The organism is Microbulbifer discodermiae (assembly GCF_040742695.1).
GTDB lineage: Bacteria > Pseudomonadota > Gammaproteobacteria > Pseudomonadales > Cellvibrionaceae > Microbulbifer.
Genome location: NZ_JBFLAB010000013.1, coordinates 1 through 57,255, shown reverse-complemented (window position 1 = coordinate 57,255; position 57,255 = coordinate 1). Strand labels below are relative to the sequence as shown.

Genomic DNA, 57,255 nt, shown 5'->3' with positions numbered 1-57,255 from the left:
GTGGGATTATCCGAGTCCCAACCCGCCAGCGCCCCGATTTGCACGGTGCGCTTCAGGTCCCCGCCGCCGTAAAACAAGCTGACCAAGCTCGCGGCAAAGTTGATTCCGGCATCGAATGGGCGCTGGTAATGATAGCCATCGTCGCCCCCCAGCTGATAACGCCGGTAAATGGCATCGCGGGTTAGCTCCCAGTCGTTTTTGTCCGGATTGCGCAGATAGGACTGATAAATAAAGTCATACATGCGTCCAGCATAGGAATCGTTTGCAAGCTGGCTGCGTGCCTGCGCCGCTAGCCAGAGTATTTTTTCCCGCGGGGAAAGCGTTGGCTCGATCACTGGCACCAGCGCATGCATGACTACATAAAAACGTGCGATTTGCGCCGCGACACCGCTGGCTGTAGTACGGATTGGCAGTTCCGCAAACTGGAGTGCCACATCCGGGCGCGTCGGTGCCAGCAGACCAAACAGCTCAGTGGTGAGCTGTGCGTCTATCATGGTCGAGTCCGGATTGTGTTCGGGCTCACTCGTCTGCGGTGGCAGTATACCGTCGCGCATCAGATAGTAGGCCCGCTCGTTGGACACCCAGAGAAAATTCTCTCCGTCCGGCGCATCTTCGTTTGAGTAGATATGCTCTAGCCAACCGGCCCGAATCTGTGCCGGTGTCAAAGGTTCACCATCGTGCCGGTTTAGCAAGTGGAGGTACAAATATTCGATGTCGGTGTCGTCATCGGCACCCCAGGGTTCATCTGCCGGTACCGTATAGAAATCAATTTTTTTCGCATGAGGTACATAATTGCCCCATATATTTCTCTGATCGTCAGCGCCCCAGTCACGGTCGGTATAAAAGGGCGCTTCTACTCGGTCCATCTCGGTAATCAGTCCGGTCCAGTTGGCAATACTCGCACCCAGCCAGAACCCCGCCAGTTGCTCACGATAGCGCGAGCGGGATACGGTGATGGATTGACCCTGTTGATCAGCTGGCGGGGCAACGCGGCTTTTTCCACTGGCTTTGAGATCCGGCAGCGGGGTGCCTGTCGCTTTTACTTTTGGATCGACGCTGCTGGCACAGCCTCGCCCATCGGCATCGCCTCCCGCGCAGCGATAGACGCGCACATAGTCAATGGCCAAAGTTTGCGGGAAGACGGTATTGTCATCGGGTTCGCCAGGCCAGTTGCCGCCAACCGCGAGATTGAGTATCAGGTGGAAGGGTTGATCGAACGGTGCTCCCGCGGCAGCCAACCGGGTATCACCCGCTTCTGTCTGCAGGCGATAGGTATACCAACCGGGCTGGTCATCCGCCGCCGGCCGCTGGGTGCCATAGTGAATACCATCTAAATACCAGCGAATTTCATCACGTTCCCATTCAATCGCATACTGATGGAAGTCCTCCCAGACGTTACCGGGTGGATCGTAGTGCGCGGAGGTATATTTGTTATTGGGCCATGCCTCACCATAGTGGAGGGTGCCGTAGATACGGTTGCCTCCAGCGGCGTTACTGTTGATCGCCTCCATAATGTCGATCTCGCCACTGTGTGGCCAACCGCCATAACGCCACTCTGTCGGCAGCATCCAGATCGCCGGCCAAATACCCTGCCCCTGGGGCAGTCGCGCGGACACTTCGATACGGCCATACTGCCAATCCCCGTGATGCCTGCTGCGCAGGCGTGCCGAAGTGAAGTGCCGGAGTGCACTGGTATCGGCCACGTTATAGTCGGTTTCGTCGTCCTGAAAAGCGGGGCCGCGGAAGTCTTCCCTGTGTGCCACAATGTGTAAAACACCGGCGGAAATAAAACTGTTTTGCTCTCGGGGCGTGTAGCACTGTAATTCATTGTTGCCACCGCCGGCACAATTCACCTCGTAGCGCCACTTAGTCCGGTCCAGTGAGTGATCCGAAAATTCGTCACTCCAAACCAACTCCCAACCGCCCTTCGCAGCGGACACCGGCTGGTCAGCAGTGGCACCAATGGATGCACAAAGAGTCGCGACGACGAAGAGGGAGAACTGCCGTACCATCTTTTTTGTTTGCCACCCAGACCTGCAGTTTTGACAGCACAAAATGCAACGACCGCCTTAAAACAACAAGCCATTGTCGGTGAGAGGGACCGAATCACAGTTGAGAGGGTTGGCAGTCACACTGCCAACCGCTGTGGTGGGCGTCGGGTTTTCAAACGCCGTTGCGCAACATGGGCGAAAAAGTACCGTAGTAAACGATATAGCAGTAACACAGCAGAGGAATCAGAAACGATAGCTGGATACCGGCGAAATCCGCCATGACTCCCTGTGCCAGTGGCACTATGGCGCCGCCGACAATGGCCATGCACAAAACCCCGGAGCCCTGACTGGTGTTTCTGCCCAGCCCGGTCACGGCCAGACTGAAAATGGTGGGAAACATGATGGAGTTGAACAGGCCCACCGCGAGGATGGACCACACCGCCGGCATACCGGTGGACAACATGGCTGCGGCGATCAACAGGGTTGCGCAGCAGCCACAGACCGCCAGCAACAGGCCCGGGGAAACATATCGCAACAACAGGGCGCCGGCAAACCGGCCAATCATCGCGCCGCCCCAATAATAGGAGACATAGCGGGCGGCCTGAGCGGTACTCATACCGGCCACGGACGGCTCGCCAAAGAAATTAACCAGAAAACTGCCTATGGCCACTTCGGCGCCCACATAGACAAAAATAGCGATGGCGCCGAGCATAAGACGCGGATAGCGCAGCGGGCGGAAAGCGGAGTCCACATCGGGGGCTGTATCGGCGGGGGGCTGTTGGTGCGGTGCGGATGGCAGCCGGACCCAGGAAAAAAATGCCACCATCAGCAGCAGCACCAGGGCGAGGATGAAATAGGGTTTCTCCACCAGGGCGGCCTCGTGGGCGCGAAACAGCTGCAGGCCTTCCACTGTAGTGGTATCCGCGCCCGAGGCAACAGCAGAAAAAATAACCAGACCGCCGAACGCCGGTGCCAGGGTGGTGCCCAAACTGTTGAAAGCCTGGGTCAGATTCAGGCGACTGGGCGCGGTGCTGGCCTTGCCCAGCGCGATTACATAGGGGTTGGCGGACACCTGCAGAATGGTAATGCCCGCGGCCAGTACAAACAGACCCAGCAGAAAAATGCCGTAAATCTGCATGCGCGCCGCAGGGATAAAAACCAGGCAGCCGGCACAGGCAATCAGCAATCCCAGCACCAGTCCCAACTGGTATCCCACCCGCTTGATCAGAGCGCCGGCGGGCACCGACACCACAAAGTAGGCGATAAAAAAACAAAACTGGACGAAAATCGCCTCGGTATAGTTCAGGTCGAAAACATTCTTGAGGTGTGGGACCAGGATATCGTTGAGGCTGGTGATAAATCCCCAGATAAAAAACAACGAAGCCAGAATCGCCAGGCTGAACCTGTGCGAGGGTTCGGCAATGGAAGTCCTCTCGATTAGGGGGACGGCATTGGCGGCGTTTGCCACTGTGTCCTTAGCCACACCGCTGATTAACTCTTTCATCGGCAGTCCGATTTATTACTGTGTTCCCGCCTGACAAACCACCCTTCAGATTCACCTGCCCCCGGGGGTGGGTGGAGCGCTGAGGCTCGCAGCCTGTCGGGTGAAACTACCATATGCGGTTGCGCGGCAAACAACCTCCGCGATAAGCCGGACCAAATTCAGGCTGGCCGGACCCCGCGGACAGCACCGGGAAAAATATTTCTGCAAAAGAGGGTTTCACCAGGGAAAGAATTCTAAAGCAAACGGGCTGATAGACAAGCCGGACTGAATTTGCGTTGAAGCGGACTGTGCAAGCCATCTGCATTGGCTGTGCCGCTACTATCGCGGTAATATCGGTAGCACACGTAGGGATATAAACCCTGCGGTAGATAAGAATACGGACAACCATGGCCGAACCCTCTTCCCACAAGACCGGCACCGAAGTGATATCAGGTACGCAGCGCTGGTTCTGGAAGCTGCAACTGGTGAGCTGGCTGGGTATTTTAATTGTCACCTTCCTGTCGATGTCTTTCTGGCAGTCGTCGGTGGCTTGGCCGGAGATCGAGCCGGCCAATACACTGGTCCAGTGTGCAGTTGCGTTTCTGTTGTCGCTATTGTTGAAGCCGATTTTCGATATCGCCTGGGATACACCCGTCGGTGTGCGGACCTTTATCTATCTGGTTGCCGTGGCGGTGATCGCCGGAATCTGGACTCTGGTGCGCATGGAACTGTTTATTCGCCTTACGGGAAAACACTCGCTTTGGTCGGAATTCGGAGGTTGGTACTACGCATCATTGTTCGTGTTTTTGTTCTGGAGCGCATTGTACTGCGGGGTAAAGTACTATCTTTTACTGGAGCAGGAACACGACAAGATGCTGCGGGTGGCGGCGGTACATGAGCGGGAGCAGATACGCCGACTGCACGCTGAATCGGTTGCCAAGGAGGCGCAGTTGAAGATGTTGCGCTACCAGCTCAACCCGCATTTTCTGTTTAATACTTTGAATTCCATCAACGCCCTGATTCGCTTCGAACAGCGGAAGGAGGCGGGTGATATGGTGATGCGGCTGAGCCAGTTTTTGCGCCACTCCCTCAAAGAGGACCCGGATCACAAGGTGAGCCTGGAGCAGGAAATAGCGGTGGTCCTGCTCTACCTGGATATAGAGAAAACCCGCTTTGCGGATCGGTTACAGGTGCAGCTGGATATTGAAAAATCCGCGGTATCCGCCAAGGTGCCCAGTATGCTGCTGCAGCCTCTGGCAGAGAACTCGATAAAATATGCGATAGCGCCCAGCGAATCCGGCGGCACCATAGAAATTTCCGCGCGCCGGAAGAATGGACGTTTACTGCTCCGGCTCACGGATTCCGGCAGCCGCTGCGGCGGTTCAGGAATTTCCGGTGAGGTTCCGTCCTCGACGGGTGTCGGCCTGTCGAATATCCGCGACAGACTGAAGACGCTTTATGGCGATGGCTACGGGTTGCAGCAGGACTGGGCACCGGGCGGCGGTATGCGGGTAACCATCCGCATCCCTTTTGAAACTGACTCAGCAAATAACAAGACCGGCAAGATACCGGCATAGGAGTGATCCCGTGAAGCCATTGAGAGTCGTCGCCGTGGATGATGAGCCCCTGGCGCTGCGCCTGATAAAATCCATGCTGCAGGAACTCCCCTATATGGAGGTGCTGGCAACTTGTCGCAACGGGCGCGAAGCGGTGTCGGCGATCGCTGAATGCGCCCCGGATCTGGTATTTCTGGATATCCAAATGCCTGGCATGGGGGGATTCGACGTGGTGCGTGCCCTGCAGGCCGATACTATGCCGCTGGTAATTTTTACCACCGCCTACGACCAGTTCGCTCTGGAAGCGTTTGAAGTCAATGCGGTCGACTATGTGCTGAAACCACTGGAGGTCGATCGGTTGCAACTGGCGGTAGACCGGGCCCGTGAACGCCTTCTGGCGCAGGGTCCGGGCGCCGGGCATGGCACCCCTGACAGCCGCGCCGGCACCAAGGCAAGCCTGCTGAATTCCATTGTGCAGGTGGAAGGGGCAGAGGACAGTGAGGGGGGCGGAGGAGACCAGCAGGTTTTGCAGGATACTGCGGCGGCTCCGCGCAAGCTGGCGATCAAGGACCGCAGTCGTATCGTGATGGTGAATCAGGCGGATATCGAGTGGATTGATGCTGCGGGAGACTATATGTGCGTACACGCCGGCGGCGAGACCCATGTGATGCGCAGCACCATGAAGGAATTACAACAGCAGTTGTGCGCCGATACTTTCAAGCGGGTGCACAGGTCCACTTTGGTCAACCTGACTTTTATCGATCATATCAGGGTGCTGAGCAAGGGTGAATATCAGCTGACACTGAGCAGCGGTTCGCAAATAAAAGTCAGCCGCAATTACCGCCAGCCAATCAAGGAATATCTCGATGAGGCCCGGGGCGCGACCCTGGGGCCTGCTCACACTAATTAATCCGGCAACTTATTGAATAGTCCCACTGGAGCGGGCCGGTCTCTGTGTCAGAGGCCGCAATCGGTGCAGAAAAACTTTTCATCGCTGAGCCGCATGGCGGTGAGATATCCCCCCCAAACACAGCCGGTATCCAGCGCGTAGACGTTGGGGGTATCGGCGCGTCCCTCCAGGGCGGCCCAGTGGCCGAAGAGAATTTTGTCGTTGCGGGTTTTTCGCCGCTTATGGCTGAACCAGGGACGGTAGCCATCGTGCCCTGCGTCGGCACCGCGCTTGGTCACCAGGTCCAGGGTGCCATCCTCTTTGCAGAAGCGCATGCGGGTGAAGTAGTTGGTGATGGAGCGCAGGCGCTCCACACCCACCAAGTGATCGTTCCAGCAGTGGGGTTCGTTGCCATACATACCGTAGAAATAGGCCTTTGCCATGGCGTCGTCGCTCAGGGCCTGATGCACCTCGCGGGATAATTCCACCGCTTTGGTGACACTCCACATGGGGGGAATGCCCGCATGTACCATGGTGAAGCCTTTTTTGTGCACCACCAGCGGTTGCTTTTGCAGCCAGTGCAACAATTTGTCCGCGTCCTTGGCCCGCAGGACCTTTGCCAGGTCGCGCTCTTTGTCGGTCAGGGATTTGGCGCCGTGGGCCAGCGCCAGGAGGTGCAGATCGTGATTGCCCAGTACCGCTGTCACCTGGGCGCGGTGTTTGTACAGGAAGCGCAGGGTACTGAGGCTGTCGTGCCCGCGGTGTACCATGTCCCCGGCCAGCCACAACTTGTCCCGGTCAGGCCGGAAGCGCAGCTTCTCCAGAAGGCGCATAAAGGGGTCAAAACAACCCTGTATATCTCCAATGGCGTAAGTGGCCAAAATAATTCCCGTATCCTGTTTTGCTTCCCCAGCTGGCTGTTGCAAAAGCCTTTCCTGGCTTTCTTCAACCCGGCCTTGTGGTGTATGTCCGCAAACCCTCCACAACTAATCGTGTAGTTACACGCTTGATTTGCGGCCCGAACTTCCCTGTTCGAAGTGCAGGCTATTGGTCCAGCGTGGACAGATAGTTTGCCAGTTGTACGAATTCCTGCACGCTCAGTGTCTCGGGGCGGCGCCCGGCGTCCAGAGGCAGTTGTGCCGCGTCCAGGTCCGGGTAGAGCGGCTTGATCGCGTTGCGCAGTGTCTTGCGACGCTGTTGAAAGGCCACCTGGACCAGGCGCTGCAACAGGTTTTCGTCCACTGCCGCATAGGGTGGTGTCGGGTGGGGGACCAGTCGCACTATGGCCGAATCCACTTTCGGCGCAGGGCGAAAGGATTGCGGTGGCACCGGGAAAAGCCCCTGCACCTTGCAGTGGTACTGCACCATTACCCCGAGACGACCGTAAGCCCGGGTGCCGGGGGCGGCGATCAAGCGATCCACCACTTCCTTTTGCAGCATAAAGTGCATGTCCCTGACCGCGCCGCGAAACCCGAGCAAGTGAAACAGCAGTGGCGTGGAGATGTTGTAGGGCAGATTGCCCACCACCCGGATGGGCCCGTCGCCGGCTAGGCTGCCGAAATCAAACTTCAGTGCATCCTGTTCGACAATCCGGAAGTCGGGGTAATCGCGGAATTTGAACTTCAGTATTGGGATCAGGTCGCGGTCCAGTTCCACCGCCGTCAGCCCCGGGCAGTGATGCAGCAACAGGGCGGTGATGGCGCCCTGTCCCGGCCCTATCTCCACCAGGCGATCCGTTTCCCTGGGGGCTATAGCGCGCACAATGCGCTCGATAATGTTCTCGTCTACCAGAAAATTCTGGCCGAAACGTTTGCGCGCCTTGGGTTGGAAAAAGTTATCCATACAAAACAGCATATGACGGTTGCATTGATGCGCCACCATACACGCTTTGGCGCCCTTTCACACAGAAGAAGTTGTGGGACTTATCAATCCGGCAACTCTATAGGTATCTCAATATAGGTATCTCAATATTAACCCGGCAACTCAATAGACTGCCGGGTTAACAGTAGCAGCCCGCCTGGACCCGGCCCCGAAGCCCTGAGCATAACGGATCAATGGCCGGCCTCACCTTCAGCGCGCAGCTCAGTCAGTTGTATCGCCTGCGCCAGTGCCGTCCGCAGACTGCCGCAGTCGGCTGTGTTGCAGCCGGCGATATCGAGGGCGGTGCCGTGGTCTACGGAGGTGCGGATAAACGGCAGGCCAAGGGTGATATTGACCGCCTGGCCGAAGCCGTGAAATTTCAATACCGGCAGCCCCTGGTCGTGGTACATGGCCAGCACCGCATCGCAGCGGGCCAGCTGCGGTGGCGTGAACAGTGTATCGGCGGGCAGGGGGCCCAGCAGTTGCATACCCAGTGCCCGCAGCCGCGCCAGTAGCGGCTCGATAACCTCGATTTCCTCTCGCCCCAGGTGGCCGCTTTCACCGGCGTGCGGGTTGAGCCCACAGACGCCGATCCGCGGTTGCGGGATACCAAATGTCTGCTTCAGGCTGCGATGCAGTATGCCGATCACCCGATCCAGGCGCTCGCTGGTAATTGCTGCGCTGACGTCTTTCAGGGGCAGGTGGGTGGTTGCCAGGGCGACACGCAGGTCCCCGGCGGCCAGCATCATGACCACTCGATCGACGCCGGCGCACTGGGCAAAAAATTCCGTGTGTCCACTGAAGGGGACACCGGCGTCGTTGATGACACCTTTGTGTACCGGGCCGGTCACCAGCGCGTCGAAGGTACGTGTCAGGCAGCCTTCGGCAGCCAGGCGCAGGCTTTCCACCACATAGGTGGCGTTGCCGGGGTTGAGGGTGCCGGCGGTTGCCGGCGCGCGGAGGGACACAGGCTGCAGGTACAGGCAGTCTGCCGGAGTATCTGCCGCCGGGCGTTGGGGATCGAAGGGTATCAGTGTCAGGGGCAGTTGGAGCGCCCTGGCTGTCTGCTCCAGCAGCTGCGGGTCGGCAACGGCGATGAGTTGCGCCGGCTGGGGGTCGCGCAGATGCGCCAGTTTGACCGCGAGTTCGGGACCGATACCCCCGGGTTCGCCGGGGGTCAGGGCTATCCGTGGGATCATTGGGCCGGCTGTGCGCCTCCGTTCGTGGTGTTGTCTGCGTCGGTGTCGTCTCTCAGGTCGGGCAATTTGATATCCACGTACGCCTGGTCGCGGATTTCGCGGCGCCAGTTCTGCAGCTCTTCCTGATAGCGGCGGTTGCGCAGCAGGTTTGCGGCCTGGTTGCGAATATAGCGGTCGGTCATATCCTGCTGGCGACGGCCGTCCACACGCAGAATGTGCCAGCCAAACTGGCTGCGGAAGGGCAGGCTGATCTCACCTACCGGGGTATTGTCCATGGCCTGGGTGAATTCGGGTACGAACTGCCCGGGGGTGGACCAGCCGAGGTCGCCGCCGGCCAGCATGGTGCCGATGTCCTCCGAGTATTCACGCGCCAGCTGGTCAAAGTCGGCACCTTTTTCCAGTTGTTGCCGCAGATCGATAAGGAGGTTATAGGCATCGTCATCGGTGCGGATCTCGGAGGTCTTTATCAGGATATGGCGGACCTTGGTCTGTTCCACCATCTGTTCGCTGGCGCCCCGCTGGGCGTGGATCTTCAGCAGGTGAAAGCCGGCGTCACTGCGGAAGGGGCTGGTGACCTCGCCCACCTGGAGGCCTTCCAGGGCATCGGCGAACAGAGTGGGAAGCTCGACTGTTTTGCGCCAGCCCAGGTCGCCCCCGGAGAGGGCATTCTGGCCGGCGGAATTGGCAATGGCCAGGCGGCGGAAGTCGGCGCCGTCTCTGATTTCCTGTGCCAGCTGCTCGGCCTTGGCGCGGGCCCTGGAAACTTCGTCCGCGGGGGCGCTGGAGTTGACCGGAATCAGAATGTGGCCCAACTCGTACTGGGGGGACTTCCAGAATTCGCCCTCCTTGGAACGCAGGAAGTTGTCGACGTCCTGCTCGCTGATCTGGATGCGGCGATTGACGCTGCCCTGCTCCACTTGGCGGATCATCAGCTCCTGGCGGATCTGTTCGCGGAAGGATTTCATCGACATACCGTCGGCGGCAATACGCTGGCGAAACTGCTCCGGGCTGACGCCGGCATTCTGCTGCACCCGGGCGATGGCCTGGTCCAGCTCGTTGTCCGCGACGGTGACACCGGCGCGGGCCGCCATCTGCAGTTGCAGCCGTTCGATGATCAGCTGTTCCAGCACCTGCCGGCGGAGAATCTCTATGGGCGGCGCCTCCACCTGCTGGGCGCTGATCTGCGTCATGATGGTATTCAGGCGCTGTTGCAGCTCGCTGGCCATGACAACGTCGTCGTCGACCACCGCCACCACCGCGTCCAGTTGCTGTACTTGCGCCCAGGCCAGGTTCGCAGCGAGTGCACCGAACGCCAGCAGTGCCAGCAGACCGTTTTTGTAATTGAGTTTGGTCGTTAGTTTCATCACTGTTTCAGTAATTCTCTCTGTGCAAAGTTGGGGATGCCTTGGCTGAGCATACGGGTTACGGTGGTACCCAGTCCCGCCAAGCCCTTGAGCTGAATCTCCAGATAGATACCCTCGTCGAATGTCAGGTCCTCCGGCTGGACCACGTCCGCCAGATTGTTGTCCAGGGTGCGCCGCCAGGCCACACGGGCGCGGTAGCAGCAGCTGTCATATTCGATTCCCGCCAGATACTCCAGTTCCCGGTCGAAGGTGATATCGTAGTTGGCCCTGGCGAGAATGGAGAGGGAGGCGCTGACAGGCAGTACCATGGACGCGTCCACTTGCCGCACCGGGCCGCGGATCAGGTTGTCGTCGAGATCGAACTCCTCCTCCTGGCGCAGGTAGCGGTAGCCGAGGTTGAACAGCCTGAGATCGTCGTCGAGGTAGCGCAGGCTGAAGTTGCCGCGGTTCATCTCTCCCCGATCGTCGTCGTAGATGAGTTCGCTGGCAATCCGCATCGATTCGATGGGGTAGCTCTCCAGGCGGGCGGCAAACTCCGACCGGGGCGCGTCCTCGACGATGCCTCTGAGTGTGGTTTCCCGATCCTGCAGGTAGAAAATCTGCCCGCCGCTGAGGGTGAACAGGTCGCGGCCGCTAGACGGGTCGATGATGCGGCTGGTGAGCCCCAGTGCCACCCGGTCCGCATCGTCGATGCGGTCCTTGCCGGTAAAGCGGCTGTCGCGGAACAGCTGGTCATAGCTGAAAGTGAACAGCGATGTGTCGAACAACAAATCGTTGCCGCCATCGCTGGGACTGGTGCTTACATCGATAAAGTCGCTCTGGTCCGCCCTGGAGCTGCCCAGCGCGAACAGCCGCGGCTCCAGGGTCTGCACATAGTCCCGGCCGAAGGCGGTGGCGTTGCGCTCGAAGAACAGGCCGGTATCCAGTGTGACCTGGCCGGCGGATGCCTCCGGTGAGGAACTCGCGTCGGGGCGCAGGAATTCATTGTCGAGACTGTAAGAGAGATAGCGGAATGCCAGTCCCGGGGTGATATAGCCCCACAGCCACTGCTTGTCCCAGTCCAGTTCGTAGTCGATGCGCATCCGCCGGGCATTGACGAAATTGCGCGTCCGTTCAGTGACACTGTCCGGGTTGCCCACATCGGCGATAAAGCGAATGGTTTCCTCTTCGTCGTGGTCCCAACTGGTGACTTCGTGCTGCAGCGCTAGGGCCAAGTCGCCCCAGCGGTAGTCGCCATCGATATTGAGGCGGGGCAGCTGACTGTAGGTTTCGAAGCGGTCTTTCACCAGCTGTTGGTATTCCTGTGCGCGCAGGGTTGCCTGCCAGTGCTCCCCGGACAGGCCCGCCTGGGCACTCTGACTCAAGGCCGTTTCCGCCGAGACACTCAGGTTGGCGGTGTCCAGGTCGCGAAAATAATCCGGGTCGCTGACTTTGGTGTAATCGATCTTGGTGCGCCAGGGGCCGCCACTGCTGCCCTGCTGCTCGATGTTGGCGAGCCAGCGGTCCTTGCCTTTGGCGGGCAGCACCAGATCCTCCGGGAATCCCTGCCGGATCAGGCTGCGGGCATCCTCATCGTCGCCGCCCTTGTCGTTGGGCAGGCCGGCGGCGCGCACTTCGGTGTTGAACCAGGGGCTCAGGTGGCGCACCTCCACCTCGGCGCCGGACCCGCGGTACTGGATATAGCGCGGGACTATGGTGGCATCCAGTTGCGGCGCTATGTTCCAGTAGTAGGGGATGGCCACATCCCAGCCGTTCTCGTCACTGTTGCTGATGCTGGGGAACAGAAATCCGGACAGGCGCGCATCGCCGACGGGAAAGCGCAGATAGGGGAAATAAAACACCGGCACATCCAGCACCTCCAGGCGCACATCGCGGGCGGTTCCCTGCCGTTCGACATTGTCGATTGCGATTTCGCCCCCTGTCATGCGCCAGAATACGTTGCCCGGTTCGCAGCGAGTATAGTCCCCCTGGGTCAGTATCAGTTCGCCGCTGGCCTCACGCGTCGCATAGCTGGCACTGCCGTGAACATACTGGTCGTGGATGACGTAGGTGGCATCCTCGATGGCGGCCGCCCTGCTGTCGGTGTGCACTTCGGCGGCGCGACCCCGCACCAGCAGGTTGGGCTCCCGCAGTTCAATGGCGCCGCGCAGATAGGCGGTGCTCTGGGTGCGGTTGACATCCACCTCGTCGGCGAACAGCTGGCGGTAACCCTGGGTGATGCGGACATTGCCGCGCAGTTCCGCAGTGCCGTCCACCAGTGACTGCTGTGAGGTATCGGCGGTGGCCCGCATGGGAGCGTCCTGCGGCAGCAGAGCCGCATCCGGGTAATCGGCCGGGGGTGCGACGAAAGCGCCGCTGCAGGCCGCCGGCATTGCCGCCCGGCGGGATGGCGGCAGCTGATCGGCCGGCAGCCAGTCCAGGTAGAGGTAGGGGTTGTATTCCTCCACGGAGCCGGCCACGGGGTCTGCCGTCTGCGCCAGTGCCCCCTGGCCCCACAGCGGCTGCGTGGCGAGAAAACCGATAGCGAGTGGGTGCGGTCGGGGGATCTGTCTAATTGCCAGCGCCAGGCGGCGCCACCGGGAAGCTTCCAGCATCAGGTGATATGTTCCGGCTATCTTTAGAGTTTGTTCCGTGGCGAGGCGCGGGCGGGCGGCGCGCGGAAAATCAGCGATTGATTCTACTTCAATGTGGGCATGGTGCACACTACTAACGGGGCTATCAATTTTGTTGGTTTCGCCTGCCGGTGGGGGTGGAAAGAAGAGCTTGTCGCTGGACGGCGGCGGTACCGCCGCTAAAATGCCAGCCGGGATTTGTGGAGTAGTAGCGGCTCATGAGTGAGCGACTTGAAAGAGATGGGGTCGACCAGCGGCGCAGTGGATTGAGTCGCTGGTGTGCCCGCGCGCTCAAGAGCGGCAACGGCACGCCGCTGCAGCCGCTGACCGGTGACGCGGGTTTCCGCCGTTATTTCCGCACCGGCAGCAGGCCCAGCATGATTGCGGTGGACTCCCCGCCGGAGTTCACCGATCCCCAGCGGTTTGTGGCCGTGGCGGATTATTTGCGCCGCCACGGTATCCACACGCCAATGGTGGCGGCCGCAGACACTGAACAGGGATTTATGCTGTTGGAGGACCTGGGCGACACCCAGCTCTTTGCAAGGCTCGATGGGGACAGTGTTGCCGGACTTTACGGGGAAGTGCTGAACGAACTGCTGTGCCTGCAGCAGATTCCGGCCCAGGAGGATCTTTTCCCCCCCTATAGCCGCGAGCTGTTATTGAATGAAATGCGCATCCTGCCGGAATGGCTGGCGGAGAAAATGCTCGGTTATCGCCTCGAAGCGGCGGACCTGTCCCTGCTGGAAGACACTTTTGCACTGCTGCTGGACAGTGCGGAAGAGCAGCCCCGGGTGCTTGTGCACCGGGACTACCACAGCCGCAACCTGATGCTGCGCGATGGCGAGCGCCCGGGGGTGGTGGATTTTCAGGACGCAGTTTGGGGTCCGGTGACATACGACCTGGTTTCCCTGCTGCGGGACTGTTATGTGCGCTGGCCCCAGGATCGGGTACAACGCTGGGCACTGTGCTACGCCGTCAATGCTGAAGTGGCAGGGATCATGGAAGCCGTGCCGGCGCAGAGGTTTCTGCGCTGGTTCGACTGGATGGGACTGCAGAGGCATATCAAGGTGCTGGGCCTGTTCCCGCGCCTGCACTTGCGCGACGGTAAAGACAGCTATCTGCCCTACCTGCCCCTGGTAATCCGCTATGCGCTGGAGGTGGCGGACCGCTACCCGGAACTGCGGCCCTTCGCCGAATGGTTTCGGTCGCGATTGCTGCCGCTGTTGGAGCATCGCCACTGGTATCGCGACTACCGCAGCGCCGGCGACACCGGCAGACAGATGTACGGGGTGACCCAATGAGTCAAAGCAAGCAATCCCGGGGCCCCGTCGCTATGGTGTTGGCCGCGGGTATTGGCCGGCGTATGCTGCCGCTGACTGAGCACACCCCCAAGCCATTGTTGGAGGTCAGCGGCAAGCCCCTGATCGAGCACACCCTCGAGCGGCTGGCTGCAGCCGATGTGCGCCGCCTGGTGATCAATCTGAGTCACCTGGGCACCCAGATCCGCGAGCACCTGGGGAGTGGCGACCGCTGGGGACTGAGTATCCGCTATTCGCAGGAGGAAGAACCGCTGGAGACCGCCGGAGGTCTGATACGGGCGCTGCCACTGTTGGGAGAGGAGCCCTTTCTGGTGATAAACGGCGATGTGTGGAGCGATTTCGACCCGTCGGCTTGGCTGGCCCGGCCACTGCCGGACGGGTGTCCCGGCCGGCTTCTTATGGTGCCCAATCCCCCCCATAATCCCGAGGGGGATTTCGGTATCGAAAGGGGGCTGTTGTCCGGTACCGCCAAACCCCGCTATACCTTTGCCGGAATCAGCTGGCTGCGCCCGGAGATACTGCACGATTATCCTCGGGCCCGCCGCTGTTTTGGCCTCGGTGAGGTTTTCACCTACAACGAAGATCGCCTGCAGGCGGAGTTGTTTGATGGCGACTGGTGTGACGTGGGGACACCGGAGCGTCTGCAGAGACTGGAAGCGCGTCTTACGTGACTCTATAAACAGGCCCTAAGATAAGTTGCCGGGTTAATAATTAGGAGTATTCCATGCCGGACTACAAGATTGCACCGTCGATCCTCTCCGCCGATTTCGCCCGCCTCGGCGAAGAAGTGGAGGCGGTACTGGCCGCTGGGGCCGACTGGGTGCATTTCGATGTGATGGACAATCACTATGTACCCAACCTCACCATAGGTCCCATGGTGTGCAAGGCGCTGCGCAGTCACGGGATAGAAGCGCCGATCGACGTGCACCTGATGGTGGAACCGGTAGACGATTTGATTCGCATGTTTGCCGATGCCGGGGCCACCTACATCACCTTCCATCCGGAGGCGTCGCGCCATGTGGACCGCTCCCTGCAGCTGATCCGCAGTCTCGGCTGCAAGGCCGGGCTGGTGCTGAACCCGGCCACCGGCCTGGACCCGGTCAGGTATGTCACGGACAAATTGGACATGCTGTTGCTGATGTCTGTGAACCCCGGTTTCGGCGGGCAGAAATTCATCCCCGCCACTCTGTGCAAACTGCGCGAGGCGCGCAAACTGATCGATGCGTCCGGCCGGCAGATACGCCTGGAGATCGACGGCGGGGTGACTCGGGATAACATCGGCGAGATCGCCGCCGCCGGTGCCGATACGTTTGTGGCCGGCTCGGCTATCTTCAATGCCAAAGAGTACGGCGAGGCTATTGCCGCCATGCGTACACAGCTGCCCCGGGGCGGGTAGGGCCGGGGGCCTTGCCCGCCTGGAGTGGTCTTTGTACACTGGCGCGCTGGAAAAATGAGGCTTTGCCGTGAATCGTTCCGCCCTCCATGTCGACAGCTGGCGATGGTGCCACTGATCCCCTGAAGCCCGCGCGGCCTGTTTTTCGCGCCGAGCCCCTGGTCGAGCGGATGGGATTTGCCGGCTCCGCTCGAGTGAAACTCTCCCGAATATCTTCGGAGTCGCCATGACCCCCAGCGAATACCGCCGGCTCGCTTCGGCCGGATACAACCGCATTCCCCTGTTGCGCCGTGTGCTTGCGGATGTTGAAACGCCGCTGTCCACCTATCTGAAACTGGCCGCGGGTCGCTACAGCTATTTGCTGGAATCGGTGCAGGGGGGGGAGAAATGGGGGCGCTACTCCATTATCGGCCTGCCGGCGCGCACGCTGCTGCGCGTGCACGGGCATCAGATAGAAGTGGAGTGCGATGGGGAGGTGACAGAGCGCTGCGAAGCGGCCGATCCCCTGGCGTTTGTGGAGGAGTTCCAGCGCCGTTACCGGGTACCGGAGCTGCCGGGCCTGCCGCGCTTCAACGGCGGCATGGTGGGCTATTTCGGTTACGACTGTGTGCGCTACATAGAGCCGCGCCTGGCCGCCGGCGCCCCCCCGGACAGTCTCGGCAACCCGGATATCCTGCTGATGGTCAGTGACGAACTGGTGGTGTTCGACAATCTGGCGGGGGCGGTGATCTTTATCGTTCACGCGGATCCGGCGCAGGAAGACGCCTACGATCGTGCCCGCCAGCGCCTCGACAGTCTCGCGGCCGGCCTGTCGCGGCCGGTGCCGCCGCTGCCGGCACTGGATATGGATGGGCGCGGGTTGCAGGAGTCTGTGTTTCGTTCCCACTTTGGCGCCCAGGCGTTCAAGGCGGCGGTGGGGCGGGTGAAGGAGTATATTCTCGCCGGGGACGTCATGCAGGTGGTGCCTTCGCAGCGGCTGTCGACGCCGTTCAGTGCGCCACCGATCAATCTCTATCGGGCGCTGCGCAGTCTCAATCCATCCCCTTACATGTATTTTCTCGACCTGGGGGATCACCAGGTGGTGGGTTCCAGTCCGGAGATTCTGGTGCACCTGGAGGATGGCGATATGACGGTCCGCCCACTGGCCGGCACCCGCCGTCGCGGTGCCAATGCAGAGGAGGACGCGGCATTGGAGCGGGAACTGCTGGCGGACCCCAAGGAGATCGCCGAGCACCTGATGTTGATCGATTTGGGCCGCAACGATGTGGGCCGTGTGGCGGAAACCGGCAGTGTGCGTGTCACCGAGAGGATGGTGGTGGAAAGATACTCCCACGTGATGCACATCACCTCCAATGTGACCGGGAAACTGCAGCGGGGCCTGTCGGCCATAGATGCGCTGCGCGCGGCCCTGCCGGCGGGCACTCTGTCCGGGGCGCCGAAAATCCGCGCCATGGAGATTATCGACGAGCTGGAACCGGAAAAGCGCGGTATCTATGGCGGCGCCGTGGGTTATCTGGCCTGGAATGGCAATATGGATACGGCCATTGCCATCCGCACGGCGGTGATCAAAGGCGGCCAGTTGTACATTCAGGCCGGAGCCGGGCTGGTGGCGGATTCAGATCCCCAGGCGGAGTGGGATGAAACCATGAACAAGGCGCGCGCCCTGTTCCGCGCCGCCGCCATGGCCGGCGGCAATGGGGATGGAGAACCGGTGTCATGAGCGAGGCGAGTGTCCCCCAGGGGGCGAGTCTGGTGGACCAGTGCCGGCGCATCGTCGCCGCGCCCCTGTTCAACCACTTGATTATCGGTTTGATCCTGCTCAACGGCGTGGTGGTGGGGCTGGAAACCTCCGCGTGGATGAGCGCCCGGTTCGGCCCGCTACTGCAGGGCATCAACCAGTTCATTCTGGCCGCTTTTATCGCCGAGGCGATCTGCAAGATACTGGCCCATGGCAGCCGGCCCTGGCGCTACTTTGCCAGCGGCTGGAACTGCTTCGATTTCACAATCATCGCGCTCAGCCTGATCCCCGCGGCGGGGCCACTGGCGACATTGGCGCGCCTGGTGCGGGTGCTGCGGGTACTGCGCCTGGTATCGGCGTTTCCGGAGCTGAGGCTGCTGGTGGATACGCTGTTGCGCAGCCTGCCCAGCATGTTTCACATAGCGCTGTTGATGGGGCTGATTTTTTATATCTACGGTGTGGCCGGTTATTTTCTGTTCCACGAGGTGGATCCGACCCACTGGCGCAACCTGCCCATCGCACTGCTCAGCCTGTTCCGCATCGTCACTTTTGAGGACTGGACCGACATCATGTATGTGGCCATGGAGTCCATGCCCTGGGCCTGGCTCTACTTTGTCAGCTTTGTGGTGATGGGGGCCTTCGTGATGATCAACCTGTTTATCGGGGTGGTACTGAACAATTTGGAGGAAGCCAAGCTGAGGCGCCTGGATGAGTTGCAATTGCCCCCGAGTCAGACTGAAATTGTACGGGAGCTGCGCTCCACTCAGGAGGCGCTGGCGCGGTTGCAGAGACGCATGGAAAATAACTTTCCGGCATCAAGGGGCGAGGGCAGCGGGCGATGATTTTGATGATCGACAACTATGATTCCTTCACCTTCAACGTGGTGCAGTATCTGGCCGAGTTGGGGGCGGAAGTGGTGGTAAAGCGCAACGACCAGATAGGGGTGGAGGATATCGACCGCCTGGCACCGGAGAAAATTGTGATCTCGCCCGGTCCCTGCACCCCTAACGAGGCGGGCATTTCCATGCAAACCATCCGCCACTGTGCCGGCCGGGTGCCGATTCTGGGCATCTGCCTCGGTCTGCAGAGCATCGGCCAGGTGTTCGGTGGACAGGTGGTGCGCGCGCGCAAGGTGATGCATGGCAAAACCTCCCCCATTGTGCACAACAACCTCGGTGTGTTTCACAACCTGTCGAATCCCTTCGAGGCCACCCGCTACCACTCGCTGGTGGTGGATAAGGACAGTCTGCCCGACTGCCTGGAGGTCACTGCCTGGACCGAGACTGAGGCGGGGGAGATCGACGAAATCATGGGCCTGCGCCACCGCGAACTGTCGGTGGAGGGGGTGCAGTTTCACCCCGAGTCCATCCTGACTCAACACGGCCACGATATGCTGAAAAATTTTCTGCAAGCCTAGAACCGCTGGGGGATCACATGAATATTCAGGAGGCTATTGCCGCGCTGGTGGACAACAGGCATCTGCAGCGTGCGCAAATGCGCGATGTCATGGGCCAGGTAATGCGCGGCGAGGCGGAGGATGCCCAGATCGGCGGGCTGCTGGTGGCGCTGCGCGCGCGCGGCGAGACGGTGGACGAGATCGCCGGAGCAGTGGAAGTGATGCGCGCGCTGGTCCGGCCGGTGCAGGTGGATCTCACCAACGCTGTGGACATAGTGGGCACCGGTGGTGACGGCGCCAACCTGTTCAATGTGTCCACTGCGGCCAGTTTTGTCGCTGCCGCCGCCGGTGCCCGGGTGGCGAAACACGGCAACCGCTCCGTCTCCTCCAGCAGTGGTGCCGCGGACCTGCTGGAGCGCGCGGGGGTCTTTCTGGAGCTGACCCCGGAACAGCTGGGCCGCTGTATCGAAACCCTCGGCGTGGGCTTTATGTTCGCGCCCAGTCACCACAGTGCCATGCGATATGCCATAGGACCGCGCAGGGCCCTGGGGATGCGCACCATTTTCAACCTGCTCGGCCCCCTGACCAACCCGGCTGGCGTCAAGCGCCAGGTGATCGGGGTCTACGACCGCGCCCACTGCCGGATGCTGGCGGAAGTGCTGCGCACCCTCGGCTCGGAGCATGTGCTGGTGATGCACAGCGACGACGGTCTCGACGAAGCCAGCATAGCGGCGGATACCTTCGCCGTGGAACTGAGGGACGGCGAACTGCGCGAGCTGCAGATTCGACCGGAAGAGTTCGGTCTTCAGCGGCGCTCCCTGGAGGGGCTGTCGGTTTCCGGTGCCGGTGCGTCCCTGGCGCTGATCGGCGATGCCCTGGGCAAGCAGACCACCCAGGCGGCGGCCAAGGCGGCCGATATGATCGCCCTCAACGCGGGCCTGGCCATCTATGCGAGCGGTGTCGCCGGGGCCCCGAAGCAGGGGGTTGCGATGGCCCAGGACGCCATTGCCAGCGGCCTCGCCGGGGAGAAAATCAGGGATCTGGCGGCGTTTACCAGTGCTTTCCGTCCGCGGGAGGTGCAGGCGTGAGTACTCCCACTATTTTGACCGAGGTGGTAGAGCGCAAATGGCAGGAGGTGGCGGAGCGTATTCGCAGTTGCCCGCTCCCGGAGATCCGCGCCCGCGCACTGGACCAACCGCCCACGCGCGGGTTCGTGCAGGCGATAGAAGCCAGGCTGGCGGCGGGCCAGGCGGCGGTAATCGCGGAGATCAAGAAAGCCTCCCCCAGCAGGGGCGTGATTCGCGAGAACTTCATTCCCGCCGAGATAGCCACCAGTTATGAACGGGGTGGCGCGGCCTGTCTGTCGGTGTTGACGGACGTGGATTTCTTTCAGGGCGCCGATGCCTATCTGCAGCAGGCACGCGCCGCGGTGCGGCTGCCGGTGTTGCGCAAGGACTTCACTGTGGACCCCTTCCAGGTGTATGAAGCCCGGGCCATTGGTGCCGACTGTATTCTGCTGATCGCCGCCTGCCTGGAGGATGCACAGATGCAGGACCTCAACGGGCTGGCTGCGGAGCTGGGCCTGGATGTCCTGCTGGAAGTGCACGACCGTGTGGAACTGGAGCGGGCTCTGGCCGTGCCCAACCGGTTGATCGGTATCAACAACCGCAACCTGCACACCTTCAGTGTCCAGCTGGAGACCACTTTTCAGCTGTTGGATCTGATTCCCGCGGACCGTATCGTGGTCACCGAGAGCGGTATCCACACCACCGACGATGTGGCGGCCATGCGCGGTCACGATGTGAACGCTTTTCTGGTGGGTGAGGCTTTTATGCGCGAAGCGGAGCCGGGGCGCAAGCTGATGGAGATGTTTAACTAGTGTCTGTTAACAGGGCCTAGGGAAAAACCTTTCCCGGCTTTTCTCAGCAAGGGTTTGCGGCCCATGTCCGCAAACCTCGACGCCAAATCAAATGGTTATGCACTTAATTTGCGAGTTTGGTGGTCGCTTTACGCCCCTAAGCGGATAGTGCAGAGGCTCAGTCGCGCGCTTCGCCTCTGGGTCAGGCCGGCATCAGCGGGTGCCGTAGACCACCATCGTCTTGCCTTTGACCGATACCAGCCCCTGTTCTTCCAGGGTTTTCAGTACCCTGCCCACCATTTCCCGCGAGCAGCCGACGATGCGGCCGATTTCCTGGCGGGTGATTTTAATCTGCATACCCTCCGGGTGGGTCATGGCATCCGGCTCGTTGCACAGATCCAGCAGGGTGCGGGCGACCCGGCCGGTGACGTCCAGGAACGCGAGATCCCCCACCTTGCGCGTGGTGTTGCGCAACCGGCTGGCCATCTGCGTGGCCAGAGCAAACAGGAACTCGGGGTTCTGCCGCGTCAGCTCCTGGAACTTGGCGTAGGAAATCTCCGCCACTTCGCACTCTGTCTTGGTGCGCACCCAGGCGCTGCGGGTGTCCTGGTCGAAGAGTCCCATTTCGCCAAAGAAATTGCCGTCATTCAGGTAGGCGACAATCATTTCCCGCCCCTCGTCGTCTTCGATCAGAACCGCCACCGAGCCGCGCAAGATAAAATAGAGTGACTCACAGCGGTCACCGGCGTAGATGATGGTGCTTTTGGCCGGGTAGCGGCGCCGGTGGCAATGGGCGAGAAAGTCTTCAATGTTCCCCACAGACATGAATTCTTCAATAGCAACCGTCACGGACCTACTCCTTTTTTTTAGTTGTGTGCCTCGCACAGAGAGACGTGGCAGCAAGTTGGGATTATGGCGCTAATTCCCCGTCGCCAAAAGTGGCCCAGGGCAGGAAAGGTGTGCAATGTGACCTGTGACACCGTGATTTTGCCAACGTTCGGAATAACTTTTGTGTTGTCGACGGCTATTTCGTTGTCCGCAGGCCCGTTTGACCAAACTGGCCCGCTCAGACTCTTCGCTACGAGGCGTTGCCGCCTCGGATAGGGGCGTGCGGATATGCTAAGCTCCGCGTCCTTGTTATGAGCGGGAGTTAGCGGATGCAGGCCAAGGTAAGCTGGGTTGATGGGGTAACATTTATAGGCGAGGCCGGCAGCGGCAATTCTGTGGTCATGGAAGGTGGACAGAAAAACAACGGCATCCGCCCCATGGAAATGCTGTTGCTGGGGGTGGGTGGCTGTGCCTCCTACGATGTAGTGAACATTTTACAGAAGGCGCGCCAGGAGATTTTTTCCTGCCATTGCGAACTCAGCGCCCAGCGCCCCGATGCGGTACCGGCCCCTTTCGAGCGGATTGAAATGGAGTTCGTGGTGCGTGGCCGCAATGTCAAGGAGGCCCAGGTGGCCCGGGCGGTAGAGCTGTCGGCGGAGAAATACTGCTCCGCCTCCATCATGCTGAAAAACGCCGGAGTGGAAATGGTGCACCGCTTCCGCATCGAGGAGGTCTGACCCTCCAGCGACAGTGGGGCAATCCGCGCAGGGGGCGCTTGCCGGCGGGGCTAAAGGCGGTAGCTGGCCGAGGTCATTACCTTGGACACCAGTGTCATCAGGCCCTTGAGTGGCCGCGGAAACTCTGTCCCTCCAGCCGCCAGCGCCGCGTGCTGGTGGGCTTCTTCGTCCACCAGCATCTGCTCCACCACCGCGCGGCTGCGGCGGTCCTGGGCTGGCAGGCGCTGCAGGTGGCTTTGCAGGTGGTCACAGACTCTCTCTTCGGTGGCCGCGACAAAGCCGAGACTCACCCGGTCGCCTATTTTGCCGGCGGCGGCCCCGAGACCGAACGACAGGCCATACCAGAGGGGGTTGAGCAGGCTGGGGCGGCTGTCCAGCTCCCGCAGGCGCTGCTCGCACCAGGCCAGGTGGTCGATTTCCTCATCTGCAGCCTCTTCCATTTCACCGCGCACCTCCGCCAGCTGTGCGGTCAGCGCCTGGCCCTGGTAGAGTGCCTGGGCACAGACTTCACCGCTGTGATTGACCCGCATCAGCCCCGCCGCATGGCGGCGCTCGGCCTCGCTCAAATCCGCTTCATCCTCGCCCCTGGCTGGGGAGGGGCGGGTGTGGGTGGGCGCGCCCGGACTCAGGGTGCGCAGGGCGCGATCCGCCTGGACCAGCAGCCGGTCCAAGCCGGAAAGTTTTCGTCCGTCACCCATGTTGTCGCTGCTTTCCCGGGCCATTGTCAGTCCACCAGTTGCTGTTCCCGCGCCACGGCGCGGCTGCCGATATCCTTGCGGTAGAAGGCACCTTCCCAGTGTATCGCCCTTGCCGCCGTATAGGCATTCGCCTGGGCATCAGCCACGGTTTCGCCCAGGGCGGTGGCGCATAGCACACGGCCGCCACTGGTTACCACGCGCTCCCCATCCAGGGCGGTACCAGCGTGGAATACTTTGGCGGTGTCGCTGTCGGCCCGCTCCAGGCCGGAGATGGCATCGCCCTTGCGATAGCTGCCGGGGTAGCCGTTGGCGGCAAGTACCACCCCAAGCGCCGGGCGGGGATCCCATTCCGCCACCACCTGGTGCAGGCGTTTCTCCAGCGCCGCCTGGCACAGTTCCACCAGGTCGGACTTGAGACGCATCATGATGGGCTGTGTCTCAGGGTCGCCAAACCGGCAATTGTATTCTATGACCCTGGGGGCGCCCTCGGCATCGATCATCAGGCCGGCGTAGAGGAAGCCGGTGTAGGGGATGCCATCGGCAGCGAGCCCCTTGACGGTGGGCTCGATCACTTCCCGCATAATACGCCCATAGACATCGTCGGTTACAACCGGCGCCGGCGAGTAGGCCCCCATGCCACCGGTGTTGGGCCCGGTGTCGCCGTCACCGGCCCGCTTGTGGTCCTGGCTGGTGGCCATGGGCAGGATATGCTCACCGTCCACCATCACGATAAAGCTGGCCTCTTCACCGGTCAGGTACTCCTCGATCACCACCCGGCAACCCGCCTCGCCGAAGGCGTTGCCGGACAGCATGTCGCGCACCGCCAGTTCGGCCTGCTCGACGGTCTCCGCCACAATCACGCCTTTGCCCGCCGCGAGTCCATCGGCTTTCACCACTATCGGCGCTCCCTGGGCGCGTATGTACGCCAGTGCCGGCTCCAGGGTGGTGAAGTCGCGATAGGCGGCGGTGGGGATCTGGTAGCGCCGGAGGAAATCCTTGGTAAATGCTTTGGAACCCTCAAGCTGGGCGGCGCTTTTGCCGGGCCCAAAGATAGCCAGTCCCCGGCTGTTGAAAAAGTCGACGATCCCGTTCACCAGCGGTGCTTCCGGGCCCACGATGGTCATTTCAACGCCATTGGATTCGGCGAATTCCGCCAGTGCGGTAAAGTTGTCAACGCCGATGGCGACGTTCTGGAGTTTGGCTTCGCGCGCGGTGCCGGCATTGCCCGGCGCCACAAACACAGTATCGACAGCGGGATTCTGGGCCACTTTCCAGGCCAGTGTATGCTCGCGGCCACCTGCGCCAATAACCAGTATGTTCATGTGGGGTCCCCCTGTATCGGCCGGTTGGTATCCAATCTGGTGCGGTATTTTAGCCCGGATTTGTTGCGGGCAAGCAAAAGCCGATCAGTGACGGAAATGGCGCATGCCGGTGAAGACCATCACCATGTCGTGTTCGTTCGCGGCGGCGATGACTTCATCGTCGCGGATTGAGCCGCCTGGCTGAATCACGCTGCGAATACCCACTTCGGCGGCGTTGTCGATACCGTCCCGGAACGGAAAGAAGGCGTCCGAGGCCATGGCCGAGCCGGCCAACTCCAGGCCCGCATGTGCCGCCTTGATGGCGGCGATACGAGCGGAGTTTACGCGGCTCATCTGGCCTGCGCCTATCCCGATGGTGTGCCCGCTGCGCCCGTAGACAATCGCATTGGACTTGACGAATTTGGCCACTTTCCAGGTGAACAGCAAATCGCAGAACTCTTCCTCTGTGGGTTGTCGCCGGGACACGACCTGCAGGTCCGCGGCGGTGATGATGCCGTCGTCGCGATCCTGGACCAGCAGGCCGCCGTTGACCCGCTTGTAGTCAAGGGCTGGTACAGGCTCCGGATTCCACTGGCCGCACGCCAACAGGCGCACATTTTTTTTCTCCGCCAGCGCGGCCCTGGCCTGCTCGGATACGGCGGGGGCTATGATCACCTCCACAAACTGGCGCTCGACGATGGTTTTGGCGGTATCTCCGTCCAGTGTGCGGTTAAAGGCGATAATGCCGCCAAAGGCGGATTCGCTGTCGGTTGCGAATGCCAACTCGTAGGCTTTGCCGATGTCTTCGGCGATGGCGACGCCACAGGGGTTGGCGTGCTTGACGATGACGCAGGCGGGCTCACTGAAGCTTTTTACACACTCCAGCGCCGCATCGGTGTCGGCGATATTGTTGTAGGACAGGGCCTTGCCCTGCAGCTGGACAGCGGTGGCGACACTGGCCTCGGCGGGCGTCGCCTCGGTGTAGAAAGCGGATTGCTGGTGGGGGTTCTCGCCGTAGCGCAGATCCAGTTTCTTGATGAACTGGCTGTTGTAAGTCCGCGGAAAGCGCTGTTTAGCACCGTCCTGGATAGTGCCCAAGTAGTTGGCAATGGCGCCGTCGTAGGCGGCGGTATGTTCAAATGCCTTGACCGCCAGGTTGAAGCGGCTCGCCTGGCTGAGGGTGCCATCACCGGCGAGCATTTCCTCGATAACACCGTCATAGTCGGAGGTGTTTACTACGATGGCCACGTCGCGATGGTTTTTCGCCGCGGCGCGCACCATGGTTGGGCCGCCGATGTCGATGTTTTCAATGGCGTCCGCCAGCGGGCAGTCCGGTTTGGCCACTGTCTGTGCGAAGGGGTAAAGGTTGACCACCACCATGTCGATGGGGCTGATAAGGTGTTCTGCCATGACGCTGTCATCGGTGCCCCGGCGGCCGAGGATACCGCCGTGTATCGTCGGGTGCAGAGTCTTGACCCGGCCGTCCATCATTTCGGGGAAACCGGTGTGATCGGAGACTTCAACCACCGGGATACCGGCTTCTTGCAGTTGGCGGTGGGTGCCGCCAGTGGAGAGAATCTCCACGCCCATCGCCGCCAACTGGCGGGCAAATTGCACAATGCCACTCTTGTCCGAAACGCTGATCAATGCACGGCGAATCGTCACCTTGTCTGTCATAGCAATTGGTCCATCTGGTTTTTTGGCGGAAGCCGGTTCACCCTTATGCGGTGGCAGGAGTGACCCGAAATGGTGATATTTGTGCCGCTAAACGGCGAGGGGGGATGAGTTTTCCCATCCCCCCTCGCCGTTTACCCGGCCTTGGCAGGCGCGAGCGCGCTTTACAGAAGTCCGTAGCGCTTCAGTTTCTTGCGCAGGGTACCGCGGTTGAGCCCCAGCAGGGTGGCCGCGCGGGTCTGGTTGTGGCGGGTGTACTTCATTACCACTTCCAGCATCGGCGCTTCGATCTCTGACAGTACCATATCGTAAACATCGGTCACCATCTGGCCATCCAGGTGACGGAAATAGTTTTCCATCGCCTGCTCAACTGCGTCGCGCAGCGACTGCTGCTGCGGGCGTTGCAGTTGAGTCTGTCCCCCCGGGGATGTCTCGTCAGAACCGCTGGTATCCGAAATAAATGCTTCGTTGTTCATGCCGCATGTGCCCCTCTAGTTATTCGGCGTTCAAACCACTGCTGAACGCTGGCATGTTGTGCTTCTGCGTCTTCCAATTGGAGAAAGTAGCTGCGAAAAGACTCGCTCCCCACGAGTGTCTTCAGGTACCAGCTCACGTGCTTGCGAGCGATACGGACCCCTGCCACACCACCGTAGAAACGGTGCAGTTCGCCCAAGTGGGCGACCACTGTATCCCTGATCTCTTCCACTGAGGGTTCCGGCAGTCGTTCCCCGGTGGCGAGATAGTGTGCCATCTGCCGAAAAATCCACGGTCGTCCCTGGGCCGCGCGGCCCACCATGACCGCTGCGGCGCCGGTGTAATCGAGCACCTCGCGGGCCCTTTCCACACCGGTGATGTCGCCATTGGCGAAAACCGGGATCTTCACCCTGGATACAATTTCGGCAATGGTATCGAATTCGGCCTGCCCCCGGTAGCCGCAGGCGCGGGTGCGGCCGTGTACGGCGAGGGCGGATACGCCAATGTCCTCCGCCAGCCGGGCCACAGTGACGCCGTTGCGGGACTCGGGGCACCAGCCGGTGCGTATCTTCAGGGTTACCGGTACCGATACGGACTGCACTACGGTCTGCAGAATATCCGCCACCAGTCCCTCGTCCCGCAGCAGTGCGGACCCCGCCGCTTTGCGGCACACTTTCTTGGCCGGGCAGCCCATATTGATATCGATAATCTGAGCACCGCGACGTACATTCTCCCGGGCAGCCTGCGCCATCATCTCCGGGTCTGCTCCGGCGATCTGCACCGACACAGGTTCGGCTTCACCGCTGTGTTCGAGCCGCAGCCGGGATTTTCGGCTGTCCCAGAGTCGCGTGTCCGATGTCACCATTTCCGACACCACCAGTCCCGCACCCATATTCCGGCACAACTGGCGAAAAGGGCGGTCGGTGACCCCCGCCATTGGCGCCAGGATTACCGGACTGCCGATAACATAGGGGCCTATGGCGATTTTCTGGGACACTCAGGCTCCGCGAAATATGGCTTCTGGGGCCATTTTGAGACCCTCGCTGGACCCGGGGTCCGGGAACTAGCCGCCTATGATAGCGGTTGCATCAGTATTGGAAAAGCGAAAAAGCGTTCAATTTGGTCACCTGTTGTGCGTTTAGCTTGTGCTTTGCACAGTTCTTATAGAGTGACAGGCCCTTTTTTCCGCCAGCATCAATCTGAGACTGAGGGTCAGGGTGCGATCGCTAGCTCGTAGTTCACCGCCGTCAGGCCGGGGTCGACGATCTCAATGGCGATATGTACCGGATTCCCGCTTGGCATCTGCTTGCGGCCGGCCAGCTCCCCCTGGAGGTAGTCTGTGGGGGCAAAGCGGCGGCTCGCCACCGCCCTATTCTGCAGGTCGCTGAAGGTCAGCAACAGATTGGGAAAAGGCTGGAAAAATTCCGCCGTGTTCAACAGTACGGCGTCCACCACCAGAGCACCTTTTAGCTGGGGGTGGCTGCGCACCACCAGATTTGCGGTGCGGATGGCATCGGTATCCGCCAGTATGGGTAGTGTACAGCCCAGCTGGGGGCATGCCAGAGCATAGAGATCGCGCCAGGGTTGCCGTTTGCTCAGGTTGTCGAAGCGGAAATAGGCGGTTTGTGCCAACAGGCCGCCAACCAGAAGGGCCACCAGCAAGGTCCACAGCCATCCGGGTATCCGTTGGTCCCGGCGGGGCCGCCAGGTCATTTCCAGCGGCGCCGGTTCAATGGCGGAGAGTAGCCGCTGTCGGTCCGGCGGTGCCGACAGCGGTTCCTTCTCGGGGCGGAAGCTGCGCTGCCTGCGGCGGTCATCCAGGGATTGCTTCACCTGGCTGGGTATCCCATCCCCATCCCGGGGCGGGCTCCTATCCAGGGTTGGGGCCAGTATTTCTCCACTTTGGGGGTCCGGGTCCCAGTCCGGCGCCAGCTCGCCGCTGTCAAACTCCGCCTGCCCGCTGTCTTCGATCACTGTGGTGGGGTCGGTCTGGGTCTGCCAGTCGCTGTCCGCAAATGCTTCGTCGATGACAGGGCCCTGCCCGGGCCCGGCGGCCTCTGCCGCAAGGGGTTTGGATGGCTCTGTGTCCAGGCCCTCATCCAGATCGATATTGTCGTGGATCAGGAAGTCGTCATCTTCCAGCAGTGCTTCCAGATTGCGGTCGGCGTCGTTGTCACCGAACACAATGTTTTCGTCCGCGCGGAAAACCTGCAGGCAGGAGCCACAGCGCACGGCACCGCGGGCGGCGCGCAACTGCGCCTCGCTAACGTGGAAGGAGGTGCTGCAATGGGGGCAGCGGGTTACCAGTTGCGACATACTGCTTTGGCGGAAATTAATCGGCGGTCAAGTGTAGGCGCCTTGCGGCGTCCCAGGCAAGGGTTGCGGAGCCCAACTGAGTAATTGCTAACACACTCGCGAGCCGCTGATGCGCACCCACTCCTCCCGCTGTCCATCTTCATCGAACTCAATCCAGGGTGCATAGGCCGCTTTCACCTGCCGGGACTGTGACGCCAGTATTCCCGACAGGCACAGGCGACCGCCGATGCGTGTCAGTTCAACCAGGCGCGGCGCCAGCTGCACCAGCGGGGCTGCGAGGATATTGGCCAGCAGCAGGTCCGCACTCTCCTGGGGCATCTGCTCCGGCAGATAGACCGGAAAGCGCTCGGGGGCTATGCCGTTGCGCCTGGCATTATCGCGGCTGGCTGTCAGGGCCTGGGGGTCGATATCGATCCCCAGGGCGCTTTCGGCACCCAGCAGCAGGGCGCCGATACCCAAAATGCCGGAGCCGCAGCCGAAGTCGATCAGGCGCCGGCCCTGCAGCGGCTCCAAAGACAGCCACTGCAGGCATAGGAAAGTGGTGGGGTGGGTGCCAGTGCCAAAAGCGAGACCCGGGTCCAGCAGCAGGTTGACCGCCTGGGGCTGCGGCGGTTCGCACCAGCTGGGGCAGATCCACAGCTGGTCGCTGCACTGGATGGGCTTGTAGTGGGACATCCACTCGCGCTCCCAGTCTTTGTCTTCCAGTTGCTCCCAGTGGGCGTTGGGAAGTGGTTCGCACAGAAATGCGGCGCACTTCGCCTCGGTGACCCCGGTGTCCACACCGGCATCGAACAGGCCGGTTACGCGGGTCTGGTCCCAGAGGGGCACTTCTCCCAGGCCGGGTTCGAGAATGGGTTGGTCGGCATTGTCCTGCAGGGTGACGGATACGGCACCGGCAAACAGCAGCGCCTCTTCGAATGTTTTCGCGCGGATACGGTCGGTATCCACGCGGAGCTGTAGCCAGGGCATAGGGATTCCGCGGTTATTGCGCCCGCAATTAGGGTTGCCGGTGGCGCCCGTCCCTGTGGCGACCGGAGACTGGTTTGGATTCGCAATGGGCTTTACAACGGGCCCCGCTCGGCCGGGTTAGAGCCCCAATTTCTTCTCCAGGTAGTGGATATTGATTCCGCCCCGGGCGAAGGCCTCGTCCCGCACCAGCGACTCCTGCAGGGGGATATTGGTTCTGATACCGTCCACCACCAATTCCGACAGGGCGACGCGCATACGCGCCAGGGCGGTTTCGCGGTCCTCGCCGTGGGTGATCAGCTTGGCGATCATGGAGTCATAGTTGGCCGGTACCGTGTAGCCAGAGTAAAGGTGTGAATCGACCCGCACGCCGAGGCCGCCAGGGGTGTGGAAGTTGTTCACCCTGCCGGGGCTGGGGAAGAAGGTCTTCGGGTCCTCCGCGTTGATACGGCACTCGAAGGAGTGGCCCTGTATCACTATATCCTCTTGCTTCAGCGATAGCTTCTCGCCGGCACACACGCGTATCTGTTCCCTGATCAGGTCTACACCGGTGACCATTTCCGTCACCGGGTGTTCGACCTGGATACGGGTGTTCATCTCGATAAAGTAGAAGCGCTCGTCCTCATAGAGGAATTCGAAGGTGCCGGCACCGCGGTAGCCGATATCGACACAGGCCTGTACACAGGACTCGAGTACCTGTTTGCGCACCTCGTCGGGAATGCCGGGAGCCGGCGCCTCTTCCAGCACCTTCTGGTGGCGGCGCTGCAGGGAGCAGTCGCGGTCTCCCAGGTGGATGGCATTGCCCTGGCCGTCGGACATCACCTGAATTTCCACATGGCGGGGGTTCTGCAGAAATTTCTCCATGTAGACGGTGTCGTCACCGAAAGCGGCCAGCGCTTCGGACTTGGTGACGGAGATCGCATTGAGCAGCGCGGCCTCGGTGTGCACCACGCGCATACCGCGGCCACCGCCGCCGGCGGCGGCCTTGATGATCACCGGGTAGCCGATACGGCGGGCGATTTCCAGGCAGCGCTCGCCATTGGCCGGCAGTGGTCCGTCGGAACCGGGTACAGTCGGCACCCCGGCCTTCTTCATCGCTGCTATGGCGGAGACCTTGTCTCCCATCAGTCGGATCACGTCTGCGTCCGGGCCGATGAAGGTAAAGCCGCTTTTCTGCACCTGCTCGGCGAAATCCGCATTTTCCGCCAGAAAGCCATAGCCGGGGTGGACAGCCACCGAGTCGGTGATTTCCATGGCGGAAATAATTGCGGGGATGTTGAGATAGCTCTGCGGTGACGGGTTGGGGCCTATGCACACCGACTCGTCGGCGAGACGCACGTGTTTGAGATCGCGGTCTACCTGGGAATGCACAGCGACGGTGGCAATATTCATCTCCTTGCATGCCCGCAGGACACGCAGGGCGATCTCCCCCCGGTTGGCGATCAGTATTTTGTCGAACATGTGTAACAGCCCCGATCAGACGATGGTCACGAGGGGCTGGTCGAACTCTACCGGCTGCCCGTCTTCGGCGAGAATGCTCTCAATGGTGCCGGCCTTGTCCGCCTCTATCTGGTTCATCATTTTCATTGCTTCGATGATGCACACAACGTCACCTACTGCGACCTGTTGGCCGGCTTTCACAAAGGGCTCGGCGCCGGGGCTCGGCGCGGCGTAGAAGGTGCCTACCATGGGCGACTTGACCGCGTGGCCTGTCAGTGCGGGCACGGGTTCCGCAGAGGTTGCGGGCGCCGCAGCCGGGGGAGCCGGTGCGGGGGCCGGGGGAGCGGCGACCGCCAGCGGAGCTGCGGGTTGGGCACCGCCGCTGACACCGCGGCTGATGCGCACTGATTCCTCACCTTCTTTGATTTCCAGCTCGCCGATATCGGATTCCTCGAGCAGCTCAATCAGTTTCTTAATCTTGCGGATGTCCATAGTACCTACTCGCAGTTATGGTTCTTTGTCACTGGCCGGCAGCGATCTGGCGCAGGTGCTGGATCGCGGCGTCCAGGGCGAGGGTGTAGCTGTAAGCGCCAAAGCCACACACCACCCCCAGGGCCAGGTCGGAAAAATAAGAGTGCCGGCGGAATTCCTCCCGCGCGTGCGTGTTGGAGAGATGCACTTCGATAAACGGTGTGCCCACCGCTGCCAGGGCGTCCCGCAGTGCCACACTGGTGTGGGTGAGGGCCGCCGGGTTGATCACGATAATATCGGTGGCGTCCCCAGGTGCCCCGTGCACACTCTGGATCAGTTCCGCTTCACTGTTGCTCTGCAGCGAGCGCAGTTGATGGCCGGCGGCAGCGCACTGGGCGCGGGCGGCATCGTCTATCTGTGCCAGGGTGGTGGCACCGTAGATTTGTGGTTCACGAGTGCCGAGCAGATTGAGGTTCGGTCCGTGTAGCAGTAGAAGTTTTGCCATAGATCGCTTTATAGAAAATGCTGCAAACGGTCAAAAACCTGGGCCAATGTCGGCAATCTTGCAGCCAAACCTACTGAACTGTGCGGGTTATTGCCATCTGGAGGGAGTTTGCCGCAAAAGTGACCCTCTGTCCATTCCTGTAGTGCAGTTTCTTGAAGTTGGCCACATTTCGCTGGCTTTTCGTTGGCGTTTGGCGCAGTAATTTCAGTGACCCGGTTATTGAGCCGACAGGGGAATGGTTACGGGGTGGGGCTATCGCTTAGGGCCTGATGAACCACAGGTAACAAAAAGTGGTGTTTTCCCGGCCACAAGCCGGGGATATGTCCTGCGTCTTGCTGGCGACCCCGGCGCAAAGCCTCAGCTTGCACCCCTAGTCCAGCGCCGCTGCGGCCCTGAGTTCCGTGACAACCCCTGTGCGGGTCAAGAGTTGTGGCAATACCTTGGCTTTGCCGCCGCCAGCCGGGTAGACCAGGTACAGGGGTACGCTGGTGCGACCGTAGCGCGACAACAGTGCACTGATTTGCGGATCCTGGTTGGTCCAGTCCCCCTTCAGGGCCACCACGTCCAGTTCACGCACTGCATCGCCCACCTCGCGGCTCGACAGCACCATCTTTTCATTGGCCAGGCAGGTGATGCACCAGGCGGCGGTCATATTCGCCAGTACCGGGCGGCCCTGGTCGAGCGCGGCGCTGAGCTTCTCCGGTGAATAGGGCTGCCAGTACCCGGAGGCCAGTTTCGCACCGTTAGTGGTGTCCAGGCGCGGCAGGATGGCCGTTGCGGCTGCGAGCGCGGCGAGCGCGACTGTGCCACGGGTCCAGCGCCACTGGGGGCGGGGCCAAAGCCACAGGGCGAAGGCGATAGCGACCGCCCCGGCGAGGACCAGCGCCACCCCGTCACTGCCGCTCTGGCGACCCAGTACCCAGAGCAGCCAGACTGCCGTCAGGTACATGGGGAAGGCCAGCAGTTGCTTCAGGCGCTCCATCCAGGGGCCCGGGCGGGGCAGGCGCCGGGTGAGGGATGGCAAATAGGTAAGGAGCAGAAACGGGGCCGCCATGCCCGCACCCAGTGCAGCGAACACCCCTAGGGCCGCCGGGGCCGGCTGGGTGACGGCAAAGCCCAGTGCGGAGCCCATCAGCGGCGCGGTGCAGGGGCTGGCCACCACCGTGGCCAGGACGCCGGTGGTAAAAGAGCCCCGCAGACCCTGCTGGGCACTGGTGTCAGCGCCGATACCCATGAGCCGGGTACCGAATTCCGTCAGCCCCGAAAGGCTGAGGCCCATGGCGAAAAACAGATAAAACAGCACCGCTACCAGAACCGGGGACTGCAGCTGAAAGCCCCAGCCCACCGCCTCGCCTCCGGCCCGCAGCCCCAGCATGAGCGCGGCGATCAGCACGAAGCACAGCACCACCCCGGCGCTGTACGCCCAGCCGTGCAGGTGGCGGTGATGGGGCCTCTCGGCCGCCTGGCTGATGGCCAGGGCCTTGATGGAGAGCACCGGGAATACGCAGGGCATCAGGTTCAGAATCAGACCGCCGACAAAGGCGAACGCCATTGCCAGCAGCAGGTTGAGATTGTCCTCGTCGCCGGGGAACTGTCCCGCGGGCGGTGCGGCGGCGGCCACCGGTGTGGCGCTGCCGCTATCCAGATCCAGCTGGAACTGGCGAACCTGGGGCGGATAGCAGAGGCCGGCGTCCGCACAGCCCTGATAGTGCACTTCCAGGGTCGCGGTGCTCGCATCCCGGGCCATAGCCAGTGGGAATTCCAGCTGCAGCCGGTAGACCTCTGTCTCTTTTTCGAAGTATTCGTCCCAAATGACTTCGCCGTCCGGCAGGGTCAGCTGCAGCGGTGTCTTGCGCCCTCCATCGACCTGGTATACCGCCAGTTTGTCGCGGTACAGATAGTGTTCCGGCGCTATCTGGAAGATGGCACTGGCACCGTCGGCACCGAACAGGAAGTCCTGTTGAAAAGCTTCGTCCACCGGAAGGAACTCCACCTCCTGGACGCCGGTCAATTCTGGAACGGAGAAGGGTGAGTCCTGTGCCCAGGCGCCCTGGCCGCACAGCAGCGCAAAAAAAGCGGCCGCAGCGGCGAGGAATACTTTTCCGAAACTCTTGGTCATCACAGCCATGCTGGTAAAAATTCCGTATAGTCTGTTATCCGGGACTGTCAGGGCGGACGGTGGTTCCCCTCAGCGCCGCAGTATAACGGCCGCCCGGGTGTAAAAAAATAACATGTGGAGGAGCGGTTTGGTCGCGTTTACGACGGGTGGTGGCAAGAGCCCCTGGCGGATACTGGTGCTGGTGGGCGCAGTGGCCCTGGGCAGTTGTGTTCGCGCCCCGCACAAGCCCGCACCCCAGCCGGCGCCGGTACCGGAGCCAGCCCAGCCCCGTCAGCCATCCCCCGAGGAGGTACGGCAGCGCGCGGTGGCTTACTTTCTCTCCCGTGCCGAGGGGGCCCGGCAGAAGGGATTCCTGACCCAGCCGGCCGGCGCCAGCGCCTACGATCACTACCTGCGGGTACTACAGCTGGACCCCGGCAATGTCCGCGCGAAGAGCGGTATCCAGACGCTGGTGATCGAATATGTCCAGCGGGCCCGCGACGCCCTGCGCCGGCGCGCCTTTGGCGAGGTGACGGCTTTTCTCAGCCAGGCCGAGGCACTGGCACCGGGCAATGTCCTGGTGGCGGAAGTGCGGACACAACTGGCCAGGGAGCGGAGCCGGGCCAGTGCGAACCCCCTGGCCGGCGACGAGATTCCCCTGCCGGCAGGATCCCTGGCGAACAGGGATGAGGCAGTATTGGCGCTATTAAAAAATGCAGCCGGGAGAATCCGCAGGGAGGGTCGCCGTGTCATTATTGTTGCCCGCAACGACGCCGAGGGGCGCTGGATTTATCAGCAGCTGCGCGAGGCTGTGCCCGGGTACCGGGTGCGCGGGGATATCCGGCTGGGGCAGAGCCCGCGATTGATTCTCACAGGAGGCGAACCATGACCATGAAACGAATGGGTGGGGCATTTGTGCTAATGGCGCTCAGCGGCGCCCTGCAGGCAAACTCCGACTCACTGACCCTAGCGGGTTACGCCCGCGAGACGGTCCCAGGCACTGCCATGAGTGCAGCCTATCTGTCGATACAAAACGACGGCGCTGCTGAGCGCCAGCTGCGGCGGGTGGAGCTGGTGCGGGAGGGGGCCTCTGCGGAGCTGCACACCACGGTAAAAGACGGCGATGTCAGTCGTATGCGCCCCCTGGCGTACCTGAAGGTACCCGCCGGCGGCAAAGTGGAAATGGCCCCGGGGGCTGTGCACCTGATGTTGCACGGTGTACACCTGCGCAGGGGGGAGGCGTTGCCACTGCGGCTTTTTTTCGCCAACGGGGATGAATATGAAATCAGTGTGCCGGTTCGCGGTCTCACGGGTAAGCAGCACCACCACGGCTGATGCCGGCCAGGTTTGGCGACAATCCAAAGGATGCGGGATCATCTATTGGATCGCCGGGTTAATAGCGGAATTCATAAGAGTTTGGAGATAACCATGAATAAATTAATGTTGTTTGTGGGCTGCTGTGCCCTGGTGGCCTGTGCCCACAGTCCAGTGCAGGTGGATCTGCGGCCCCAGGTGACTGTTGCGCCCGAATCCATAGGGGCGGGGCGCACCATCAGTATTCGCGGCGTCAACCAGTTGCAGGGCAGCGGTCTGGGCTCCCTAGGCGGTGTCTATGCGAGCGACTCGCAGGTGCAGCTGGCCAATAATGTCGAGCAGGCGATGGCGGATACGCTGCGGGATGGCTTTACCCAGTGGTCTTTCCAGCCGGTCGCCGATGATGCGGATGTGCAGATTGTCGCCAGCCTGACCAGCCTGCGTTACAGCAGTCCCGACAAGCTGATTACCACAGAGGTGGATACCAGTGCCGGGGTACAGCTGCAGGTGACCATTGGCGGTGCCACCTACTACGGCAGCTACCGTTCCAGCGGTAGGGACAGGAACCTGATCAAGCCCGATCGCGACGAGGTGGAGGCGCGTATCAACGGCCTGCTGAGCGCCACCCTGCAGCGTGCCTTTGAGGATGAAAAACTCAAAAATTTCCTCCGCACCCACGGCTGAGAAAACCCCGGGCCTTAGGACAGCTGACGTTTATGTGGCGCCCGGTGTGAAGAACTTGGCAGTTTTAGGTTTTTGATACCCGCCGGGGAACTTTCACCTTTATGCTGTGGTTAAAAATGTGCTCATCAGCAGGCCCTAAGCCCTAACGACAAGAAGTTGCCACCGTGACCGAGTTTAATTCGCAAGCTGCCGACGAGCCCCTGGGGGACAGGAGTGCCGTAACGGAGACGCCCGGCTTCAGCCTGACAGCCGCGGATGCGGCGCTGGCGGAGGTGGCCGACAGCGTGATTGTGACGGATTACCGCGGGCTGGTGACCTACATCAACCCTTTGGCCCAGGAGATGCTGGGCGGTGCGGTGCGGATAATTCCCGGGCAGCCGCTCGGCGATGTCCTGCATCTCAGGGATAGCGATGGCAACCGTGTCTGGCCTGTTTGCCGGCACCCCGGGGACCCGGGCGGCGAGGTGCTGCCGGTGGCGCGGGAACTGCGCGCTGCCCTGAAGCCTCTGGACGGGCGCGAGTCCCTGGAGGTGACGGTACAGTTACTCGCAGTCCGGGATGACCCGGCGCCGCAACACTTAGTGCTGGTGATACGGGATACCTCCGCTGCGCGCCGGCTCTCCTTTCGTCTCAGCTGGCAGACCAGCCACGATACCCTGACCCGCCTGGCCAACCGGCAGTTTTTCGAGAGCGAGTTGCAGCAGGCAATTGTGGCCTGCGTCAACAAGCGCAGCCACCAGGTACTGCTCTATCTGGATATCTACCAGTTCAAACTCATCAACGACACACTGGGCTATGCGGCCGGGGACAAACTATTGGCGTTGCTGCCCAGGCAACTGGAATCCTGCCTGAGCGCCAGGGACCTGTTCGCCCGTGTGGGCAGTGACGAGTTTGCCATTCTGCTGCGGGATCGCGACGTGGAGGAGGCGGGCCCGGTTGTGTCGCGCCTGCGCCAGGCGGTACAGGATTTTGTTTTTCACTGGAATGGCAGCGAGAGCCGGGTTGCGGTTTCCATTGGCGCGGTGGCAGTGGACTGGCGCTCGCCCCCTGCGGGGCAGTTGCTGGCGTCCGCCAATGACGCCTGCCGTGCAGCGCGCGAACAGGGGCGCAACCGGGTAAAACTGTTCAGCGATGCGCGCAAAGCGCTGGAGCAGCACCGCGAAAAAAACTGGGTGGTGGAGATAGGCGCGGCGCTGCGGGAGAATCGCCTGCTGCTGTTCCGCCAGCCAGTGGTGGCATTGCAACAGGGCGGGGACCTGCATCACTACGAAATACTGGTGCGGATGCGGAGTCGCGAGGGCGATGTGATAGCGCCGGGTAGATTTCTTCCCGCCGCCGAGCGCTACGGGTTGATCGAAGAGGTGGACCGCTGGGTAATCCGGCAGGTCTTCGCGTATATGGCGGCGGAGCAGGCGCAGGGCATTGGCGGGTTTGGCTATGCGGTCAATATCTCCGGTATCAGCCTGGGGGATGAGACGCTGGCGGACTATGTGCTGAGCGAGCTGACTTCCGCAGGGGTGGCACCCGCCCGGGTGCAGTTTGAAATCACTGAAACCAGCGCTATCGACAACCTGGACCGGGCCCTTATCTTCATCTACAAACTGCGCGCCGCCGGTTGCAGTTTTGCCCTGGACGATTTCGGTTGCGGCGCATCGTCACTGGCCTATTTGCGCCAGTTGCCAGTGGATTACCTGAAAATCGACGGCAGCTTCGTGCGCAATATGCTGATTGACGAAATCGACAGTGCCATGGTCAGTACCGTCGATCACCTGGCCAAATGCATGGGGGTCCGCACCATCGCCGAGTTCGTGGAAACTCCGCAACTGCAGGCCAGGTTGCGGGATATGGGGGTGGATTTTGCCCAGGGGTTTGGCATCGCAGCGGCCTCACCGCTGCCGGAACTCGGTGTGCCCGAAGAGGGATGAGAAGGATCTGTTAACCCTAAACCCGGCAGTGACAGACCCCAATGTGGACAGGCCCTAGATTGTTCAGCGCCCGCCGGTCTCCTGGGCCGCAACCGGGTTTCCGAGCAGCTGGCCGTGTTGTTCACTGCGCAGGCGGGGGCCGTACTGGCTGACCACCTGTGCCGCAGCCCGACAGGCCAGCTCGCCCGCCTCAGGATAGGACATACCGCGATTGATCCCGTAGAGAAAGGCCCCGGCAAACATGTCGCCGGCGCCATTGGTGTCTATGGCGTGGACCTGGGGGCTGGCGACCCGGTAGCTCTGCTGGCCGTCCCACAATAGTGCGCCCTCGGCCCCGAGGGTGATAGCGAAACTGTGACAGTGGCTTTGCAGCGCCACTGCGGCCGTCTCCAGGGAGTCGCTGTCGGTAAAGCCCAGTGCCTCGTCGCGGTTGCAGAACAGCATATCCACGCCCGTACCGATCATCTCCTGCAGGCCCTCCCGGAACAGCAGCACCATGGCCGGGTCGGACAAACTGAGGGCTGTTTTCACCCCGGCGCTCTGTGCCTGTTCCCGCAGGGCGATGGCGGCTGCCCGCCCGCTATCGGAAGACACCAGGTAACCCTCGATATAGGCCCATCGCGACGCCGACAGAGCTTCGCCGTCCAGTTCACTGGTGGACAGCGCAGCGCTGATGCCCAGATAGGTATTCATGCTGCGCTCGGCGTCCGGGGTTACCAGCACCAGGCACCGGCCGGTCACACCGCCGTCCGCCTGCTTCAAGACGGCCGGATATTGCACCCCGGCGCGCGCCAGGTCGGCCAGGTAATAGTCGCCGTTGTCGTCCCCCGCCACCTTGCAGGAGTAGAAGGTTCGCAGGCCGAAATAGCTGGCCGCAATCACTGTATTGGCCCCCGAGCCTCCACAGGCGCGCTTGGCCGTCACCAGATGGTCAGACAGGCTTCCCACAAGCTGCCGCTGGCGCTGGTCGTCCACCAGGGTCATGACCCCCTTGTCGACCCCCAGGGACTGAAGGTCGCTGTCGCTGACCTCGATTTCGGTATCTAGCAGGGCGGCGCCTATGCCATAGAGGTCGTACTGGTGCATAACAGTCCTTTGATGGAGGTGTGTTTAAGAGGGATTGCAGCGCATTATGGCGTTGTCCATGTCGAGTGCAAGGCGCGGGTTTGACTTGTGGGGAGGAGACCTTATAAATGGCCCACCCGCGGGCAGCGGTGAAACCCACGCCCGTCTTCGAGGTCAATCCACGGGTACGCAGTGGTGACGCCTTATCTATAGTTCACCCACAAGCTTGGTATTGCATCTCTATGGCAGCGACGAAACGCCGGCGCAGAAAAGCGTCCAAACCCCCCAGACTCTACCGTTGGATGGTACGCCTCGGTCTGCTCGCGCTGGTGGGGGTGCTGGTGTTGGCCGGCTATATGGTGTATCTGGACGTGCAGCTGCGGGAGCGACTGGACAGTCGGCAGTATCAGCTTCCGGCGCGGGTTTTCGCCCGGCCGCTGGTCCTCCGGGAGGGCATGGTGATGCGACCGGACGAGCTGGAGGTGGAGTTTGCCGCGTTAAAATACCGCCCCGTCGACCAGCTTTCGGAGCCGGGCCAGTGGTCCCGCTCGGGGATGAACTATCGGGTCTGGCGGCGCGACTTCGTGCATGCCGACGGGCGCGAACCTGCGGCGGTGGCGACGTTTCGCCTGCGCAATGACGAACTCAGCAACCTGACCGACGAGAGCGGCGGTGCGCTGCAGACGTTCCGTCTCGACGCGGCGGGCATCGGCACTTTGCTCGGTGGCGGCGATGACCGGGATCCGGTGCGCTTCGCCGATATCCCGCCGATGCTGGCCAACACCGTGATCGCGGTTGAGGACCAGAACTTCCTCGCGCACTTTGGCGTATCGCCGCGGGGCATCGTCAGGGCCATGGCGGCCAACCTGAAGGCGGGGACGGTGGTGCAGGGCGGCTCCACCATTACCCAGCAGCTGGTTAAAAACATATTCTTCGATCACAAGCCGAGCCTGTGGCGCAAGTTCAACGAAGCGCTGATGGCAGTGCTGATGGAGATCCATTACGACAAGCCCTATATCCTGCAGGAATACGTCAACGAGGTATGGCTGGGACAGCAGGGCAGTCGAGCCATATACGGCTTTGGCCTGGCGTCAGAATTCTATTTCCAGAAACCGCTGGATACGCTGGAGCCCCACGAGATGGCGCTGTTGGTCGGGCTCGCCAAGGGTGCTTCCTACTACAATCCCTGGCGCCATCCGGAGCGGGCACTGGCGCGGCGCAATATCGTGCTCGATGTGATGCTGGAGCAGGGGCTCATCTCACCCCAGCAGCACCAGCGCTACCGGGCCCGCGGACTGGAAGTGGCCGCTGCCGGCGGCTCGGCGCAAAATCCCTATCCCGCTTTTACCGAGCGGTTGCTGGAGGAGCTGCGTCCCTACTATTCCTACGAGGAACTGCGCACTGCCGGCTTGCGGATTTACACCACCCTGGCACCGTCGGTGCAGAAGCTGACGGAAAAGGCCATCAGCGGGGGTGCCGGCAAACTGGAGCAGGACCGGGGCTTGCGGGAAAACTCCCTGCAGGCGGCGGCGGTGGTGCTGGAGAGTCACAGCGGTGACATCCTGGCGATGGTGGGTGACCGCCGCCCCCACTACCCGGGCTTTAACCGCGCCCTGGAGGCGCGGCGCCAGGTGGGTTCCCTGATCAAACCGGCGGTTTTTCTCACCGCTCTGGAGCGCCCCTATCAATACAACCTGGCCACCCTCATCGAAGATGCGCCGATACGCGTCGAGGGTGACAATGGCGAGGTGTGGATGCCGGCCAACTTCGACAACCGCAGCCACGGCCTGACACCCCTCTACCTGGCCCTGGCAAAGTCCTACAACCAGGCCGCCGCGCGTCTGGGAATGGACCTGGGGGTGGAAAATGTGCGGCAGACCCTGCGCCGCCTCGGTGTACAGGCCAAGCTGCCGCGGTTGCCCTCCCTGTTTCTGGGTGCCGCCGAGCTGACACCCTTCGAAGTGGCCGGCATGTACCAGACCATCGCCAATCAGGGGGAGAATGTGCGCCTGCGCACCCTGCTGGCGGTTTCCGATGCGGATGGCGGGCAGGTGCAGTATTTTCGCCGCCGCGCCGACCGGGGCGTGGATGCCGTGCCGGCCTACCTGCTGCGCTATGGCCTCGAACAGGTGATGCGCCAGGGCACCGGCCGCAGTGCCTACCGGACGCTGCCGGACAGTGTGGCTTTTGCCGGCAAGACCGGCACCACCAACAACTACCGCGACAGCTGGTTTGCGGGCTTCTCCCCCGATGTTACCGCCGTAGTCTGGCTCGGCCGCGACGACAATGAACGCACCAGCCTCACCGGGGCCAGCGGTGCGCTGACCATCTGGACCGACATCATGCGCAAGCTGCCGCACCGCCACGGTCGCATCGAGGCGCCGCGGGGGGTTGAGTTCAAGCCGGTCAACCGGCGCGGCCAGTATATGGACCCGCGCTACTGCCGCGGCGGTAAAGAAATCCCCTTCTCCTATGAGACCCAGTTACAGGCGGCACCGGAGTGTGTGGCACGGGATCGTTTCCGCTGGTTCCGCGACTTGTTTGACCGTAAAGACTCCACAGAGGCGGCACCTTTCGAGGAAATGACCCCTGGCTGGGGGGTGGACCCGGGGCAAGAGCAGCGCCAGCAGGAGCGGCAGAGGCAGCTGCAGGAGCAGTTGTACCGGGATGATGCACCCCAGGGATCGCCGGACTACCGGGAGGAGCCCCTGCAGTTGCCGCGGCCGGACCGGCAGCCGGATCAACAGGGCGATACCCGGGATGACCTCTACTGGGAGGAGGAGCGCCGCGCGGCCGAGGAGCGGCGCCTGATTGAAGAGCGGTTTCGCCGCCAGGAAGAGCTGCGCCGCAGCCGGCAGCAGGGAGCTCCGGTGGAGGAAGCCCAGCCCTGGCCGCCGGCAGAGGATGACCAGTGGCCCTGATATGCGCGACTCTTGCAATCCGCCGGCCCGGCCCATCGCGGTTACCGCTGAATAGAAAAATCCAACCTGCGTCCGGCGCGGCGGGCTGAGCCTTAGCCCTGCAGCAGTCGGGCCGCCTCCTCGGCGAAATAAGTGAGCACACCGTCGGCGCCGGCGCGCTTGAAGGCCAGCAGCGACTCAAGGATTACCGCCTCGCGTTGCAGCCAGCCATTTTCAAACGCAGCGCAGTGCATGGCGTACTCGCCGCTCACCTGATAGGCGAAAGTGGGCACCCGCAGTTCGTCCTTTACCCGCCGCACTATATCCAGATAGGGCATGCCCGGCTTCACCATCACCATATCCGCGCCCTCCGCCAGGTCCAGCGCGCATTCGTGCAGTGCTTCGTCGGTATTGGCGGGGTCCATCTGGTAACTGGCTTTGCTGCCGCCCCCCAGATTGCCGGCGGAGCCCACCGCGTCGCGGAAGGGCCCATAGTAGGCGGAGGCATACTTGGCGGCGTAGGACATGATCAATGTGTTGGTGTGGCCAGCACCCTCCAGCGCAGTGCGAATGGCGCCGATGCGGCCATCCATCATATCCGAGGGCGCCACCATATCGGCGCCGGCGGCGGCGTGGGACAAAGCCTGCTGCACCAGCACCTCCACGGTTTCGTCATTGACGATATAGCCGCTGTGATCCATTAAGCCGTCCTGGCCGTGGCTGGTGAAGGGGTCCAGGGCCACGTCGGTGATTACCCCCAGTTCCGGCACTGCGTCTTTTAGCGCCCGCACCGCGCGTTGAGCCAGGCCGTCCGCATCGTGGGCAGCGCGGGCGTCATCGCTTTTATGGGCGGCATCCACAACCGGGAAGAGTGCGACGGCGGGAATGCCCAGTTGCTGCAGTGTCCTGGCCTTGTCCGCCAGCAGGTCGACACTCAGGCGCTCCACTCCCGGCATAGACGCTACCCGCCCGGAAGTATTGCGACCCTCGATCACGAACAGGGGCAGAATCAGGTCATCACAACTGAGTTGGGATTCCCGCACCAGCCGGCGGGAAAACTCCTGGGCGCGCAGGCGGCGCAGGCGGGTGTTGGGGTAGGCGCCACGGCTGAGAATCTGGCTCATGGGGAAATCGCTCCGCTATCGACTGGGCCGCAAAAAATCTGTGGCCACAACTGGTCGCCATCATACCAAACTGCCCCGGCAAACCCCTTGTGTAGATGACAGAAATCGAAGGCTATGAAGCGGGGGGCTAGTCGCCAGGCCCAGGGCTGTGCCAGCTGTGACTGTGAATTTACGGTCATTTGGGCCCGGACCGGGCCGCCCCCCTATGAGACTGTAACGCTAGCGGCTCGATTTCCGATGCGCCATATTTTGAGGGGTTGCGGGGGCAGTGCGTCTTGACAAAAGCGTCGCCCGGGTCTGTTCCCAGTAATCTGGACACAGACTCCAGATAGCGGACGTTTGATGGGCGGATTATTGACAACGGTTGATTATGGCGCCGCATCTGCACATACTTTTGATGCCTGAAAATAATTGAAAAAAGGGTGGATGTGTGGCGGAGCTGTGTAGGTACCCGACGAGGCTGATGGGGTTGTTTGACGAGGACTATGAACCTATCGAAGCCGCACCCAACCGATGGATATTCCGCACCCGGGAGCCGGTCATAGTCCGGCTCAATGTCGATGCCGCTCTGTTTACAGGCGGGGAGCCGGTTTTCGCAGTCAACGCCTGGTGCGGCGATAGTACCGTGGAAATTCCGGCAAAGGTCCAGCGCCAGGGCAACCGAATCCGCATCGATGCAGAATTTCATCTGGATGCGGGATTTTATATATATCGTCTGGGTGTCAGAGATACGGATCTCCGTATTTTGCCCTTCACACGATTTATCGCCATTTCAGATACGATCCCCCGCAACCTGGACGATATTCCCTGTCGCGAATGGAAATGTGATGACCGCAGGCTGCTGGGCCCGGTACCAAAAAAAAGCCCCAGTAAGCTGCCGCGCAAAAAATCCGAGATCATCTATTCTCTTCTGCTGGACAGGTTCGCGATCGGCGCCCGCAAGCTCGATCCGGTGGTTGAAGAGTCCTTCCTCAGCGCGCATTCCCCATTTGGCCGCCACGGTGGAAACCTGGCGGGACTGACAGGCCGTCTGGATTATTTGCATCGGCTCGGCGTCACAACCATTCTCATCAATCCCATATACCTTAACGCCAACCTTCTCTATCACGGGTACCACCCCCTCCACCTTTTTATGTTGGATCCGCTTATTGGCGAAGCGGCGGATCTGCGGGCCTTTGTTGACGGTGCCCACGCGCTTGGCATTCGCGTTTTGATTGATGTGGTATGCAATCACCTTGGGGATATGATCGACTGGCAAACGGAGGAGGGCCCCAAGTTCAAGTTTTACACCCAGAGTGACGAGGACCACCTGGTGCGCAAAGACTGGGGCCCCCCAGTCATCCAGCAGAGAGAGGATCCATTTAGCACCGCTACGCTGCTTCCCTATCCGGAGGAGGCGAGACAAGCGGATCTGTTTCACGGGGACAGCTTTCAGGACCCAATCCGCTGCCGGTTGTTTGGCTTGCTCGAGGACTGGAAAACCGAGCAGCAGGAGGTTCAAAACCTGCTGATCACCCACATCAAGTATCTGATTGCCGAGTTCGATTTTGACGGTATCCGCTATGACGCGGTCAAGCATGTGGAGCCCGATTACTGGAAAGAGTGTATCCGTGAAGTCGAACTTTTTGCCCGGGCCATCGGCAAGGCAGACTTTGAACAGATAGCCGAGCACGCAGTGACCAAAGAAGAGGAACTGAGGGATTGGCGTACGGCGGGCTTCTCCGGAATGTTGCAGTTTCCCCTCAATGAGTATCTTCGCTCCGGGCTCGAAAGTGGTGAGGGAATCTGCAGATTTATCGACTACCTGAGTGACTTTGAGGGGCTGGCGAAGCGGGTCGGCGTATCGCGTGGGGATTATCTTTTTCTGGACAACCAGGATCAAACCCGCCTATTGCACGCCCTGCGGGAACAGTTCGGCACCCTGGCCCCGGCGGCGATGCAGCTCTGCCTCACAGCTCTTATACTGGGGCGCCTTACGCCGGTGATCTACTACGGAACTGAACAGGAATTTAAAGGTTCTCTGGGTAGTTACTGGGATCCGGTATCCAATAGTGTTGTCGCTCACGACTGCTATGTCCGCGAGGATATGTTCCCCAATCCCGAGTGTATCTGGCTGTTCGGTGAGCTGAACCACCCATCTTATTCACCCTACAGCGAAGAAACACCCTCTTACCGCCTTATTGTATGGCTGGCGCAGGCCCGCCAGAAATACGATGTCGAGGCGTCCTCCTGTTTGGAGGTTGCCGCCCAACAGGTAGTCTGCATCACTATTCCGGCACATGACTTGTCCGCTTCGCTTTTTTTGCTGATCAACCGGACCCTTTGTACCCTTGAGGACAAAGTGTCAGTTCCAGGTATCAGCAGCTCCGAACCGGATTTGTCCGCCGATCTGTTTCGGTCGGCGGGTGAAGCCAGTATCGTCGATGAGGTCTTGACCTTTTCGCTTCCTCCGCTTGGGGTGGAGGTGCTCCATGTCCGTTGAGATGCGCGATCAGTTTTGCCCCACCGAAAATAAAGTCAGGCTGGTGGTTCCCCCAAATGGCAGGGCCGCTGGAAACGCGGGCGGGCTGCCCGTGCTGGTTCTGGCCTGGGAGTATCCCCCATTTATTTCCGGCGGTCTGGGCGTCGCCTGCAAGGGGCTTTGCGAGGAAATGGCGCTGAGGCATGAGCTTGCAATTAGGGTGGCACTGCCGGATACATCTGAGCGTCAGCGGGAAGGGGTCGCTTCGGCCTATTTGGGGGCGGATGAGTTGCTGGTGGAGACCAGAACCTATGCGGAGCAACTGGTTGAATACTGTCGGCGAGAGCCCTGCTCGGTGGTCCACAGCCACGACTGGCTGACATTCTCAGCCGCATTGCGACTACAGCAAAGCTACGGTTTTCCTTTTATTGCGCATGTGCACTCGCTTGAGATTGATCGCGCGCCCACCGGCCCGGATCCCGTTATTGTAAGGATTGAACAGGAAGCTTTCGAAAAGGCGACGGCGATAGTGGCGGTAAGCCAGTACACCAAGCGGCGCATTGTGCGTGCCTTTGGTTTGGACCCGGCAAAAATCACCGTGGTCCACAATGGAATTACTCCCGCCTTCGAAAAGCATCCCCTACCCGCCCCTCTGGAACAGCGGCCCCGGCGTGTCACATTTGTGGGGCGGCTGACTACGCAAAAGGGTCCGGATATTTTTCTTTCCGCCGCCGAGTTGCTGGCGCAGAGGGATGCCACCATAGAATTCTCCATCGTGGGCACGGGGGATATGTCGGACTCACTGCAGCTGCGGGCCCTGGAAACTTTGGGTAAGCGGGTCTCATTCCACGGTTTCCTGGATCAGGCGGAAGTGGCCGAAATTCTGGCCCATAGCCGGTTAATGGTGATGCCATCCCGGAGTGAGCCATTTGGGATAGCCGCTGTGGAGGCGATTCAACTGGGAACACCGGTAGTGGCGTCCCGCTCCGTAGGTTTCGTGGAGGCGGTCCCCGCGGTACCCACCGTCGATATATCCTGTGTGGGGGAAATGGCACAGGTCAGTGCCAGGCTACTGGATGAGGTGCCAGTGGCCCGGGCATTGGCCGGCAATGCCGCCGCACAGTTGCGGGGACTGACCTGGAAAAAGGCCGCAGAGATGATGGCTTCCCTTATCCTGGATGTCAGCCAGGTGCATCCGCCCGGGGTTCCATATCGCCCTGTCTCGGTAAGGGCATAGATCCCCTGGCGGCGCCCACCACCTGGCGGATGCGCCGCCAGCCGGCAATCAGTCGAGACGGGCGAATACCCGCCGGGCTGCGGCAATCGTCTCCTCTATATCCGCATCGCTATGGGCGGCAGACATAAACCCGGCCTCATAGGACGCTGGCGCCAGGTAGACGCCCTCTTCCAGCATGCCGTGGAAAAAGCGGTTGAAACGCCCATTGTCGCAGGCCATCACCTGCTGGTAGTTGGTCACCCGGGGCTCGCCGGTAAAGAAAAAGCCGAACATGCTGCCCACTCTGTTGGCAGTGATGGGGATACCGGCGGCTTTGCCCTCGGCCAGGACGCCCTCTACCAGACGCTCCGTTTTGGCCACCAGCGGCGCGTAGAAATCGGGCTCCTCCACCAGGCGCAGTGTCTCCAGGCCGGCTACCATGGCCACCGGGTTGCCGGATAAGGTGCCCGCCTGATAGACCGGACCAAGCGGTGCTATCTGTTGCATGATCTCGCGCTTGCCGCCGAAAGCGCCCACCGGCATGCCGCCTCCGATCACCTTGCCGAGGGTGGTGATATCGGCCTCGATACCATAAAAACCCTGGGCGCCGGTCAGGCTCACACGGAAGCCGGTCATCACCTCGTCGAGAATCAGCAGGGCGCCGTGCTGGTCGCACACCTCGCGCAGGGTTTCCAGGAAGCCGGGTAGCGGCGGGATACAGTTCATATTGCCGGCCACTGGCTCGACGATAATACAGGCGATCTGGTTGCCAATTTCCTCAAAACAGGCGCGCACCCCCTCTGCATCGTTGTAGCTCAAGGTGACAGTGTGGTCCGCAAGGGATGCGGGCACGCCGGGAGAGGAGGGTACCCCCATGGTCAGGGCGCCGGACCCGGCTTTAACCAGCAGCGAATCCGAGTGGCCGTGATAGCAGCCCTCGAACTTCACTATCTTGTCGCGTCCGGTAAACCCGCGCGCAAGCCGTATGGCGCTCATGGTAGCCTCGGTGCCGGAATTGACGAAGCGCACCAGGTCCATATTGGGCCACACCCGGCAGAGTTCTTCGGCCAGCTCTGTCTCCAACTCGGTTGGGGCGCCGAAACTCAGACCGGACTGGGCCTGTTCCACCACCGCTTCAATCACTTCCGGATGCGCGTGGCCGAGCACCATGGGGCCCCAGGATTGGACATAGTCGATATAGCGCTTGTCATCGGCATCGTACAGGTAGGCACCCTCAGCGCGACGGATAAACAGAGGGGTGCCGCCCACCGCGCGGAAAGCCCGCACCGGTGAGTTGACGCCGCCGGGGATAAACTGCTGTGCCTGTGCGAAAAGCTGTTCGGATTTACTCATAGAATTCATTTGGAAGTTGGAAAAAGGCCAAAAAGCCGGCGCATCATTATCGCGGCCAGGGGCTGTGAGGACAAACTGAGTTTGAATCGGGCTCGGGATGGTCAGTCAGCGCTGGGTGGGCTTTACCTAGGTGTAGCGGGCCAAGGGTGGGGGAGGAGTACCCGAACCGGCTCAGCGCCCGCACCAGAAGAGGCGGTTGGGAATGGGCCGCCCCATGCCCAGGCGGCGGCTGTCCCTGATCGCGCTCCAGGCGTATTGCTGGCTGCGGCTGACCGCCTCGATAATGGTCAGGCCGTGGGCGATATGGCAGGCGATGGCCGTGGCCAGGGTACCGCAGACTCCGTAGGCCGCCGGAGGCAACCGCTCCCAGTGAAACTCGCGGATCAGGCCGCGCACATCGTAGAGGCGGTTCTGTAGCTTTTGTTCGCAGGGTACTCCGGTCAGCAGCAGGTAGCGGCAGCCATTTTCCAGCAACTCCTGGGCCATGGCATCCAGAACATCGGCTTCCACCGCCATGGCCCTGGCTTCGCGCCGGTTGGGGCATACCATGGTGGCGTAGGGCAGCAACAGGGAGACTGTGGCCTCCCACAGGGGGGGTGCCAGCACACTCTCTTTGTCCGCCAGAGTGGCGTCCGGGTCGATCACCAGGGGAATATCCGGGTAGTCCCGCAAGACGCTGTGCAGCGCGCGCACATTTTCCACCGAGCCCAGGTAGCCCACCTTGATGGCTGCTACCGGCATGTCTTCCAGCACAGCGCGGGCCTGCTCGATCAACAGGCTGTCGTCCACCGGTGCCACACCCAGGAGTTCGCCAGTGTCCCCGACACTGATGGCCGACACCACCGAGGTGCAATGACAGCCGAGGCTGGCCGCAGTCTCTGTATCCGCTGTAATACCCGCACTGCCACAGGGATCGTGATGGGTGACCGTCAGCACGATGGGTTGGCAAGTATCCATTGGTCGCTGGTCTGGCTCTGTAATGGCATGGAGTTATTCTAGCAGGCTGCTGAACAAGCCCTGGCAGGCTGTTGAAGGATCATTTATTGGATTATCGGGTCAATAGTTGTCCTTGGTGCCACATCCGGTTTTTCTTGCGCCTATTGCACTGTTAACCCGGCAGCCAAAATAAGTTGCCGGGTTAACAGTGACGGCCGGGAGCCCCTGGGTCAAGACGGCTTCACCACCGCCAGGAGAATGATAATCACCAGTGCCAGTACCGGCAGCTCGTTGAAGATACGAAAGAAACGGCCGCTCCTGGTCACGGTGCCGGCGGCAAATTTTCGCACATAGGCGCCACAGACATGGTGGTAGCCGATCAGTAGCACCACTACGGCGAGTTTGGCGTGCAGCCAGCCGGCGCTTTTGTAGTAGGAGGGGTTAAAACTGATCAACCAGATGCCGAGAAGTATGGTGGCGATCATGGAGGGAATGGCGATGGCCCGGTACAGCCGCCGCTCCATGATGCAGAATCGATCGCGGCTGAGCGCATCGGTTGCGTCTATGTGATACACGAAGAGTCTCGGCAGATAGAACAGTGCTGCAAACCAAGTAACCATGGCCATTAAGTGAAAGGCTTTGACCCAGAGCATGAAATTTCCTTTATTGTGCGGTCGCCAACGGGGCGCGGTAAAAAGTTTCGACTGATCGCGGCAGGATAATGGCCCCGCCGGTATTGTCCAGTGGATCCCTTTCTGTACCGGTCGCGGGACCGGCCGGCGTGCACCTTGTGTGCTTTGCAAGGGACCCGCGTATGGTAGAGTGCTGACCCCCAATGCGCCGGGTGGGCCGGCGACAGGGTCGCAGAGCAAAAGTGCGGAGGTGCAGACTTGATCAAGGCAGCAATCGTGGGAGGCACCGGCTATACGGGCGCGGAATTACTGCGTCTGCTGAGCAGGCACCCAGGGGTCGAATTGGCCGCAATTACCTCCCGCTCACTGGCGGGAACTCCGGTGGCGGAGCTTTTCCCCAACCTCAGAGGCCACTGCGACCTGATCTTCAGCGACCCGGATCCGGCTGCGCTGGCGGCCTGTGACCTAGTGTTCTTTGCCACCCCTCACGGGGTCGCCCAGGCTCTGGTACCCACCCTGATCAGTCGCGGTGTCCGGGTAATCGACCTGTCCGCCGATTTCCGCCTGCGCGACGTCGGTGCCTGGGAGCACTGGTACGGCCAGCCACATGCGGCGCCGAAACTGACAGCTCAGGCGGTTTACGGCCTGCCGGAAGTCAACCGTGCCGAAATTGCCCGCGCGCAGTTGATCGCCTGTCCCGGCTGCTACCCCACCGCCATCCAGCTGGGCTGGATTCCCCTGCTGGAGGCCGCACTGGTGGACCCGCGGCAACTGGTCGCCAGTGCCGCCAGTGGTGCCAGCGGTGCGGGCCGGCAGGGCAGGGTGGATCTGCTGTTGGCGGAAAACAGTGACAACTTCCGCGCCTATGGTGCAGCCGGACACCGCCACCTGCCGGAAATCGAGCAGGGACTCAACCGTGCACGGCCCCGGGGAGCCGAGTCTGCCCGGGTCACCTTTGTGCCGCACCTGTTGCCGATGGTGCGGGGCATTCACGCCACCCTGTTTGCCACCGCGGTGAAGGAGACCGGCGGCGAACAGCTACAGCAGCTGTTCGAGCGCCGTTACAGGGATGAGCCGTTTGTGGATGTGATGCCCATGGGCAGTCATCCCCAGACCCGCAGTGTGCGCGGGACAAATATGTGTCGTATTTCCGTACTGCGGCCACAGCAGCGGGATACAGTGGTGGTATTGTCGGTGATCGACAACCTGGCCAAGGGGGCTTCCGCCCAGGCGATCCAGAATATGAACATCATGTTTGACCTGGATGAGACCCAGGGGCTGGAGAGCCCGGCGTTGCTGCCTTAGAATCGGCATATTATTCAACCACCCCTAACCCCAGGACACAGATTCAGCGGTTCACATGGCGCACAAAGTTAAAGGCAGCAAACAGTACCGTATGAAGGTGGTGCGGCACCGTCCATTCGCCGGAACCCTGTCCGTGGTGGGGATGGCGCTACTGCTGCTGGGGACATCCGCCGCGGCTTATTACGCCGGCCAATACCATCTGCGGCGGGGCCTCGACCAGAAGACACTCGCCCATGAGCAGGCGGTGGAAACACTGAACCGCCTCAAGCGCGAGAATGAAGCGCTGCGGCTGCGGGTGGCCACCGCAGAGCAGTCTCTGACCATCGGGGAAAGGGCGGGTGAAAAGGTTCGCGAGGAACTGGTGGAGCGGGAAAGCCGCATTGCCGAACTGAAGCAGGAAATCTCCTTTTACCGGGGCTTGATGGCCCCCACCGATGGTAGCGAAGGGGTTTCCATCGGCCGCTTCAGTCTCTCCCATACCGCTGACCCCCGCCGTTTTCAGTACAAGTTACTGGTACAGCAGTCGACAATGCGACACAGTGTGGTGACCGGCCAGGCAACTTTTATCGTGGTGGGCGATCAGAATGGGGAGCCTATGCGCTACCCCCTCAGCGAGCTTTCACTGCAGGTGGATAACGAGAAGATACCGCTGCGCTTCAAGTACTTCCAAAATATCGAGGGCGAGCTACAGTTGCCCGAGGGCTTTGTCCCCGAGGGTGTCGAGCTGTCGCTTAAATCGAGCGGGCGCAAGGGTTTCAATATAGAGCAGCGCTACGGCTGGCTGGTTCAGAAAAGCTAGCCGCGGGGCTGCAAACAAGAGGTTTTGATTGGGTTATGTTGAGAAAGAAAGAGAAGACGACAACTATGGCGAATTCCGGAAACAACAACACGACATTAATTGCGCGCCAAACCGAGGTATCCGGGGATTTGCATTTCCGCGGCAATCTGGTGATCGAAGGCAAGGTGAAGGGCAATGTCAGCGCTCACAGTGACAGTGACGCGCGACTGCAGATCGTCGATGGGGGCATGGTGGAAGGCGAAATCCGCGTGCCGCACGTGGTGATCAACGGCAACGTCAAGGGAGACGTTTATGCTGTTCGCCACCTGGAGCTTTCGTCCAAGGCGATGGTGGAGGGCAATGTCCACTACAAGCTGATCGAAATGGTCAAAGGTGCTCAGGTCAATGGCTCCCTGGTCTCCAACATCGATATCGACGGCACCGGTGAGCCGCGCATGCTGGAATATGTGGAAGAGGCCGTTGGCGAGTCAGACTAAATAACCAGATTTGGCGGCTTCAAGTATCGGCGCAAGTCGCACTTGGAGTCCGGTAATACTTGACTATTTTAATTGGGTTTAGCAAGATGCGGATCGGGCCATGCCCCCTGTGCTCACGCAAAGTGTGGGCGCAACCCTGCTGAGAGAGGCCTATGTCAGAAGCTGTATCTTTTTCTCCCGACCCGCTGAACGTGACCGACCAGGCTGTTGCCAAGGTGAGAAGCCTGCTGGAAGAAGAGGGCAGCCCGCAGCTTAAGCTCCGGGTTTTCGTCACCGGTGGTGGCTGCTCCGGTTTCCAGTATGGGTTTACCTTTGACGAGCTGGTGGCCGAGGACGACACCCTGGTGGAAAAGGGTGGGATTCAGGTGCTGGTGGATGCCATGAGCTATCCATACCTGGTGGGTGCCAGCGTGGACTATGAGGAGGGGCTTTCCGGATCCCGCTTTGTGGTCAACAACCCCAACGCCTCCACCACTTGCGGCTGCGGCTCCTCCTTTTCGATCTAGCCCTGTTCACAAGCCCTGCTGCCCCTCCCTGTTCAGGCAGGGTAGATGCCTCCCAGCACCGTTTTGGCGCTCGCGCCGGTTACATCCGGGCAGTTACCGGGCAGGCCCCGCAGCGCCTGGCGCGCGAGCCAGGCAAACCCCGCGGCTTCCAGCCAGTCCGCATCCAAACCGTAGCTGCCGGTGTCGGCGATCGACCAGCCTGGCAGGTGGCGGCCCAGGCGTGCCAGCAGATCCCTGTTGTGGGCGCCGCCCCCGCAGATCAGCAACTCACCAGCGGCGGCAAATCCCCGCACAGCGTCTGCGATACTGGTCGCCGTCAATTCCGCCAGTGTCGCCTGTATATCCTCCGGTGGGAGTTCCAGCTTCGCACAGGCGCGCTCCAGCCAGTCGGCATTGAAATGCTCGCGCCCGGTACTCTTGGGGGGCGCCTGGATAAAGTAGGGGTCATCCCCCATGCGCCCGAGAAGTCCGGGATTTACCCGCCCGGAGGCGGCCCAGGCGCCATCCCGGTCGAAGGCCTGCCCCCGGTGGAGATGAACCCAATAGTCCAGCAGCACATTGCCCGGGCCGGTGTCGTAGCCGCGCACGCCGCCATCAGCGGGCAGCTCAGTGATATTGGCCATACCGCCGATATTGACCACGGCGCGGTCACCTGTGCCCGCAAACACCGCCCGGTGGAAGGCCGGCATCAGTGGTGCCCCGTGGCCGCCCAGGGCCATGTCCCGCCGGCGGAAGTCGGCCACGGTAGTGATGCCGGTCAGTGCGGCAATAGTGCTGGGATCGCCCAATTGCGTGCTGAAGGGCAGGGTCACCGACCCCGGTGGCCTGTGCCTCACTGTCTGGCCGTGGCTGCCAATAGCTGTGATATCAGCGGCCCTTACCCCCGCCTGGTCGAGCAGCTGGTTACAGGCCTCGGCGAAAGTTTGCCCCAGTTGCCGGTCCAGCTGGCCCGCCCGGTCGAGTTCTGAGGGGCCAGGCGCGCACAGGTCCAGAATTTCCCGGCGCAGCTCTGCTGCGATGGGATGCCCCAGGGCAGCCACTATCTCCGGCTTGATCGGATCCTGTTCATCGAGTCGCACCAGTACCGAGTCGATGGAGTCGACGCTGGTGCCGGACATCAGGCCGACAAAGAGTTCAGCCATTCAGTTGACGCTTGAGTCGTTGTCGGCATGGCTGCTCCGGGCCAGAGCCGGCTGTTGGTAGCCTTCCAGTTGCGCCAGCAACGGCTGGGTCTGTGCTTTAAAGCGCGCCATTTCCGCGGCGGGAACCGACTTCGCCTTGGGCAGTTTGCGCACAATGGTGGCGGGGTTGCGGTGGCGCCCATTGACCAGGAATTCGTAGTGCAGATGGGGGCCGGTGGCATAGCCGGTGGAGCCGACAGTACCGATCACCTGGCGCTGCTTCACCCGCTGGCCCCGTTTCACCTTGCGTTTATTCAGGTGCAGATAACGGGTTACATAGTGCTCGCCGTGCTGGATAAACACATAGTTGCCGTTGGGTTTGCTGTAGCCGGATGCGATCACGCGACCGTCGGCGGTGGCGTACACCGGAGTGCCCCGCGGGGCCGCATAGTCGGTGCCATTGTGGGGGCGGCGGACCTTGAACACCGGATGCAGGCGCCGCGGGTTGAAGGAGGAGGAGATGCGGAATATATCCAGCGGCGTGCGGATAAAGGCCTTACGCATACTCTTGCCTTCAGGGGTGTAGTAGTTGGCGTCGCCCTGGCTGTCGATGTAGCGCACGGCACTGTAGGTTTTGCCCTGATTGGTAAAGCTGACTGCGAGGATGGGGCCATTGCCAATCTTTTCCCCTTCGACAAACTCTTCGTCAAAGGTGACGTTGAAGCTGTCGCCCTTGCGGATGTCCAGCACGAAATCGATATCCGAGCTGAAGATATCCGCCATTTCCATAATCAGGTTCTGGCTCAGACCGGCTGCACTTCCGGCGACAAACAGCGAGCTTTCAATCTCCCCGTGCCGGTAGGCGGTATAGTTGTCCGGCTGGCGCTGGTGCAGCGCATACTGGTAAATACCCGCATTGTCGCGGGTAAATTCCACCAGATTCAGGCGATCCCTATGCAGCTCCAGGCTTTGCAGCTGCCCGTCGCTGTTGGTGTGGAAGGTCAGCTCTTCCCCCGGGGTCAGCCGGGCCAGATGCTTGGCCTCGGGATTGCTGCCCAGAAGCTCGTACATTTGCGCTATTTCCACATCCGCGCGCTGGAACAGGTCCGACAGGGTGTCGCCACTGCGGATTTGCAGTGTCCTGGCGCTCAGATTCTGTGGTGGCGCCTCCTCTGCTGCCTGCCTGGAGGAGGGGACCTGCCCCGGTTCCGGCGGCTGCTCCGTCGCCGGCAAATTCACCGGGAGAGAGTGGCGTTTTGCCTGTACCTCGGGGGTGGAGAGGGCCACTGCCAGGACCAGGGCGCAGCCGGCCAATCCGGCTGTCAGGGCATGGGTACGGGGAAAATACCGGCGCACGGCACCCGGCAAACGTTGCTGTGTCGATTTGCGATGATTCTGCATGGACTTATACGGTGACGCTGCTGTTGTTTTTTATCGAAGATTTCAGTTTGAAGTGTCTAAAAAACAAACATCGAAGCGGCTTTATAGCAAAATTTCTGCCGCGATTCACGGAATAATTGACCGGTGTATTCATAGCAGGTTCCTTCCCGCACAGCTTTGCTGCTGGTGACGGCGCCCGTCGCGCGCTTGTATTTACTGCAAACTTCGGTAATGTTGCAGCGCATTTTGCCGCCGGCCGGCGGTGGTTTCACATTCGGGTAATGAGAGGAAAGTATGGCTGGGGTCGACATGACACTGCTGGAAGACCTGAACCGTCGCGAATTGATCAATCAGGCGACTGGTGACGGTGAGTTGGCGCAGCACTTGTCGGAGAGCCGAACCCTGTATTGTGGCTTCGACCCCACCGCGGATTCCCTTCATATAGGCAGTTTAGTTCCCCTGCTGACGCTGAAGAGGTTTCAGGCGGCGGGTCACAAACCCATCGCACTGGTCGGTGGAGCCACAGGTCTGATCGGCGACCCCTCTTTCAAGGCGCAGGAGCGCAGTTTGAACACCCCGGAAGTGGTTGCCGGCTGGGTGGAGAAAATCCGTACCCAGGTATCCGGGTTCATCGACTTCGACTGTGGTGAAAACAGTGCCGTCGTCGCCAATAATCTCGACTGGACCCAGGATCTCAGCGTGCTCGATTTCCTGCGGGACATAGGAAAACATTTCTCCGTCAACAACATGATCAACAAGGAGTCCGTAAAACAGCGTATTCAGCGCGAGGGTGAAGGCATCTCCTTCACTGAGTTCTCCTATATGCTGTTGCAGTCAATGGACTTTTCCGAACTCTTCCGGCGCCACGCCTGCACCCTGCAGATCGGCGGCTCGGACCAGTGGGGCAACATCACCGGTGGCGTCGATTTGACCCGCCGCCGGCACCGCGCCAAGGTGTTTGGCCTGACCCTGCCCCTGGTGACCAAGGCGGATGGCACCAAATTTGGGAAAACCGAGAGCGGAACCATCTGGCTCGACCCCGGACGCACCAGCCCCTATGCCTTTTACCAGTTCTGGCTGAATACCGCCGATGCCGACGTCTACAGGTTTCTGCGCTACTTCACCTTCCTCAGTGTTGATGAGATTGCTGCCATCGAAGCCGCCGACCGAGATAGTGCTGGCCGGCCCCAAGCCCAGGGGATTCTGGCGCGTGAGGTTACCCAGCTGGTACACGGTGAAGAAGGGTTGGCCGCCGCCAAACGTATCTCTGCCGCGCTGTTTTCCGGTGATATCGATGCACTGTCTCCCGGTGACCTGGAGCAGCTGCGCCTCGATGGCCTTCCCTCTTCGACGCTGCCCGCGGACTTTGATGGGCAGAGCCTGATCAGCCTGCTGGTGGATGCGGGCATGGCGCCTTCCGGTAAACCGGTCAAGGATGCCCTAGGGCGCAGTGCCGTGCTGGTCAATGGCGCGGCAATCGGCATGGACAGCAATGGCGACCCGGCTGGGGTGTTCAGTGACGGCAGGGCCCTGCATGATGACTACTTTGTGGTCCGCCTGGGCAAGAAGAAATACCACCTGTTTTTTCGCCCGAATTGATGTTTTTTTGACCACCCGGTCCCGATGGCAATCTTTTTCACCGTTTTGTCATCAAAGTGCTTGCGCGGTTTGGTGTGAATGCGTATAGTTCGCGCCCTCGCTGCTTGAGAAGTGGCGACTGACAGCTCCAACTGATTGATTTTGTTGAAAAAATCTTTCAGTAAAAAGGCTGTCAAATAAAGAGGAGGAGTGTAGATGCACATCTCCCGCAGGCATCAGGAGTTTTGTCTTTTGAACCTGTTTTGGTCTCGCAGAGAGGCTGTTGGGTTGTTGAAGAAGTGCGTTTAAGTACT

At 61.1% G+C, this 57,255-nt stretch carries 51 protein-coding genes (1 of these 51 only partly in view); 23 read left to right on the top strand and 28 right to left on the bottom strand.

All coding sequences use genetic code 11. The annotated features are described in order from the left end of the window. Positions 1-2,012, bottom strand: the 5' portion of a protein-coding gene (locus AB1S50_RS06905) for an ADP-ribosylglycohydrolase family protein (protein WP_367149792.1). 298 nt of this gene lie to the left of the window's left edge; 2,012 of the gene's 2,310 nt are visible here — the first part of the coding sequence; it begins with the start codon at positions 2,010-2,012; its stop codon lies beyond the left edge, outside the window. A gap of 151 nt (positions 2,013-2,163) precedes the next feature. Next, a complete protein-coding gene (locus AB1S50_RS06900; RefSeq protein WP_367149791.1) occupies positions 2,164-3,495 on the bottom strand; it encodes a sugar MFS transporter in 1,332 nt (443 codons plus the stop codon). Positions 3,496-3,881: 386 nt separating this feature from the next. Between AB1S50_RS06900 and AB1S50_RS06895 the strand changes: the two genes are divergently transcribed. Together AB1S50_RS06895 and AB1S50_RS06890 are read left to right on the top strand one after the other, a co-directional pair. Then, entirely contained in the window at positions 3,882-5,051 is a 1,170-nt protein-coding gene (locus AB1S50_RS06895; protein ID WP_367149790.1) for a sensor histidine kinase, read from the top strand. A gap of 10 nt (positions 5,052-5,061) precedes the next feature. Further along, the gene (locus AB1S50_RS06890) at positions 5,062-5,940 is read left to right on the top strand and encodes a LytR/AlgR family response regulator transcription factor (protein WP_367149789.1); all 879 of its coding nucleotides are present in this window, start codon (positions 5,062-5,064) and stop codon (positions 5,938-5,940) included. Between the two features lie 47 nt (positions 5,941-5,987). Here AB1S50_RS06890 and AB1S50_RS06885 read toward each other — a convergent pair whose 3' ends face one another. The 5 genes from AB1S50_RS06885 to AB1S50_RS06865 all read right to left on the bottom strand — a co-directional run bounded on the left by AB1S50_RS06885 (position 5,988) and on the right by AB1S50_RS06865 (position 12,936). Continuing rightward, positions 5,988-6,800, bottom strand: coding sequence for a symmetrical bis(5'-nucleosyl)-tetraphosphatase (locus tag AB1S50_RS06885; protein WP_367149822.1), 813 nt, complete (start codon positions 6,798-6,800; stop codon positions 5,988-5,990). A 163-nt stretch (positions 6,801-6,963) separates the two neighbouring features. Then, complete coding sequence (rsmA, locus tag AB1S50_RS06880; RefSeq protein WP_367149788.1) at positions 6,964-7,761, bottom strand: 16S rRNA (adenine(1518)-N(6)/adenine(1519)-N(6))-dimethyltransferase RsmA; 798 nt, start codon at positions 7,759-7,761, stop codon at positions 6,964-6,966. A gap of 209 nt (positions 7,762-7,970) precedes the next feature. Continuing rightward, the gene (gene pdxA / locus AB1S50_RS06875) at positions 7,971-8,978 is read right to left on the bottom strand and encodes a 4-hydroxythreonine-4-phosphate dehydrogenase PdxA (RefSeq protein WP_367149787.1); all 1,008 of its coding nucleotides are present in this window, start codon (positions 8,976-8,978) and stop codon (positions 7,971-7,973) included. Further along, positions 8,975-10,342 carry a peptidylprolyl isomerase gene (locus AB1S50_RS06870; RefSeq protein WP_367149786.1) on the bottom strand — a complete coding sequence of 456 codons (1,368 nt, stop codon included), beginning with the start codon at positions 10,340-10,342 and terminating at the stop codon, positions 8,975-8,977. Before AB1S50_RS06870 ends, pdxA begins: the two co-directional genes overlap by 4 nt. Next, positions 10,342-12,936, bottom strand: coding sequence for an LPS-assembly protein LptD (locus AB1S50_RS06865; protein WP_367149785.1), 2,595 nt, complete (start codon positions 12,934-12,936; stop codon positions 10,342-10,344). The genes AB1S50_RS06870 and AB1S50_RS06865 overlap by 1 nt, the downstream gene beginning before the upstream one ends. Before the next feature lie 236 nt (positions 12,937-13,172). Here AB1S50_RS06865 and AB1S50_RS06860 point away from each other — a divergent pair, with 236 nt between their 5' ends. The 8 genes from AB1S50_RS06860 to trpC all read left to right on the top strand — a co-directional run bounded on the left by AB1S50_RS06860 (position 13,173) and on the right by trpC (position 20,679). After that, positions 13,173-14,255 carry an aminoglycoside phosphotransferase family protein gene (locus tag AB1S50_RS06860; protein ID WP_367149784.1) on the top strand — a complete coding sequence of 361 codons (1,083 nt, stop codon included), beginning with the start codon at positions 13,173-13,175 and terminating at the stop codon, positions 14,253-14,255. Next, positions 14,252-14,944, top strand: a complete 693-nt coding sequence (locus AB1S50_RS06855) for a nucleotidyltransferase family protein (RefSeq protein ID WP_367149783.1) — start codon at positions 14,252-14,254, stop codon at positions 14,942-14,944. The genes AB1S50_RS06860 and AB1S50_RS06855 overlap by 4 nt, the downstream gene beginning before the upstream one ends. Positions 14,945-14,997: 53 nt before the next feature. After that, on the top strand, positions 14,998-15,669 hold the full coding sequence (gene rpe / locus AB1S50_RS06850; protein WP_367149782.1) for a ribulose-phosphate 3-epimerase: 672 nt from the start codon (positions 14,998-15,000) through the stop codon (positions 15,667-15,669). A 223-nt stretch (positions 15,670-15,892) separates the two neighbouring features. After that, on the top strand, positions 15,893-17,386 hold the full coding sequence (gene trpE / locus AB1S50_RS06845) for an anthranilate synthase component I (RefSeq protein WP_367149781.1): 1,494 nt from the start codon (positions 15,893-15,895) through the stop codon (positions 17,384-17,386). After that, positions 17,383-18,246 (top strand): ion transporter, encoded by an 864-nt coding sequence (locus AB1S50_RS06840; RefSeq protein WP_367149779.1) that lies wholly within the window; start codon positions 17,383-17,385, stop codon positions 18,244-18,246. Before trpE ends, AB1S50_RS06840 begins: the two co-directional genes overlap by 4 nt. Beyond that, a complete protein-coding gene (locus AB1S50_RS06835) occupies positions 18,243-18,821 on the top strand; it encodes an anthranilate synthase component II (protein ID WP_367149778.1) in 579 nt (192 codons plus the stop codon). Before AB1S50_RS06840 ends, AB1S50_RS06835 begins: the two co-directional genes overlap by 4 nt. Before the next feature lie 17 nt (positions 18,822-18,838). Further along, entirely contained in the window at positions 18,839-19,888 is a 1,050-nt protein-coding gene (gene trpD / locus AB1S50_RS06830; protein WP_367149776.1) for an anthranilate phosphoribosyltransferase, read from the top strand. Further along, positions 19,885-20,679 carry an indole-3-glycerol phosphate synthase TrpC gene (gene trpC / locus AB1S50_RS06825; RefSeq protein WP_367149775.1) on the top strand — a complete coding sequence of 265 codons (795 nt, stop codon included), beginning with the start codon at positions 19,885-19,887 and terminating at the stop codon, positions 20,677-20,679. Before trpD ends, trpC begins: the two co-directional genes overlap by 4 nt. Positions 20,680-20,871: 192 nt before the next feature. Here trpC and crp read toward each other — a convergent pair whose 3' ends face one another. Continuing rightward, complete coding sequence (crp, locus tag AB1S50_RS06820) at positions 20,872-21,483, bottom strand: cAMP-activated global transcriptional regulator CRP (RefSeq protein ID WP_367149821.1); 612 nt, start codon at positions 21,481-21,483, stop codon at positions 20,872-20,874. Positions 21,484-21,815: 332 nt separating this feature from the next. Here crp and AB1S50_RS06815 point away from each other — a divergent pair, with 332 nt between their 5' ends. After that, on the top strand, positions 21,816-22,223 hold the full coding sequence (locus AB1S50_RS06815) for an OsmC family protein (RefSeq protein ID WP_367149774.1): 408 nt from the start codon (positions 21,816-21,818) through the stop codon (positions 22,221-22,223). A gap of 50 nt (positions 22,224-22,273) precedes the next feature. Here the strand turns inward: AB1S50_RS06815 and coq7 are convergent, their stop codons facing one another. The 11 genes from coq7 to AB1S50_RS06760 all read right to left on the bottom strand — a co-directional run bounded on the left by coq7 (position 22,274) and on the right by AB1S50_RS06760 (position 34,196). Then, a complete protein-coding gene (gene coq7 / locus AB1S50_RS06810) occupies positions 22,274-22,945 on the bottom strand; it encodes a 2-polyprenyl-3-methyl-6-methoxy-1,4-benzoquinone monooxygenase (RefSeq protein ID WP_455363739.1) in 672 nt (223 codons plus the stop codon). A 2-nt stretch (positions 22,946-22,947) separates the two neighbouring features. Next, entirely contained in the window at positions 22,948-24,243 is a 1,296-nt protein-coding gene (gene purD / locus AB1S50_RS06805; RefSeq protein ID WP_367149773.1) for a phosphoribosylamine--glycine ligase, read from the bottom strand. An 84-nt stretch (positions 24,244-24,327) separates the two neighbouring features. After that, positions 24,328-25,899 carry a bifunctional phosphoribosylaminoimidazolecarboxamide formyltransferase/IMP cyclohydrolase gene (gene purH / locus AB1S50_RS06800; RefSeq protein ID WP_367149772.1) on the bottom strand — a complete coding sequence of 524 codons (1,572 nt, stop codon included), beginning with the start codon at positions 25,897-25,899 and terminating at the stop codon, positions 24,328-24,330. 161 nt (positions 25,900-26,060) lie between these two features. Continuing rightward, positions 26,061-26,372, bottom strand: a complete 312-nt coding sequence (gene fis / locus AB1S50_RS06795) for a DNA-binding transcriptional regulator Fis (protein WP_367149771.1) — start codon at positions 26,370-26,372, stop codon at positions 26,061-26,063. Further along, positions 26,369-27,367 (bottom strand): tRNA dihydrouridine synthase DusB, encoded by a 999-nt coding sequence (dusB, locus tag AB1S50_RS06790; protein ID WP_367149769.1) that lies wholly within the window; start codon positions 27,365-27,367, stop codon positions 26,369-26,371. Before dusB ends, fis begins: the two co-directional genes overlap by 4 nt. A gap of 215 nt (positions 27,368-27,582) precedes the next feature. Then, entirely contained in the window at positions 27,583-28,686 is a 1,104-nt protein-coding gene (locus AB1S50_RS06785; protein ID WP_367149768.1) for a DUF3426 domain-containing protein, read from the bottom strand. Between the two features lie 87 nt (positions 28,687-28,773). Then, a complete protein-coding gene (prmA, locus tag AB1S50_RS06780) occupies positions 28,774-29,655 on the bottom strand; it encodes a 50S ribosomal protein L11 methyltransferase (protein WP_367149767.1) in 882 nt (293 codons plus the stop codon). 117 nt (positions 29,656-29,772) lie between these two features. Then, positions 29,773-31,113 carry an acetyl-CoA carboxylase biotin carboxylase subunit gene (gene accC, locus AB1S50_RS06775; RefSeq protein WP_367149766.1) on the bottom strand — a complete coding sequence of 447 codons (1,341 nt, stop codon included), beginning with the start codon at positions 31,111-31,113 and terminating at the stop codon, positions 29,773-29,775. 15 nt (positions 31,114-31,128) lie between these two features. Then, on the bottom strand, positions 31,129-31,584 hold the full coding sequence (gene accB, locus AB1S50_RS06770; protein WP_367149765.1) for an acetyl-CoA carboxylase biotin carboxyl carrier protein: 456 nt from the start codon (positions 31,582-31,584) through the stop codon (positions 31,129-31,131). A 28-nt stretch (positions 31,585-31,612) separates the two neighbouring features. Then, positions 31,613-32,068 carry a type II 3-dehydroquinate dehydratase gene (gene aroQ / locus AB1S50_RS06765; RefSeq protein WP_367149764.1) on the bottom strand — a complete coding sequence of 152 codons (456 nt, stop codon included), beginning with the start codon at positions 32,066-32,068 and terminating at the stop codon, positions 31,613-31,615. Positions 32,069-32,438: 370 nt separating this feature from the next. Continuing rightward, on the bottom strand, positions 32,439-34,196 hold the full coding sequence (locus AB1S50_RS06760; protein WP_367149763.1) for a protein-disulfide reductase DsbD family protein: 1,758 nt from the start codon (positions 34,194-34,196) through the stop codon (positions 32,439-32,441). A 118-nt stretch (positions 34,197-34,314) separates the two neighbouring features. On the opposite strand from AB1S50_RS06760, the gene AB1S50_RS06755 reads away from it, so the two are divergent. The 4 genes from AB1S50_RS06755 to AB1S50_RS06740 all read left to right on the top strand — a co-directional run bounded on the left by AB1S50_RS06755 (position 34,315) and on the right by AB1S50_RS06740 (position 38,089). Then, a complete protein-coding gene (locus AB1S50_RS06755; RefSeq protein WP_367149762.1) occupies positions 34,315-35,055 on the top strand; it encodes an N-acetylglucosaminyltransferase in 741 nt (246 codons plus the stop codon). Continuing rightward, positions 35,052-35,501, top strand: coding sequence for a copper chaperone PCu(A)C (locus AB1S50_RS06750; RefSeq protein ID WP_367149761.1), 450 nt, complete (start codon positions 35,052-35,054; stop codon positions 35,499-35,501). Before AB1S50_RS06755 ends, AB1S50_RS06750 begins: the two co-directional genes overlap by 4 nt. Positions 35,502-35,594: 93 nt before the next feature. Continuing rightward, complete coding sequence (locus AB1S50_RS06745) at positions 35,595-36,164, top strand: YajG family lipoprotein (RefSeq protein WP_367149760.1); 570 nt, start codon at positions 35,595-35,597, stop codon at positions 36,162-36,164. 164 nt (positions 36,165-36,328) lie between these two features. Next, positions 36,329-38,089, top strand: a complete 1,761-nt coding sequence (locus AB1S50_RS06740; protein ID WP_367149759.1) for an EAL domain-containing protein — start codon at positions 36,329-36,331, stop codon at positions 38,087-38,089. Between the two features lie 63 nt (positions 38,090-38,152). Here the strand turns inward: AB1S50_RS06740 and AB1S50_RS06735 are convergent, their stop codons facing one another. Next, positions 38,153-39,175 carry an adenosine kinase gene (locus tag AB1S50_RS06735; RefSeq protein ID WP_367149758.1) on the bottom strand — a complete coding sequence of 341 codons (1,023 nt, stop codon included), beginning with the start codon at positions 39,173-39,175 and terminating at the stop codon, positions 38,153-38,155. 107 nt (positions 39,176-39,282) lie between these two features. On the opposite strand from AB1S50_RS06735, the gene mrcB reads away from it, so the two are divergent. Then, positions 39,283-42,075, top strand: a complete 2,793-nt coding sequence (gene mrcB / locus AB1S50_RS06730; RefSeq protein WP_367149757.1) for a penicillin-binding protein 1B — start codon at positions 39,283-39,285, stop codon at positions 42,073-42,075. 92 nt (positions 42,076-42,167) lie between these two features. Here mrcB and hemB read toward each other — a convergent pair whose 3' ends face one another. Next, entirely contained in the window at positions 42,168-43,178 is a 1,011-nt protein-coding gene (gene hemB, locus AB1S50_RS06725) for a porphobilinogen synthase (RefSeq protein ID WP_367149756.1), read from the bottom strand. Between the two features lie 430 nt (positions 43,179-43,608). Between hemB and AB1S50_RS06720 the strand changes: the two genes are divergently transcribed. Both AB1S50_RS06720 and AB1S50_RS06715 read left to right on the top strand, forming a co-directional pair. Further along, entirely contained in the window at positions 43,609-45,660 is a 2,052-nt protein-coding gene (locus tag AB1S50_RS06720) for an alpha-amylase family glycosyl hydrolase (protein ID WP_367149755.1), read from the top strand. Beyond that, on the top strand, positions 45,650-46,876 hold the full coding sequence (locus AB1S50_RS06715) for a glycosyltransferase family 4 protein (RefSeq protein ID WP_367149754.1): 1,227 nt from the start codon (positions 45,650-45,652) through the stop codon (positions 46,874-46,876). The genes AB1S50_RS06720 and AB1S50_RS06715 overlap by 11 nt, the downstream gene beginning before the upstream one ends. A 48-nt stretch (positions 46,877-46,924) precedes the next feature. Here the strand turns inward: AB1S50_RS06715 and hemL are convergent, their stop codons facing one another. The 3 genes from hemL to hemJ form a co-directional block, all read right to left on the bottom strand. Then, complete coding sequence (hemL, locus tag AB1S50_RS06710; protein WP_367149752.1) at positions 46,925-48,208, bottom strand: glutamate-1-semialdehyde 2,1-aminomutase; 1,284 nt, start codon at positions 48,206-48,208, stop codon at positions 46,925-46,927. 171 nt (positions 48,209-48,379) lie between these two features. Next, positions 48,380-49,165 (bottom strand): bifunctional hydroxymethylpyrimidine kinase/phosphomethylpyrimidine kinase, encoded by a 786-nt coding sequence (thiD, locus tag AB1S50_RS06705; RefSeq protein WP_367149751.1) that lies wholly within the window; start codon positions 49,163-49,165, stop codon positions 48,380-48,382. 209 nt (positions 49,166-49,374) lie between these two features. Continuing rightward, positions 49,375-49,797 (bottom strand): protoporphyrinogen oxidase HemJ, encoded by a 423-nt coding sequence (gene hemJ / locus AB1S50_RS06700; RefSeq protein WP_367149750.1) that lies wholly within the window; start codon positions 49,795-49,797, stop codon positions 49,375-49,377. A gap of 237 nt (positions 49,798-50,034) precedes the next feature. On the opposite strand from hemJ, the gene argC reads away from it, so the two are divergent. From argC to erpA, 4 genes are all read left to right on the top strand, one after another. Next, positions 50,035-51,081 (top strand): N-acetyl-gamma-glutamyl-phosphate reductase, encoded by a 1,047-nt coding sequence (gene argC, locus AB1S50_RS06695; RefSeq protein ID WP_367149749.1) that lies wholly within the window; start codon positions 50,035-50,037, stop codon positions 51,079-51,081. Positions 51,082-51,136: 55 nt separating this feature from the next. Next, a complete protein-coding gene (locus AB1S50_RS06690; RefSeq protein ID WP_367149748.1) occupies positions 51,137-51,880 on the top strand; it encodes a DUF6776 family protein in 744 nt (247 codons plus the stop codon). A gap of 65 nt (positions 51,881-51,945) precedes the next feature. Then, on the top strand, positions 51,946-52,356 hold the full coding sequence (locus tag AB1S50_RS06685; RefSeq protein WP_367149747.1) for a bactofilin family protein: 411 nt from the start codon (positions 51,946-51,948) through the stop codon (positions 52,354-52,356). 152 nt (positions 52,357-52,508) lie between these two features. Further along, a complete protein-coding gene (gene erpA, locus AB1S50_RS06680; RefSeq protein WP_367149746.1) occupies positions 52,509-52,862 on the top strand; it encodes an iron-sulfur cluster insertion protein ErpA in 354 nt (117 codons plus the stop codon). A 32-nt stretch (positions 52,863-52,894) separates the two neighbouring features. On the opposite strand, the gene AB1S50_RS06675 is transcribed toward erpA, so the two are convergent. From AB1S50_RS06675 to AB1S50_RS06665, 3 genes are read right to left on the bottom strand one after another with little or no spacing between them, the layout of a single operon-like run. Beyond that, on the bottom strand, positions 52,895-54,004 hold the full coding sequence (locus AB1S50_RS06675) for an anhydro-N-acetylmuramic acid kinase (RefSeq protein ID WP_367149745.1): 1,110 nt from the start codon (positions 54,002-54,004) through the stop codon (positions 52,895-52,897). Beyond that, positions 54,005-55,384, bottom strand: coding sequence for a peptidoglycan DD-metalloendopeptidase family protein (locus AB1S50_RS06670; protein WP_367149743.1), 1,380 nt, complete (start codon positions 55,382-55,384; stop codon positions 54,005-54,007). Positions 55,385-55,440: 56 nt separating this feature from the next. Next, the gene (locus tag AB1S50_RS06665; protein WP_367149742.1) at positions 55,441-55,674 is read right to left on the bottom strand and encodes a hypothetical protein; all 234 of its coding nucleotides are present in this window, start codon (positions 55,672-55,674) and stop codon (positions 55,441-55,443) included. On the opposite strand from AB1S50_RS06665, the gene tyrS reads away from it, so the two are divergent. Further along, a complete protein-coding gene (gene tyrS / locus AB1S50_RS06660; RefSeq protein WP_367149741.1) occupies positions 55,658-56,962 on the top strand; it encodes a tyrosine--tRNA ligase in 1,305 nt (434 codons plus the stop codon). The two genes, AB1S50_RS06665 and tyrS, sit on opposite strands and share 17 nt — an antisense overlap. Positions 56,963-57,013: 51 nt before the next feature. On the opposite strand, the gene AB1S50_RS06655 is transcribed toward tyrS, so the two are convergent. Continuing rightward, the coding region (locus tag AB1S50_RS06655) for a hypothetical protein (protein ID WP_367149740.1) at positions 57,014-57,255 on the bottom strand (242 nt) is incomplete at its 5' end.

Bases quoted from the DNA above. Each gene is read 5' to 3' on its own strand.
- AB1S50_RS06900 (WP_367149791.1), bottom strand. From the start codon at position 3,495: ATGAAAGAGTTAATCAGCGGTGTGGCTAAGGACACAGTGGCAAACGCC.
- AB1S50_RS06895 (WP_367149790.1), top strand. From the start codon at position 3,882: ATGGCCGAACCCTCTTCCCACAAGACCGGCACCGAAGTGATATCAGGT.
- rsmA (WP_367149788.1), bottom strand. From the start codon at position 7,761: ATGGATAACTTTTTCCAACCCAAGGCGCGCAAACGTTTCGGCCAGAAT.
- pdxA (WP_367149787.1), bottom strand. From the start codon at position 8,978: ATGATCCCACGGATAGCCCTGACCCCCGGCGAACCCGGGGGTATCGGT.
- AB1S50_RS06870 (WP_367149786.1), bottom strand. From the start codon at position 10,342: ATGAAACTAACGACCAAACTCAATTACAAAAACGGTCTGCTGGCACTG.
- AB1S50_RS06865 (WP_367149785.1), bottom strand. From the start codon at position 12,936: ATGCTGGAAGCTTCCCGGTGGCGCCGCCTGGCGCTGGCAATTAGACAG.
- AB1S50_RS06860 (WP_367149784.1), top strand. From the start codon at position 13,173: ATGAGTGAGCGACTTGAAAGAGATGGGGTCGACCAGCGGCGCAGTGGA.
- AB1S50_RS06855 (WP_367149783.1), top strand. From the start codon at position 14,252: ATGAGTCAAAGCAAGCAATCCCGGGGCCCCGTCGCTATGGTGTTGGCC.
- rpe (WP_367149782.1), top strand. From the start codon at position 14,998: ATGCCGGACTACAAGATTGCACCGTCGATCCTCTCCGCCGATTTCGCC.
- trpE (WP_367149781.1), top strand. From the start codon at position 15,893: ATGACCCCCAGCGAATACCGCCGGCTCGCTTCGGCCGGATACAACCGC.
- AB1S50_RS06840 (WP_367149779.1), top strand. From the start codon at position 17,383: ATGAGCGAGGCGAGTGTCCCCCAGGGGGCGAGTCTGGTGGACCAGTGC.
- AB1S50_RS06835 (WP_367149778.1), top strand. From the start codon at position 18,243: ATGATTTTGATGATCGACAACTATGATTCCTTCACCTTCAACGTGGTG.
- trpD (WP_367149776.1), top strand. From the start codon at position 18,839: ATGAATATTCAGGAGGCTATTGCCGCGCTGGTGGACAACAGGCATCTG.
- crp (WP_367149821.1), bottom strand. From the start codon at position 21,483: ATGTCTGTGGGGAACATTGAAGACTTTCTCGCCCATTGCCACCGGCGC.
- AB1S50_RS06815 (WP_367149774.1), top strand. From the start codon at position 21,816: ATGCAGGCCAAGGTAAGCTGGGTTGATGGGGTAACATTTATAGGCGAG.
- coq7 (WP_455363739.1), bottom strand. From the start codon at position 22,945: ATGGCCCGGGAAAGCAGCGACAACATGGGTGACGGACGAAAACTTTCC.
- purD (WP_367149773.1), bottom strand. From the start codon at position 24,243: ATGAACATACTGGTTATTGGCGCAGGTGGCCGCGAGCATACACTGGCC.
- purH (WP_367149772.1), bottom strand. From the start codon at position 25,899: ATGACAGACAAGGTGACGATTCGCCGTGCATTGATCAGCGTTTCGGAC.
- fis (WP_367149771.1), bottom strand. From the start codon at position 26,372: ATGAACAACGAAGCATTTATTTCGGATACCAGCGGTTCTGACGAGACA.
- AB1S50_RS06785 (WP_367149768.1), bottom strand. From the start codon at position 28,686: ATGTCGCAACTGGTAACCCGCTGCCCCCATTGCAGCACCTCCTTCCAC.
- prmA (WP_367149767.1), bottom strand. From the start codon at position 29,655: ATGCCCTGGCTACAGCTCCGCGTGGATACCGACCGTATCCGCGCGAAA.
- accC (WP_367149766.1), bottom strand. From the start codon at position 31,113: ATGTTCGACAAAATACTGATCGCCAACCGGGGGGAGATCGCCCTGCGT.
- accB (WP_367149765.1), bottom strand. From the start codon at position 31,584: ATGGACATCCGCAAGATTAAGAAACTGATTGAGCTGCTCGAGGAATCC.
- aroQ (WP_367149764.1), bottom strand. From the start codon at position 32,068: ATGGCAAAACTTCTACTGCTACACGGACCGAACCTCAATCTGCTCGGC.
- AB1S50_RS06760 (WP_367149763.1), bottom strand. From the start codon at position 34,196: ATGGCTGTGATGACCAAGAGTTTCGGAAAAGTATTCCTCGCCGCTGCG.
- AB1S50_RS06750 (WP_367149761.1), top strand. From the start codon at position 35,052: ATGACCATGAAACGAATGGGTGGGGCATTTGTGCTAATGGCGCTCAGC.
- AB1S50_RS06745 (WP_367149760.1), top strand. From the start codon at position 35,595: ATGAATAAATTAATGTTGTTTGTGGGCTGCTGTGCCCTGGTGGCCTGT.
- AB1S50_RS06735 (WP_367149758.1), bottom strand. From the start codon at position 39,175: ATGCACCAGTACGACCTCTATGGCATAGGCGCCGCCCTGCTAGATACC.
- mrcB (WP_367149757.1), top strand. From the start codon at position 39,283: ATGGCCCACCCGCGGGCAGCGGTGAAACCCACGCCCGTCTTCGAGGTC.
- hemB (WP_367149756.1), bottom strand. From the start codon at position 43,178: ATGAGCCAGATTCTCAGCCGTGGCGCCTACCCCAACACCCGCCTGCGC.
- AB1S50_RS06715 (WP_367149754.1), top strand. From the start codon at position 45,650: ATGTCCGTTGAGATGCGCGATCAGTTTTGCCCCACCGAAAATAAAGTC.
- hemL (WP_367149752.1), bottom strand. From the start codon at position 48,208: ATGAGTAAATCCGAACAGCTTTTCGCACAGGCACAGCAGTTTATCCCC.
- thiD (WP_367149751.1), bottom strand. From the start codon at position 49,165: ATGGATACTTGCCAACCCATCGTGCTGACGGTCACCCATCACGATCCC.
- hemJ (WP_367149750.1), bottom strand. From the start codon at position 49,797: ATGCTCTGGGTCAAAGCCTTTCACTTAATGGCCATGGTTACTTGGTTT.
- AB1S50_RS06690 (WP_367149748.1), top strand. From the start codon at position 51,137: ATGGCGCACAAAGTTAAAGGCAGCAAACAGTACCGTATGAAGGTGGTG.
- AB1S50_RS06685 (WP_367149747.1), top strand. From the start codon at position 51,946: ATGGCGAATTCCGGAAACAACAACACGACATTAATTGCGCGCCAAACC.
- erpA (WP_367149746.1), top strand. From the start codon at position 52,509: ATGTCAGAAGCTGTATCTTTTTCTCCCGACCCGCTGAACGTGACCGAC.
- AB1S50_RS06675 (WP_367149745.1), bottom strand. From the start codon at position 54,004: ATGGCTGAACTCTTTGTCGGCCTGATGTCCGGCACCAGCGTCGACTCC.
- AB1S50_RS06670 (WP_367149743.1), bottom strand. From the start codon at position 55,384: ATGCAGAATCATCGCAAATCGACACAGCAACGTTTGCCGGGTGCCGTG.
- tyrS (WP_367149741.1), top strand. From the start codon at position 55,658: ATGGCTGGGGTCGACATGACACTGCTGGAAGACCTGAACCGTCGCGAA.
- AB1S50_RS06665 (WP_367149742.1), bottom strand. From the start codon at position 55,674: ATGTCGACCCCAGCCATACTTTCCTCTCATTACCCGAATGTGAAACCA.